General features: G+C 72.6%; 45 protein-coding genes (2 of these 45 running past the window's edge). 31 read left to right on the top strand and 14 right to left on the bottom strand.

Annotation, left to right across the window (positions count from 1 at the left end):
- Together ACUY4T_RS09245 and ACUY4T_RS09250 are read left to right on the top strand one after the other, a co-directional pair.
- A protein-coding gene (locus ACUY4T_RS09245; protein WP_446018635.1) for a DUF4190 domain-containing protein crosses the window boundary here: on the top strand, positions 1 to 460 show its 3' portion. 296 nt of this gene lie to the left of the window's left edge; 460 of the gene's 756 nt are visible here — the last part of the coding sequence; the start codon falls outside the window, past its left edge; it ends in the stop codon at positions 458 to 460.
- Positions 461 to 471: 11 nt separating this feature from the next.
- Entirely contained in the window at positions 472 to 912 is a 441-nt protein-coding gene (locus ACUY4T_RS09250; protein WP_446018636.1) for a hypothetical protein, read from the top strand.
- Between the two features lie 25 nt (positions 913 to 937).
- On the opposite strand, the gene ACUY4T_RS09255 is transcribed toward ACUY4T_RS09250, so the two are convergent.
- A complete protein-coding gene (locus ACUY4T_RS09255; protein ID WP_446018637.1) occupies positions 938 to 2,125 on the bottom strand; it encodes a class I SAM-dependent methyltransferase in 1,188 nt (395 codons plus the stop codon).
- A gap of 132 nt (positions 2,126 to 2,257) precedes the next feature.
- On the opposite strand from ACUY4T_RS09255, the gene groES reads away from it, so the two are divergent.
- The 3 genes from groES (at position 2,258) to ACUY4T_RS09270 (ending at position 5,225) form a co-directional block, all read left to right on the top strand.
- Entirely contained in the window at positions 2,258 to 2,554 is a 297-nt protein-coding gene (gene groES, locus ACUY4T_RS09260) for a co-chaperone GroES (RefSeq protein WP_055894868.1), read from the top strand.
- Positions 2,555 to 2,684: 130 nt separating this feature from the next.
- Positions 2,685 to 3,635: an EamA family transporter RarD gene (gene rarD, locus ACUY4T_RS09265; RefSeq protein ID WP_446018638.1), complete on the top strand. Its 951-nt coding sequence runs from the start codon at positions 2,685 to 2,687 to the stop codon at positions 3,633 to 3,635.
- A 285-nt stretch (positions 3,636 to 3,920) separates the two neighbouring features.
- Positions 3,921 to 5,225: an ABC transporter substrate-binding protein gene (locus tag ACUY4T_RS09270; RefSeq protein ID WP_446018639.1), complete on the top strand. Its 1,305-nt coding sequence runs from the start codon at positions 3,921 to 3,923 to the stop codon at positions 5,223 to 5,225.
- Positions 5,226 to 5,790: 565 nt separating this feature from the next.
- Here ACUY4T_RS09270 and ACUY4T_RS09275 read toward each other — a convergent pair.
- Genes ACUY4T_RS09275 through ACUY4T_RS09290 form a run of 4 tightly spaced genes read right to left on the bottom strand, consistent with a single transcriptional unit; the run spans position 5,791 to position 9,773 of the window.
- On the bottom strand, positions 5,791 to 6,561 hold the full coding sequence (locus ACUY4T_RS09275; protein WP_446018640.1) for an ABC transporter ATP-binding protein: 771 nt from the start codon (positions 6,559 to 6,561) through the stop codon (positions 5,791 to 5,793).
- Positions 6,548 to 7,462, bottom strand: coding sequence for an ABC transporter ATP-binding protein (locus ACUY4T_RS09280; protein ID WP_446018641.1), 915 nt, complete (start codon positions 7,460 to 7,462; stop codon positions 6,548 to 6,550). Before ACUY4T_RS09280 ends, ACUY4T_RS09275 begins: the two co-directional genes overlap by 14 nt.
- Positions 7,452 to 8,432: a branched-chain amino acid ABC transporter permease gene (locus tag ACUY4T_RS09285; protein ID WP_446018642.1), complete on the bottom strand. Its 981-nt coding sequence runs from the start codon at positions 8,430 to 8,432 to the stop codon at positions 7,452 to 7,454. The genes ACUY4T_RS09280 and ACUY4T_RS09285 overlap by 11 nt, the downstream gene beginning before the upstream one ends.
- Before the next feature lie 12 nt (positions 8,433 to 8,444).
- A complete protein-coding gene (locus tag ACUY4T_RS09290) occupies positions 8,445 to 9,773 on the bottom strand; it encodes a branched-chain amino acid ABC transporter permease (RefSeq protein ID WP_446018643.1) in 1,329 nt (442 codons plus the stop codon).
- Between the two features lie 252 nt (positions 9,774 to 10,025).
- Between ACUY4T_RS09290 and guaB the strand changes: the two genes are divergently transcribed.
- Positions 10,026 to 11,528 carry an IMP dehydrogenase gene (gene guaB / locus ACUY4T_RS09295; protein WP_446018644.1) on the top strand — a complete coding sequence of 501 codons (1,503 nt, stop codon included), beginning with the start codon at positions 10,026 to 10,028 and terminating at the stop codon, positions 11,526 to 11,528.
- 4 nt (positions 11,529 to 11,532) lie between these two features.
- Here the strand turns inward: guaB and ACUY4T_RS09300 are convergent, their stop codons facing one another.
- Entirely contained in the window at positions 11,533 to 12,684 is a 1,152-nt protein-coding gene (locus ACUY4T_RS09300) for a MalY/PatB family protein (RefSeq protein ID WP_446018645.1), read from the bottom strand.
- A 140-nt stretch (positions 12,685 to 12,824) separates the two neighbouring features.
- Here ACUY4T_RS09300 and ACUY4T_RS09305 point away from each other — a divergent pair, with 140 nt between their 5' ends.
- Positions 12,825 to 14,525: an ABC-F family ATP-binding cassette domain-containing protein gene (locus ACUY4T_RS09305; protein WP_446018646.1), complete on the top strand. Its 1,701-nt coding sequence runs from the start codon at positions 12,825 to 12,827 to the stop codon at positions 14,523 to 14,525.
- Between the two features lie 15 nt (positions 14,526 to 14,540).
- Here the strand turns inward: ACUY4T_RS09305 and ACUY4T_RS09310 are convergent, their stop codons facing one another.
- Complete coding sequence (locus ACUY4T_RS09310) at positions 14,541 to 17,060, bottom strand: MSCRAMM family protein (RefSeq protein WP_446018647.1); 2,520 nt, start codon at positions 17,058 to 17,060, stop codon at positions 14,541 to 14,543.
- A gap of 170 nt (positions 17,061 to 17,230) precedes the next feature.
- Between ACUY4T_RS09310 and ACUY4T_RS09315 the strand changes: the two genes are divergently transcribed.
- The 8 genes from ACUY4T_RS09315 to ACUY4T_RS09350 all read left to right on the top strand — a co-directional run bounded on the left by ACUY4T_RS09315 (position 17,231) and on the right by ACUY4T_RS09350 (position 26,220).
- Entirely contained in the window at positions 17,231 to 18,355 is a 1,125-nt protein-coding gene (locus ACUY4T_RS09315; protein ID WP_446018648.1) for a GuaB3 family IMP dehydrogenase-related protein, read from the top strand.
- 106 nt (positions 18,356 to 18,461) lie between these two features.
- Positions 18,462 to 20,192: a glycerol-3-phosphate dehydrogenase/oxidase gene (locus ACUY4T_RS09320; RefSeq protein ID WP_446018649.1), complete on the top strand. Its 1,731-nt coding sequence runs from the start codon at positions 18,462 to 18,464 to the stop codon at positions 20,190 to 20,192.
- Positions 20,193 to 20,306: 114 nt separating this feature from the next.
- Positions 20,307 to 21,140 carry an SURF1 family cytochrome oxidase biogenesis protein gene (locus tag ACUY4T_RS09325; protein WP_446018650.1) on the top strand — a complete coding sequence of 278 codons (834 nt, stop codon included), beginning with the start codon at positions 20,307 to 20,309 and terminating at the stop codon, positions 21,138 to 21,140.
- Positions 21,141 to 21,205: 65 nt separating this feature from the next.
- Entirely contained in the window at positions 21,206 to 21,700 is a 495-nt protein-coding gene (locus ACUY4T_RS09330; protein ID WP_446018651.1) for a DUF3817 domain-containing protein, read from the top strand.
- The gene (gene guaA, locus ACUY4T_RS09335) at positions 21,697 to 23,274 is read left to right on the top strand and encodes a glutamine-hydrolyzing GMP synthase (protein WP_446018652.1); all 1,578 of its coding nucleotides are present in this window, start codon (positions 21,697 to 21,699) and stop codon (positions 23,272 to 23,274) included. Before ACUY4T_RS09330 ends, guaA begins: the two co-directional genes overlap by 4 nt.
- Before the next feature lie 18 nt (positions 23,275 to 23,292).
- Complete coding sequence (locus ACUY4T_RS09340) at positions 23,293 to 24,240, top strand: L-lactate dehydrogenase (protein ID WP_446018653.1); 948 nt, start codon at positions 23,293 to 23,295, stop codon at positions 24,238 to 24,240.
- A gap of 224 nt (positions 24,241 to 24,464) precedes the next feature.
- On the top strand, positions 24,465 to 24,896 hold the full coding sequence (locus ACUY4T_RS09345) for a YciI family protein (protein WP_446018654.1): 432 nt from the start codon (positions 24,465 to 24,467) through the stop codon (positions 24,894 to 24,896).
- Positions 24,897 to 24,912: 16 nt separating this feature from the next.
- On the top strand, positions 24,913 to 26,220 hold the full coding sequence (locus ACUY4T_RS09350; protein ID WP_446018655.1) for an RNA polymerase sigma factor: 1,308 nt from the start codon (positions 24,913 to 24,915) through the stop codon (positions 26,218 to 26,220).
- A 178-nt stretch (positions 26,221 to 26,398) separates the two neighbouring features.
- Here the strand turns inward: ACUY4T_RS09350 and ACUY4T_RS09355 are convergent, their stop codons facing one another.
- Positions 26,399 to 27,208, bottom strand: coding sequence for a Bax inhibitor-1/YccA family protein (locus tag ACUY4T_RS09355; RefSeq protein WP_446018656.1), 810 nt, complete (start codon positions 27,206 to 27,208; stop codon positions 26,399 to 26,401).
- A gap of 156 nt (positions 27,209 to 27,364) precedes the next feature.
- On the opposite strand from ACUY4T_RS09355, the gene ACUY4T_RS09360 reads away from it, so the two are divergent.
- The 5 genes from ACUY4T_RS09360 (at position 27,365) to ACUY4T_RS09380 (ending at position 33,851) form a co-directional block, all read left to right on the top strand.
- The gene (locus tag ACUY4T_RS09360; protein ID WP_446018657.1) at positions 27,365 to 28,438 is read left to right on the top strand and encodes a glycerophosphodiester phosphodiesterase family protein; all 1,074 of its coding nucleotides are present in this window, start codon (positions 27,365 to 27,367) and stop codon (positions 28,436 to 28,438) included.
- 165 nt (positions 28,439 to 28,603) lie between these two features.
- Positions 28,604 to 31,102 carry an ATP-dependent helicase gene (locus ACUY4T_RS09365; protein ID WP_446018658.1) on the top strand — a complete coding sequence of 833 codons (2,499 nt, stop codon included), beginning with the start codon at positions 28,604 to 28,606 and terminating at the stop codon, positions 31,100 to 31,102.
- Positions 31,103 to 31,196: 94 nt separating this feature from the next.
- Positions 31,197 to 32,612: a ferredoxin reductase family protein gene (locus tag ACUY4T_RS09370; protein ID WP_446018659.1), complete on the top strand. Its 1,416-nt coding sequence runs from the start codon at positions 31,197 to 31,199 to the stop codon at positions 32,610 to 32,612.
- On the top strand, positions 32,609 to 33,082 hold the full coding sequence (locus ACUY4T_RS09375; protein ID WP_446018660.1) for an FMN-binding protein: 474 nt from the start codon (positions 32,609 to 32,611) through the stop codon (positions 33,080 to 33,082). Before ACUY4T_RS09370 ends, ACUY4T_RS09375 begins: the two co-directional genes overlap by 4 nt.
- A gap of 1 nt (position 33,083) precedes the next feature.
- On the top strand, positions 33,084 to 33,851 hold the full coding sequence (locus ACUY4T_RS09380; protein WP_446018661.1) for an FAD:protein FMN transferase: 768 nt from the start codon (positions 33,084 to 33,086) through the stop codon (positions 33,849 to 33,851).
- On the opposite strand, the gene ACUY4T_RS09385 is transcribed toward ACUY4T_RS09380, so the two are convergent.
- The 3 genes from ACUY4T_RS09385 to ACUY4T_RS09395 form a co-directional block, all read right to left on the bottom strand.
- Positions 33,787 to 36,324 (bottom strand): hypothetical protein, encoded by a 2,538-nt coding sequence (locus ACUY4T_RS09385; protein WP_446018662.1) that lies wholly within the window; start codon positions 36,322 to 36,324, stop codon positions 33,787 to 33,789. The two genes, ACUY4T_RS09380 and ACUY4T_RS09385, sit on opposite strands and share 65 nt — an antisense overlap.
- Positions 36,325 to 36,400: 76 nt before the next feature.
- Complete coding sequence (locus ACUY4T_RS09390) at positions 36,401 to 37,270, bottom strand: DUF72 domain-containing protein (protein ID WP_446018663.1); 870 nt, start codon at positions 37,268 to 37,270, stop codon at positions 36,401 to 36,403.
- Between the two features lie 10 nt (positions 37,271 to 37,280).
- A complete protein-coding gene (locus ACUY4T_RS09395) occupies positions 37,281 to 38,006 on the bottom strand; it encodes a VIT1/CCC1 transporter family protein (protein ID WP_446018664.1) in 726 nt (241 codons plus the stop codon).
- Positions 38,007 to 38,232: 226 nt separating this feature from the next.
- Here ACUY4T_RS09395 and sucC point away from each other — a divergent pair, with 226 nt between their 5' ends.
- The 11 genes from sucC to ACUY4T_RS09450 all read left to right on the top strand — a co-directional run bounded on the left by sucC (position 38,233) and on the right by ACUY4T_RS09450 (position 52,754).
- Complete coding sequence (sucC, locus tag ACUY4T_RS09400; protein WP_446018665.1) at positions 38,233 to 39,402, top strand: ADP-forming succinate--CoA ligase subunit beta; 1,170 nt, start codon at positions 38,233 to 38,235, stop codon at positions 39,400 to 39,402.
- A 12-nt stretch (positions 39,403 to 39,414) separates the two neighbouring features.
- Positions 39,415 to 40,323, top strand: a complete 909-nt coding sequence (gene sucD / locus ACUY4T_RS09405) for a succinate--CoA ligase subunit alpha (RefSeq protein WP_446018666.1) — start codon at positions 39,415 to 39,417, stop codon at positions 40,321 to 40,323.
- Between the two features lie 143 nt (positions 40,324 to 40,466).
- Positions 40,467 to 40,973 (top strand): hypothetical protein, encoded by a 507-nt coding sequence (locus ACUY4T_RS09410; RefSeq protein ID WP_446018667.1) that lies wholly within the window; start codon positions 40,467 to 40,469, stop codon positions 40,971 to 40,973.
- Positions 40,974 to 41,086: 113 nt separating this feature from the next.
- Positions 41,087 to 42,526 (top strand): hypothetical protein, encoded by a 1,440-nt coding sequence (locus ACUY4T_RS09415; RefSeq protein WP_446018668.1) that lies wholly within the window; start codon positions 41,087 to 41,089, stop codon positions 42,524 to 42,526.
- 30 nt (positions 42,527 to 42,556) lie between these two features.
- Positions 42,557 to 43,825, top strand: a complete 1,269-nt coding sequence (locus ACUY4T_RS09420; protein WP_446018669.1) for a cell division protein PerM — start codon at positions 42,557 to 42,559, stop codon at positions 43,823 to 43,825.
- A 92-nt stretch (positions 43,826 to 43,917) separates the two neighbouring features.
- Positions 43,918 to 44,511, top strand: a complete 594-nt coding sequence (purN, locus tag ACUY4T_RS09425; protein ID WP_446018670.1) for a phosphoribosylglycinamide formyltransferase — start codon at positions 43,918 to 43,920, stop codon at positions 44,509 to 44,511.
- Positions 44,508 to 46,118, top strand: coding sequence for a bifunctional phosphoribosylaminoimidazolecarboxamide formyltransferase/IMP cyclohydrolase (purH, locus tag ACUY4T_RS09430; protein ID WP_446018671.1), 1,611 nt, complete (start codon positions 44,508 to 44,510; stop codon positions 46,116 to 46,118). Before purN ends, purH begins: the two co-directional genes overlap by 4 nt.
- Before the next feature lie 120 nt (positions 46,119 to 46,238).
- Positions 46,239 to 47,330 (top strand): Glu/Leu/Phe/Val dehydrogenase dimerization domain-containing protein, encoded by a 1,092-nt coding sequence (locus tag ACUY4T_RS09435; protein ID WP_446018672.1) that lies wholly within the window; start codon positions 46,239 to 46,241, stop codon positions 47,328 to 47,330.
- A 98-nt stretch (positions 47,331 to 47,428) separates the two neighbouring features.
- Positions 47,429 to 48,688: a dimethylargininase gene (ddaH, locus tag ACUY4T_RS09440; protein ID WP_446018673.1), complete on the top strand. Its 1,260-nt coding sequence runs from the start codon at positions 47,429 to 47,431 to the stop codon at positions 48,686 to 48,688.
- Positions 48,689 to 49,050: 362 nt separating this feature from the next.
- Positions 49,051 to 50,952 (top strand): ABC transporter ATP-binding protein, encoded by a 1,902-nt coding sequence (locus ACUY4T_RS09445; protein WP_446018674.1) that lies wholly within the window; start codon positions 49,051 to 49,053, stop codon positions 50,950 to 50,952.
- On the top strand, positions 50,949 to 52,754 hold the full coding sequence (locus ACUY4T_RS09450; RefSeq protein WP_446018675.1) for an ABC transporter ATP-binding protein: 1,806 nt from the start codon (positions 50,949 to 50,951) through the stop codon (positions 52,752 to 52,754). The genes ACUY4T_RS09445 and ACUY4T_RS09450 overlap by 4 nt, the downstream gene beginning before the upstream one ends.
- Positions 52,755 to 52,804: 50 nt before the next feature.
- Here the strand turns inward: ACUY4T_RS09450 and ACUY4T_RS09455 are convergent, their stop codons facing one another.
- From ACUY4T_RS09455 to ACUY4T_RS09465, 3 genes are all read right to left on the bottom strand, one after another.
- Entirely contained in the window at positions 52,805 to 54,136 is a 1,332-nt protein-coding gene (locus ACUY4T_RS09455) for a type III PLP-dependent enzyme (RefSeq protein WP_446018676.1), read from the bottom strand.
- Positions 54,133 to 54,702 (bottom strand): hypothetical protein, encoded by a 570-nt coding sequence (locus tag ACUY4T_RS09460; RefSeq protein ID WP_446018677.1) that lies wholly within the window; start codon positions 54,700 to 54,702, stop codon positions 54,133 to 54,135. The genes ACUY4T_RS09455 and ACUY4T_RS09460 overlap by 4 nt, the downstream gene beginning before the upstream one ends.
- An 86-nt stretch (positions 54,703 to 54,788) precedes the next feature.
- A protein-coding gene (locus ACUY4T_RS09465) for a DUF3376 domain-containing protein (protein WP_446018678.1) crosses the window boundary here: on the bottom strand, positions 54,789 to 57,671 show its 3' portion. 720 nt of this gene lie beyond the right edge of the window; 2,883 of the gene's 3,603 nt are visible here — the last part of the coding sequence; its start codon lies off the right edge, out of view; its stop codon occupies positions 54,789 to 54,791.

Genomic DNA, 57,671 nt, shown 5'->3' on the forward strand with positions numbered 1-57,671 from the left:
GCCGCCGGCCCCGCCCGAGCCTCCGGCCGCTCCGGTCTACGGCCCGGGCACGAGCGGCAACGCGGCCTTCCCTCCGCCGCCTCCTCCGGCTCCCCCCGCCGCGGCGGCGGAGCCCTACGGGCAGCCCGCGAACCCGTACGGTGCGCCGGCGACCCCGTACGACGCCGCGTCCCCGGGAAGCCGGCCGACCGCGGTCTTCAGCCTCATCTCGCTGATCGCGGGCATCATCGGCGTGATCGGCGCCGGCATCGTCATCATCCCCTTCATCGGCGGCGTGCTGCAGCTGATCGTCCCCGCGGCCGCCGTCGTGCTGGGCTTCGTGGGCCGCCGCAAGGAGCCGGCCGCCAGGGGCATGTGGCTCACCGGCATCGTCCTCGGCTTCGTGGGCGTCGCCATCGCGGTGATCTCGATCGTCGCCTGGGCCGCGCTGTTCAGCCTGAGCGAGACCAGCTACTACTGAGGGCCGGCGGCGTGAGCGACCAGCGGATGCCCCCCGAGGGCGAGCACCGGGCCGACCGGCCGCGGGTCGGCTCGTCCGACCCCGGGCCGCCGCGCGAGTTCGAGGCGCCGTACGACACCGCGGAGCTGCACGGACTGCCCACCGGGCAGCTGCTCGCGGTCGGTCGCCCCGAGCCGGCCCCGGAGTACGACGCCGACGACGACGAGCAGCGGCGCGTCTGGAGCCGGCTCGCGGCGGCCCTCGGCGTCGTCGGCGCGATCGCCTCGCTGTTCGTGGGATGGATGCTGCCGGTGTCCGTGGCCGCGATCGTGTTCGGCGTGCTCGGCCTGCGCCGCGAGGAGCACGCACGCATCCCGGCGTTCATCGGGATCGGCACGGGGATCACCGGCCTGGTGTTCTCCGGCGTGTGGATCGGGTACTACGCCATCGTCTTCGGCGCACTGCCCCGCTGAGCCGGCCCCCGCGCGCGGCCGCCGTTCAGAGGCGCTCCACGAGGAGGGCCACGTGGCGCCCCTCCTCGCGGGTGAGCACGACGGTGGCCGACGTCTCGCCCTTGAGCTTCAGTCGGGTGCGCAGGGCTGCCGGGTCGACGTCCACGCCGCGCTTCTTGATCTCGAGCGTGCCGACCCCGCGCGAGCGCAGCGCCTGCCGCAGGTGGCGCTCGTCGGCCGGCAGGCGGTCGACCACCCGGAAGCCGCGCGCGAAGGGCGTGTCGAACTCCCGATCCGCCGTCATGTAGGCGATCCCGTCGCTCAGCATCCACGCGCCGTTCGCGCGGGCGAGGTCTCCGATGAGGCGTGCGCGGATGACGGCGCCGTCCGGTTCGTAGAGGTAGTCCCCTAGCGGGCCCACCGGGGCGTCCTCGCTGTCGGCCGGCGCCACGAGCTCGTGCGCCGCATCGCCGCGGATCACGAGGGCGGCGCGCCCGACGCCCGGGCGGGCCAGCAGGCCGGTCCAGACGGCCAGCTCGACCACGTCCCCGTCGACCGAGACCCACTGGGCCTCGGTGCCCTCCGGCACGAGGTCCCGGTCCGTGCCCGGTCCGAGCTTCACGCCCACCGGCATCCGCTCGGCCAGGCCGAACGCGAAGTCGAGCGACGGGGTGTAGTCGCCGGCGTCGGCCAGGCGCCGCGTCGTCCCGCCGGACGTGCTGCGCCGCGCGGGGTCGAGCCAGGCGGCGTCGATCCCGCCCAGCGAGACCTCCTCGGCCATCGAGTGCAGCACGCTGACCCGGGGGAAGGGCGTGAGGTTGAAGGAGGCGATGGCCGCGGTGACCTCGTCGGCGTCGGCGGCGGTCACCTCGAGGTCCATCGCGGCGAAGGCGAGTGCGTCGCCGCCGATCCCGCAGCCGAGGTCGGCGACGTGCCGGAGCCCGGCGCGTGCGTAGCGGCCGGCGTGGAGGGCTGCGACGCGGAGCCGGGTCGCCTGCTCGAGGCCGGCCTCGGTGAAGAGCATGCGGTCGGCGAACTCGCCGAACTTCGACCTGGCCCTCGCGCGGAGCCGGGACTGGGTCAGCACGGCGGCCACGAGCCCGGGGGAGTGGCCCTGCGCGCGCAGGTCGGCGACGAGCTTCACGACGTCGGCGCGGGCGGTCCACGGGGGCAGCGAATCGAGCAGGTCGAGCCCCTCGGGCGAGAGCAGTTCGACGAGCTCGGCGCGTTCCACCCGGCCACGCTAGCACCCGCGGCATGGCGGTTGGCACTCACGTTGCACGAGTGCCAGAACCCCCCTAGACTCTGGTTAGCACTCTCGTTCAGAGGCTGCTAACCCCAGTCTTCGTCAAGAAAGAGGTCAACCGTGTCGGTTTCCATCAAGCCGCTCGAGGATCGCATCGTCATCAAGCAGGTCGAGGCCGAGCAGACCACCGCTTCCGGCCTGGTCATCCCCGACACCGCCAAGGAGAAGCCCCAGGAGGGCGAGGTCGTGGCGGTCGGCCCGGGTCGCATCGACGACAACGGCAACCGCGTCCCGCTCGACGTGGCCGTCGGCGACAAGGTGATCTACTCCAAGTACGGCGGTACCGAGGTCAAGTTCGGCGGCGAGGACTACCTCGTGCTGTCGGCCCGCGACGTGCTCGCGGTCGTCGTCCGCTAGTCGGTACGCACGCTTCGAAGCGGCCCGGATGCCACACGGCATCCGGGCCGCTTCGCGTCTGTCGGGATCTGCACGGAATGCGGCAGTCGCGCGCCGACGAGCGGCCGGAGGCCGAGCGTAGGCTGGTCCGGTGACCAGCACTCCCACCGTCGCCGACGCCCGACCGCAGCGCGCGGGACTCAGTCGCAGCGGCCTCGCCTACGCGGTCTCCGCATACGGCCTGTGGGGCTTCCTCCCCATCTACTTCCTCGCCCTCGCGCCCACGGGGCCCGTCGAGATCGTCGCCTGGCGCATCCTCCTGTCGCTGGTCTTCTGTGCGCTCCTGATCGTGCTCACGCGCTCCTGGCGCTCCTTCCGGGCGCTCCTGCGAGACCGCCGGGTGGTGCTCACCATGGGGGCGGCGGGCGTCCTCATCTTCGTCAACTGGCTGACCTACGTCTTCGCGACGCTCAACGGCCAGGTGGTCGAAGCGGCGCTCGGATACTTCATCAACCCGATCGTCACGGTCTTCCTCGGCGTCTTCGTGCTGCGCGAGCGGTTGAACGCCACCCAGTGGACCGCCGTCGGCATCTCGATCGTCGCGGTGGTCGTGCTGGCGGTCGGGTACGGGCAGCTGCCGTGGATCGCGCTCGTCCTCGCCTTCAGCTTCGGCTTCTACGGCCTGATCAAGAAGCGCGTCGGCCATCGCGTCGACGCGGTGTCCGGGCTCACGCTCGAGACGGCGTGGCTCGCGCCGTTCGCGGCGGTGCTGCTGGTGCTCGTCGGGGCGAGCGGCGCGCTGTCGATGGGCTCGCTCGGCGCGTGGCACACCGTGCTCCTGCTGTCGGCGGGCGCGGTGACCGCCGTGCCGCTCCTGCTGTTCGCCGCCGCGTCGCGGCGGCTCCCGCTCACGTACATGGGCTTCATCCAGTACTTCGCCCCGTTCATCCAGTTCCTCGTGGGCGTGGTCGTCCTGCGCGAGCCGATGCCGCTGGAGCGCTGGATCGGGTTCGGGCTCGTCTGGCTCGCGCTCGCGGTGCTCACGTTCGACCTGCTGCGGGGGGCTCGCGCCACGCGACGAGCTGCGCTCGAGCCGGTCTGAACGCCGCGCCGCGAGCGGGTCCGGTCGTTCGGACCCCCCGTCCGGGGGTGCCGGAGGGGCGGATCGGGTCGGTGGGACGGTGCGGGATCCGTGCGCGAATCGGCCGGTGGACGCCATATTCGTGCGTGCGACGGCGAGCGGATGCCGCGGCGGCCGCCATCGGGAGGGTGTTACCGGGTTGTGATCGGATCTCCTTGTTTCCACATGGGCCGGGCAATACTGTCGAGACCATCGGCGTCGCCAGACGCCGGAATGTGTCCCATTCCTTCAGTCCCAAGGAGCAACATGAGCGTATTCGCGAAGGCCAGGTCCTCGCGCTCGGGTCGCGCAGCTTGGACGGGCATCGCCATCGCCGGCGTGAGCGCCCTCCTCCTGACCGCGTGCAGCACGGGTGCCGACACCGAGCCCGAGGAGTCGGAGGCCCCGGCCGAGACCGGCGACGCCCAGCCCATCGAGGCGGGCGAGCGCGACCTCACCCTCAAGGTCGGTACGATCCTGCCGCAGTCCGGCGCGCTCGCGTTCCTCGGCCCGCCCGAGGAGGCGGGTGTGGCGCTCGCCGCGCAGGACATCAACGACGCCGACATGGGCATCCAGGTCGAGGTCGTCTACCGCGACTCGGGTGACACCACCACCGACACCGCGACCGTCTCGGTCACCGACCTCCTCTCGCAGGACGTCTCGGCGATCATCGGCGCCGCCTCGTCGGGTGTCTCCAAGACCGTCATCGACCAGATCGTCGCCGCCGGCGTCGTGCAGTTCTCGCCGGCCAACACGTCGGCCGACTTCACCGAGTACGACGACAACAACCTGTACTGGCGCACGGCTCCGTCCGACGTCCTGCAGGGCGAGGTGCTCGGCAACCTGATCGCCGAGGACGGCAACGCCACGCTCGGCCTGATCGTGCTGAACGACGCCTACGGCACCGGTCTCGCGCAGTTCACGCGCGAGGCGTTCGAGGCCGCGGGCGGCGAGGTCGTCGCCGAGGCGCTCTTCAACGAGGGCGACTCGAGCTTCGACGCGCAGATCTCCGAGGTCACGGCGGCCAACCCCGACGCGATCGCGCTGATCACGTTCGACCAGGCGAAGGTCATCACGCCGGCCCTCGTCGGCAGCGGCTACCCCGGCGACAAGCTGTACTTCGTCGACGGCAACCTCGCCGACTACAGCGCCGACTTCGCGCCCGGCCTCGTCGCCGGCTCGAAGGGCACGCTGCCCGGCCTCGACGTGGGCACCCTCGGTGACTTCACCGACCGCCTGCTCGAGATCGACCCGGCGCTGACCGACTACAGCTACGCGGCGGAGTCCTACGACGCGCTGGTGCTCATCGCGCTCGCGGCCTACGCGGCCAACAGCACCGACGGCACCGACATCGCGGCGTACCTGCAGCAGGTCTCGGGTGGTTCGGGCGAAGGCGAGAAGGTCGACACCTTCTCGGCTGGCGCCGAGCTCCTCACCGAGGGCGAGCAGATCGACTACGACGGCCCCTCCGGCCCGGTCACGTTCGACGGGAACGGCGACCCGACCGAGGCGACCATCGGCATCTTCCAGTACAACGACGGCAACACCTACGACCGCATCGGCGACGGCTGATCGTTTCGTGAAGAGAGGGCCCCGGCTTCGGCCGGGGCCCTTTCGCGTGCCCGGCAGCGGAGGTCGGCGAGCCCGCCCGTCCGATCGATCGTCGCGGCGGAGCGACGCCCGTGCCGCATCCGCTCGCGCGCTGGCCGGTGCGGTCTCGGCGGTTCGCCGCACCCGCGCCGGGGCATAGACCGCGGACGCACCGCGGACACGTCGCGAGCGCAGGCGGGCCCGGCCCGCGGCCTTTCCCGCGCGGCGCCGTGAGTGACGTTCTGGCACGCAGCTCGCCGCGCCGGGCGACGGGCCCCGGACGTTCGGCTCCGAACACCCGTGGAAGGGCTGTGACGGCCCCTGCTGGGCGCATCCAGGCGGCAAAGGGGGCATGAACCGGTATCGGGCGATGCCGGGGCGCCACGGCGTCGCAGCAGCGGCTACCCGCGTTCCGTTGCGCGCTGACCACAGGGGGCGGTCCACGGGTTCCCGGGCGGGTCCGTCGGTAGCGTCGTGCGACACGTCCGCGCAGACGAAAGGGCGGGAGATGCCGTGGCATCCCCCGCCCTTCGCGGTTGCTCGCGGACTACTCGTCTGCGCCGAGCGTGCCCAGGTAGAGCCCGATCACCTTCGGGTCGTTGAGCAGCTCGCGGCCGGTGCCCGTGTAGGCGTCGCGGCCCTGGTCGAGCACGTAGCCGCGGTCGCAGATCTGCAGGCAGCGGCGAGCGTTCTGCTCCACCATGATCGTCGTGACGCCGGCGCGGTTGATCTCCTTGACCCGCAGGAACGCCTCGTCCTGGCGGACCGGCGACAGGCCCGCGCTGGGCTCGTCGAGCAGCAGCACGTGCGGCCCCATCATGAGGGCGCGCGACATCGCGACCATCTGACGCTCACCGCCGGACAGCGAACCCGCACGCTGCCCGAGTCGCTTCTTGAGGTCCGGGAAGATCTCGGTCACGAACTCGAGCCGGTGCTTGAGGTCCTTGGGCTTCTGGAAGACGCCCATCTCGAGGTTCTCCTGGATGCTGAGCGAGGGGAACACGTTGTTCGTCTGCGGGACGAACCCGACCCCCTTGGCGACGAGCTTGTTCGCCTTGAGGTTGGTGATCTCCTCGCCCTGCAGGAAGATCCCGCCCTCGCGCACCTTCACGAGACCGAAGATCGACTTCAGCAGGGTCGACTTGCCGGCACCGTTCGGCCCGATGATGCCGATCAGCTCGCCGTCACGGGCGGTCAGGGAGCAGCTGTTGAGGATGTTGACGCCCGGCAGGTAGCCCGCGGTGACGTCGCGGACTTCGACGACCATGTCGCCCGTCGGCTCGAGCACCGGGCTCGCGGTGGGTTCACTGTTCGTCATCGATGAGCTCCTTCAGCACCTCGACGTGACCGGTGTCGGTCGCGCCGAGATCGGTGTCGTGGTGGGCGCCGAGGTAGGCGTCGATCACCGCGGGGTCCTGCATGACCTCGTGTGGGTCGCCCTCGGCGACGACGCGGCCCTCGGCCATGACGATCACCCAGTCGGCGATGTGCCGCACCATGTGCATGTCGTGCTCGACGAAGAGCACGGTCATGCCCTGGGTCTTGAGGTCGAGGATGTGGTCGAGGAGCGACTGGGTGAGCGCCGGGTTGACGCCCGCCATGGGCTCGTCGAGCATGACGAGCGTCGGGTCGCTCATGAGCGCCCTCGCCATCTCGAGGAGCTTCCGCTGGCCGCCGGAGAGGCTGGCCGCGTAATCGTCCTTCTTCGCGTCGAGCTTGAACCGCTTGAGCAGGTCCGTCGCCTTGTCCTCGATCTCCTGGTCCTGCTTCCGCCAGATCCCCGGGATCAGGCCGCGGAAGATGTTCTCCCCGACCTGGTCCTTCGCGCCGAGCTTCATGTTCTCCATGACGGAGAGCAGCCCGAGCGACTTGGTGAGCTGGAACGTGCGGATCAGGCCCATGCGCGCGACCCGGTAGGCGGGGACGTGCGCGAGCGATCGGCCCTCGAAGGACCAGTCGCCCGTGTCGGGCTTGTCGAAGCCGGTCAGCAGGTTGAAGAAGGTCGTCTTGCCCGCACCGTTCGGTCCGATGAGCGCCGTGATGGCGTTCCGCGGGATCTCGACGTGCTCGACGTCGACGGCCGTCAGGCCGCCGAACGTGCGCTTCACGTGGTCGGCGACGAGGATCGGGTCGACCTTCTTGACGCCGGGTGCCGGCTCGCCGACGTGGAGCCCGGTCGTCTTGACGGGCTTGGCATTGGGAGTGATGTCACTTGACAAAAGCAAGCTCCTTCTTGTTGCCCAGGATGCCCTGTGGCATGAATACCACTATCAGCATGATCGCCACGCCGACCAGGATGAACCGGAGCTGTCCGGCCTGCACCTGCGTCATGAACGGCAGCCACCCCGCCTCGACCGCACGGGCGATGAAGCCCGAGAAGAACGAGAGGAGCACCCAGAAGACGATGGAACCGAGGATCGGCCCCAGGATGGTCGCGGCCCCGCCCAGGAGCAGGATCGCGTAGATGAAGAACGTCAGGGTCGGCTGGAAGTAGCTCGGCACGACCGCTCTCGGCATCACGAAGATGATGCCGGCGATGGTGCCGAACAGGCCGCCCAGGATGAGGCTCTGCATCTTGTAGGAGTAGACGTTCTTGCCGAGCGCGCGCACGGCGTCCTCGTCCTCTCGGATGCCCTTGATGACGCGGCCCCACGGGCTGCGCATCAGCAGCCAGGTCAGCACCGCGGCGAGGATCACGACGATCCATCCGAGGATGAGGAAGAACCACGCCCGGTCGCTGAAGACCCACGGACCGAATCCGTAGCGGCCGTCGGGCAGCGGGTTCAGCGTCAGCAGGTCGCGCTGGTACTCCGACAGGCCGTTCGCCGAGCCGGTGACGGGCGCGAACTCGTTGGTCGTGAACGTCAGCCGCAGCACCTCGGCGGCGGCGATCGTCACGATGGCGAGGTAGTCCGCCCGCAGCCGGAGCGTCGGGATGCCGAGGATGAGCGCGAAGACCACCGACGCCAGCAGCGACGTCAGCAGGCAGGCCCACCACGGCCAGTCGAGCCGGAGCGCCGGGATCGCGTACCCGTACGCGCCGAGCAGCATGAAGCCCGCCTGTCCGAAGTTCAGCAGGCCGGTGAATCCGAAGTGGATGGCCAGGCCGAGTGCGGCCAGCGCGTAGGCGGCGGTGGTCGGGCTGATCAGCTCGACGGCCGCGTTTCCGAAGATTGCTCCCCAGTCCATGTCGTGGCCCTCCTATCCGATTCTCTCTTGTCGACCGAGGATGCCCTGCGGTCGGAACAGCAGCACCACGATCAGGATGACCAGGGCGCCGACGTACTTCATGTCGCTCGGCAGCCACAGCGTGGAGATCTCGACGAACAGGCCCACGATGAGCGAGCCGACGAGGGCGCCGAAGGCCGTGCCGAGTCCGCCGAGGGTGACCGCGGCGAAGACGAGCAGCAGGATCTGGAAGCCCATGTCCCAGCTGACGCCGGGACGGAAGTACGCCCAGAGGATGCCGGAGAGGCCGGCGAGCAGCGCGCCGAGCACCCACACGATGCGGATGACGCGGTCGACGTCGATGCCGCTCGCCGAGGCGAGTGGCGCGTTGTCGGAGACCGCGCGCGTGGCCTTGCCGATGCGGGTGCGGAGCAGGAAGAACGCCACGCCGAGGAGCACCACGATGCTGACGCCCATGCTCACGAGGTCGATCCACGAGAGCGCGACCGCGCCGAAGCGGATGTCCGACGGGAGCGTGGCGCCGGGGAGCTGGCTGGTCGAGCCGCCGTAGAAGAACTGGTACGTGTAGCGCAGCGCCAGCGAGAGCCCGATGCTCACGATCATGAGCTGGATGAGCCCGACGCCCCGTTTGCGCAGCGGCTTCCAGAGGGCCGCATCGAGGCCCCAGCCGAGTGCCGCGCTGAGGACGAGCGCCACGAGGATGGCGAGCCACAACGGCCACGCGAGATTGACGCCGAAGGTCAGCACCATCAACGCGCCGAACGTGATGAGCTCCGCGTGCGCGAAGTTCGACAGCCCGGTCGTGCCGAAGATGAGCGACAGGCCGATCGCCGCGAGGGCGAGCAGGAGGCCGAAGTTCAGGCCGTTGACCACGCGCTGCACCACTTGGTCGAAGTAGTTGACGGTGACCCGCTGCCCCTCTCCGAGGAAGAAGTTCACCGCCTTGCGCTTGGTCAGGCCGAACTCCGCCGTGACGGTGTCCTGGCCCTCGAGCACGACGACGCCCTCCGGGAGCGTGTCCTGGTCGAGCGTGACCTCGTACTCCGCCTTCTCCGGCACGCCGATCGTCCAGCGCCCATCGGCGTCCGACTCGGTCTCTGCCTCGAACCCGTTGCCCTCGACGGTGATGAGGACGCCCTCGAGCGCCTCACCCTCGAACTGCACGTTCCCGGTGAAGAAGAACTCGTACTCCTCCTCGGCGACTGGCTCGTCCGTACCCCCTTCGTCCGCCACCGCAGGGGACGCTGCGATGCCGGACAGAGTGAGTGCGGAGATCAGTATTCCGAGGAGGAGGAGCCACCTCCCGCGAGAACGTGTGGGGACTGTTCGCGTGGATTCCACTGCACCTCCAAAGGCCCCGACCGCGGGTGGGGTCGGGATCCGGCTTCCTGACGACAACGTCGTCGACAGTACGTGCCGATTATGTCCCAAGTGTTTCCGGCCCGGGCACAAACGGCCCTCGATTGTTATCCGGGGAATGCCGACCGCGCAAACTCGCTTAACATCGATGTACCGCACCGTTGCGCCCACGCCCCCCGCACACCGCCGGGCGGCGGTGGCGTGCGCTGGAATCGACACTCACGAAGGGGCGACATGGATCAGGCAGATCCGTTCGGATTCACGGGACTCACCTACGACGACGTCCTCCTCCTCCCGGGGCACACCGACGTGATCCCGAGCGAGGCCGACACGAGCTCGCGCCTGACCAAGCGCATCACCGTGGCCACCCCGCTGCTGTCCGCCGCGATGGACACCGTGACCGAGGCGCGCATGGCGATCGCCATGGCCAGGCAGGGCGGGATCGGCATCCTCCATCGCAACCTCTCGATCGCCGAGCAGGCCGAGATGGTCGACCGCGTGAAGCGCAGCGAGTCGGGCATGGTCTCGAACCCGGTGACGACCACGCCCGACGCCACCGTGGCCGAGGTCGACCAACTGTGCGCCACCTACCGCGTCTCCGGGCTCCCCGTGGTCGACGCCGAGGGGATCCTCGTCGGCATCATCACCAACCGCGACATGCGCTTCGTGTCCGACTTCGAGAAGGCCGAGACCAAGGTCGCCGACGTCATGACCAAGCCGCCGCTCATCACCGGTCGCGTGGGCATGGACCCCGACGAGGCCATCGCGATCTTCGCGCAGCACAAGGTCGAGAAGCTCCCGCTGGTCGACGACCGGGGCCGCCTGACGGGGCTCATCACGGTCAAGGACTTCGACAAGTCGGAGCAGTACCCGCACGCCACGAAGGACGAGGAGGGCCGGCTCCGCGTCGGCGCCGCCATGGGCTTCTTCGGCGACGCGTGGGAGCGTGCCGAGGCCCTCCGCGACGCCGGCGTCGACGTGCTCGTCGTCGACACGGCGAACGGCGAGTCGGCCGGCGTGCTCGACGTCATCCGCCGGCTCAAGGCCGACCCGACCTTCGCGCACATCGACGTGATCGGCGGCAACGTCGCGACCCGCGAGGGCGCGCAGGCGCTCGTCGACGCGGGCGCCGACGCCGTCAAGGTCGGCGTCGGGCCGGGCTCCATCTGCACGACGCGCGTCGTGGCCGGGGTCGGCGTGCCGCAGGTCACCGCGGTCTACGAGGCCTCGAAGGCCACGAAGCCCGCCGGGGTCCCACTGATCGCCGACGGCGGCCTGCAGTACTCCGGTGACATCGCCAAGGCCCTCGTCGCCGGCGCCGACACGGTCATGCTCGGTTCGCTGCTCGCGGGCACGGCCGAGAGCCCGGGGGAGCTGGTGTTCCAGAACGGCAAGCAGTTCAAGGCGTACCGCGGAATGGGCTCGCTGGGCGCGCTCCAGACGCGCGGCAAGAAGACCTCGTACTCCAAGGACCGGTACTTCCAGGCCGACGTGCCCAGCGACGAGAAGCTGATCCCCGAGGGCATCGAGGGGCAGGTCCCCTTCCGCGGGCCCGTCTCGGCGGTCGCATACCAGCTGGTCGGCGGACTCCGGCAGTCGATGTTCTACGTCGGCGCCCGCACCGTGGCCGAGCTGAAGTCGAAGGGCCGCTTCGTCCGGATCACCCCGGCAGGCCTCAAGGAGTCGCACCCGCACGACGTGCAGTTCGTCGTCGAGGCGCCGAACTACACCCGCTGAGGGTTCAGCGTGCCCCGGCGATCCGCGTGATCGCCTCGGCGAGCACCTCGGGCGAACACGCGAGGTTGAGGCGCGCGTGCCCGCGCCCGACCGCGCGGCCGAACATCGGGCCGTTCGCGAGCGCCACCCGGGCGCGTTCCAGCGCGACCACTGCGGGATCCTCGCCCCACCCGAGCGCGGAGAGGTCGAGCCAGGCGAGGTAGGTGGCCTCCGGCATCCGGTACCGGACGTCGGGGAGCTCGTCGGCCAGCAGGTCGGCGAGCAGCCGGCGATTGTCGTCGAGCGAGGCGAGCACGCCGTCGAGCCAGCGGTGCCCGTGCCGGAACGCCGCGACGGACGCGATGGCGCCGAACTGGCTCATCCGCCACTCGACCTCGTACGGGAACGCCGCGCGCACCGCGTCGCCGCGCTCGCTCGCGGTCAGGATGACGGCGGCCTTGAGGCCCGCGATGTTGAACGCCTTCGTCGCCCCGGTCACGGTCACGCCGTGCTCGCGCGCGGCATCCGACACCGTCAGGAACGGCGTGTACGGCGTCTCGGGCTGTGCCAGCGCGCCGTGCACCTCATCCGAGACGATGACGGCTCCGTGCCGGGCGGCGGCCTCGGCGAGTGCGGCGAGCTGGTCGCGCGACGGGACGAGACCGACCGGGTTGTGCGGGTTGCAGAGCACCATCGCGCGCGCTCCGGCGGCGAACGCCGCCTCGATGCCGTTCAGGTCGAGCGACCAGCCCTCGTCGATGCCGCCCGCCAGCGGCACCTCGACCACGGTGCCGCCGGCCTCGGTCACGAGGTCGAAGAACGGCGGGTAGATCGGCGGGTTCACGACCACGGGATCGCCCGGCCGGATGACCTGCCGCAGCACCTCGACGATGCCCATGCTCACGTCCGCGGTGCACGTGGCACGCGCCGGGTCGGGCTCCCACCCGAAGCGCTCGGCGGCGAACACGGCGAAGGCCTCGGCGACCGGCCGGCTGCCGGCGCTGTATCCCGTGTCCGACCGCCGCACGGCGGCGTGCAGCGCCTCGGCGATCGGCTCGGCGAGGGGATAGTCCATCTCGGCGACGGGCAGCGGGAGCACGTCGGGGTCGTACGAGCGCCACTTCGCGCTGGTCCGCGTGCGGAGAAGGTCGAGCGGTTCGGCGGCGACGCGATGCATGGGTCCAGCCTGCCGCACCGGACGGCATCCGGGCCGGTCCACGGCCGTGCCCGCGGCATCCGGACGCTGTGTATTCTGGACGGCTGCCCGTTCGGGCGCCGCGGCAGGACGCCGCGCATCGGACGGGAGCGCGCACGACCATGGGATTCATCGACGTGAACGGCGTCTCGTTCTCGCTGCCCGACGCCCGCCCCCTGCTGTCCGACCTCGCGTTCCGCGTGACCGAGGGGCGCACCACCGCGCTCATCGGGCAGAACGGCGCCGGCAAGACGACCCTGCTGCGCATCATCCGCGGCGAGCTGCGGCCCGACGAGGGGAGCGTCCAGGTCGACGGCGGCCTGGGCGTGATGGACCAGTTCGTCGGGCGGGGCGAGGTGGTCGACGGCGTCGATCGGACCGTGCACGGCCTGCTGGTGTCGGTCGCGCCGGCCCGCGTGCGCGCGGCGGCGATCGAGCTCGAACGAGCCGAGGACGCGCTCATCGAAACGGATGACACGGCCGCGCAGATGCGATACGCGTCGGCGCTCGCCGAGTACGCCGAGGCCGGCGGGTACGACCACGAGGTCCTCTGGGACCACTGCACCATGGCCGCCCTCGGCGTTCCGTTCGAACGGGCGAAGTGGCGCGAGCTGTCGACGCTCTCGGGCGGCGAGCAGAAGCGGCTCGCGCTGGAGGCGCTGCTGCGCGGGCCGGAGCAGGTGCTGCTGCTCGACGAGCCCGACAACTCGCTCGACGTGCCCGGCAAGCGATGGCTGGAGCAGCAGCTGCGGGCGACGCCGAAGACCGTGCTGCTCGTCTCGCACGACCGGGAACTGCTGGCGCGCGCCGCCGACCGCATCGTCACCCTCGAGGCGGGCAGCGCGGGGAGCACGGCCTGGGTGCACGGCGGCGGCTTCCGGGGCTACCACGAGGCACGGGAGGAGCGTTTCGCGCGACTCGACGAGCTGCGTCGCAGGTGGGACGAGCAGCATGCGCAGCTGAGGCAGCTCGTGCAGAACCTCAAGGTCAAGGCCACCTACAACGATGGGATGGCGTCGCGGTACCAGGCCGCGCTCACCCGGCTGCGGAAGTTCGAGGAGGCCGGCCCGCCGGAGGAACGCCCGCCGTCGCAGGCCGTCGCGATGCGCCTGCGCGGCGCCCGCACCGGCAAGCGCTCGGTGGTGTGCGAACGGCTCGAGCTGACCGGGCTGATGCGGCCGTTCGACCTCGAGGTCTGGTACGGCGACCGCGTCGCCGTCCTCGGTTCGAACGGGTCAGGCAAGTCGCACTTCCTCCGGCTCCTCGCGGGCGGCGGGACCGACCCCGACCCGGCGAAGGGCCACATGACGGATGTCGGTGCCGCGCTCGCTCGCGTGCCGCACACCGGTTCGGCGGTGCTCGGCGCCCGGGTCGTTCCCGGATGGTTCGCCCAGGGGCACGAGCTGCCCGGGCTGCGGGGCCGCACCCTGCTCGACATCCTTCACCGCGGCGACGCGAACCGGGACGGGATGGCGCGCGAGGCCGCGAGTTCGGCACTCGACCGGTACGGGCTCGCGTCCTCGGCCCAGCAGCGGTTCGACGACCTGTCCGGCGGCCAGCAGGCGCGCCTGCAGATCCTGCTGCTCGAGCTGTCGGGCGCGACCCTCCTCCTGCTCGACGAGCCGACCGACAACCTCGACCTCGTCTCGGCGGAGGCGCTCGAGGACGCGCTGCGTCGGTTCGACGGCACGGTGCTCGCGGTCACCCACGACCGATGGTTCACCCGCTCGTTCGACCGGTTCCTGGTGTTCCGCTCCGACGGGGAGGTCGTCGAGTCGGACCAGCCGGTGTTCGACGAGGCCCGCGTCGCGCGGGCGCGCTGAGTCGCGCGTACCGGCTCAGCCGCGCACCTGGTTGGGTTCGGCAGCCGGGGTCGCGCCCAACCCCGAGGAGGGGCCCTGCCCCACCTCGGCGGTCGGCGCCGAGACGGTCGAGACGGTCGTGTAGCCCGGCTTGGTCCCCGTCACGCGGACCGTGATCCGCATGCCGGCCTGCGCGCTGCCGAGCACCAGCGACGATTCGGTCCCTGCCGTGACCGGGATGCCGTTCGCGAACCAGCGGTAGGACAGCGTGGTGCCTGAGGACCAGCGTCCGGGCGACGCGGTGAGCGTCGATCCGGTCATCGGGTCGCCGACGATGGTCGGGATGCTCGAGGAGACCGGCGGGGCGATGACCGGATCGGTCGCCGACGAGGTCCGCGTCGTCGACGGCCGCCCCGGCGCGGAGGCGGTGACCCGGACCGCGATCCGCTTGCCCGTCTGCGCGGCGTCGAGTGCGACGGTCCTGGCCGTGGCGCCGGCGATCGCCACGTCGTCGGCGAGCCATTGGTACGACAGCGTGGCGCCGGTCGTGGAGGACCCCGCCGAGGCCGTGAGCGTGGAGCCGACCCAGGCCGATCCCGTGATCGTCGGGACGGTGAGACGGGTCGGCGAGTACGCCATCGCCGCGTCGATCCCCGTCGCCGCTCCGTCGGCATCGAGCACGATGGGTTCCGCGGTGTCCGCTGACGTGCGGTCGTTCCACCATTGCGTCACGTACGCGTCGTCCACGGCGAACCGCACGATGTACGTCCCGGCGGGCAGCCCGCTGAACGAGTACCGGCCGTTCGCGTCGGTGTACCGGTTCGCGACCGGTTGCCAGCCCGCTGCGTCGCCCGAGGAGACGGTGACGAAGACCCGCTCGAACGGCGACCCGTCGGGCCGCGTGACGGATCCGGCGACGGAGGCGCCCCTGGAGAGCTGGACGTCGCGGCCGCCCAGGACCTCCCCGACGCCCACCGTGAACGTCTCGGCCTCGGCCGCGGTCGCGCCGCCGCCCCACCACTCGGCGAGGTGGTCCGTGGCGGCGAACCGCAGCGTGTAGGTTCCGGCGCGAACGTCGTCGACCCCGTAGCGGCCGTCCGGGTAGACATGGGCGTACTTCACGTAGTGCGGTTCGCCGTCGCGGATCTCGTACAGGCTGACGCTTCCGCCGATGCCCTCGCCTTCGGCCGACGTGATCCGACCCGTGATGTTCGACTCCGGCGTCAGCTCCGCGTCGACACCCGTGACGTGCCGGCCCGCCCAGACGTCGATGAACGTCCGCTCCTCGGGCTCGCTCGCGTCGTCCCACCACTCCGGGAAGTAGTCCGAGCCGTCGAACAGCATCAGGCCGCTGCTGCGATTGTCGAAGTGGAGCGTGAAGCTCCCGCCGGGCAGCTGGGGGAAGCGGAAGCTGCCGTCGGCCCCGGTGCTCACCTGGTCGACGGGGCCGAGCCCGGGATGGATGCGAACCACCGCGGACTCGAGCGGCATCCCGTCCTTCCCCGTGACCCGGCCGGCGATCGAGCCGCCCGCGCCGAGGACCGCGTCCTGCTGCACGGCCACGCCGGCCGATGCCTCGAACTCCTCGGAGCGTGTCTCGAGGTAGTCCAGCCGAACCGGAGGCGTGGCCTTCATCCGGTAGCGCGCCGCCTTGACTCCGTCGATGACGTAGACGCCCTGATCGTCGGTCCGGGCGTAGTGCGTGACCTCGTCGCCCACGGGGGTATTCGTCGTCCACACCGACACGGAGACGTCCGGCAACGGCACGCCGTCGATTCCGGTGACCACGCCGGTGATCGTTGCGGCGCGGGGCAGCTGCACGTCCATGTCCGACCGGACCTCGTCGCGCGCGACGTCGAAGCGGGTCGCGCCTCCCTCGAACGGGCTCTCCCCCCACCACTCGTCGACCAGGCCGGTTCCCTCCGGCGGCAGGACGTGCAGCGTGTGGGAACCCGCGCGGAGCACGCCGAAGCGGTACGCGCCGGTCGCGTCCGTCGTCGTCGACGTCAGCCAACCCCAGTCGCCGCTCTCGTGCGGCCCGTAGGCGCGGACGGTGGCGCCGGGCAGCGCCGCCCCGTCGGCGCCGGTGACGACGCCGGAGATCGATGCGCCTGCGGACAATGCCGCGTCCATCCCGCTCAGGTGCTCGCCGGGCGCGACCTCGAAGGTCAGCGCATCGGACTGGCCCATCCGGTCGTCCCACCACTCGCCCACGTGCCCGCTGTCGCCGAAGAACCGGATCGAGTAGGTGCCGGCCTCGACGCCGTCGATCCGGTACGACCCGTCGGTGGCGGTGTTGTCCGAGGCGGTGTACGAGTACGAGCCTCCGTTGTCGCCCATGAGGTAGACGAGCAGGTCGGCGAGCGGGGCTCCGTCGGTGTCCGTCACGACGCCGGACACCGACGCGGATGCCTCGGCGGTCACGGTCGACGTCGCGGGCACGGAGGCCGACGCGGGCTGGAGCGCCGCGAGGCCGAGTCCGGCGCTGAGGAGCGTCGCCAGCGCGGCGCGGGCGAAGGTGCGGACGGGGGAGCGGCGGGGGGCGCTGCCGGGCAATCGGGTCTCCAGGGCGTTCGGGTCGCAGGGGGCCCGCGTCGGGGTACGGCTCGAACGCGGTGCCCCGATCGAACCACACAAGCCGGGCTCGGCGGTAGCGCCGACACGGTCGCTCACCGTTCGGCGACATCGGCGAGACGCGCGTCGGGTGCGCTCGGTAGGGTTGACGCGTGACTCAGGAGATCGAGATCGGCCGCTCCAAGCGGGGCCGTCGCGTGTACGCGTTCGACGACATCGCGATCGTGCCGAGCCGGCGCACGCGCGACCCGGAGGACGTGTCGGTGTCGTGGGGCATCGACGCCTACCAGTTCGACATCCCGTTCCTCGCGGCGCCGATGGACTCGGTGGTCTCGCCGCAGACCGCCATCATGATGGGCCAGCTCGGCGGCCTGGGCGTCCTCGACCTCGAGGGGCTGTGGACCCGGTACGAGGACCCCGAGCCCGTGCTCGCCGAGATCCGCAACCTGCCCGACGAGCGCGCGACGTCGCGCATGCAGGAGCTGTACTCCGAGCCGATCAAGCCCGAGCTCGTCACGCACCGGCTCGCCGAGGTCCGCGCCGCGGGCGTGACCGTGGCCGGCGCGCTGTCGCCGCAGCGCACCCAGGAGCTGTACGAGACGGTCGTCGCGGCCGGCGTCGACCTCTTCGTCATCCGCGGCACGACGGTCTCCGCCGAGCACGTCTCGAAGAACCAGGAGCCGCTGAACCTGAAGAAGTTCATCTACGAGCTCGACGTGCCGGTCATCGTCGGCGGCGCCGCGACCTACACCGCGGCGCTGCACCTCATGCGGACCGGCGCGGCCGGCGTGCTCGTCGGCTTCGGCGGCGGCGCGGCCTCGACGACGCGGAAGGCGCTCGGCATCCACGCGCCCATGGCCACCGCGGTGGCGGATGTCGCGGGCGCCCGGCGCGACTACCTCGACGAGTCCGGAGGCCGCTACGTGCACGTCATCGCCGACGGCGGGGTCGGCACCGCCGGCGACATCGTGAAGGCGATCGCGTGCGGCGCCGACGCGGTCATGCTCGGCGCGGCGCTCGCCCGGGCGACCGACGCGCCCGGCGGCGGCTGGCACTGGGGCGCCGAGGCGCACCACGCGAAGCTGCCCCGCGGGGAGCGGGTGCAGGTCGGCCAGGTGGCGCCGCTCGAGGAGCTCCTCTACGGCCCGGCGCCCGGTGCCGACGGCAAGGCGAACCTCGTCGGCGCGCTCCGCAGGTCGATGGCCACGACCGGCTACTCCGACCTCAAGGAGTTCCAGCGCGTCGAGGTCGTGGTGGCGCCGTACCAGTCCGTTTGAGACGCGTCCACCCCCAGCGGATTCCATGGTGCCCGCCGGTCCGGCTCGGGTAGCGTGGGGAACGACGGGCGGCACCGCCGCGGTCCGCCCGGGATGGGGAGCGACGATGGCGAAGCTGAAGTCGGTGACGCGTTCGAGCAAGCTCGGACCGGAGGAGCGCGAGGCGGCGATCGCCCGGCTGAAGGAGAAGGAACTCGACATCCTCGTGGTCGGCGGCGGCATCGTCGGCACGGGGGCGGCACTCGACGCGGTCACGCGCGGGCTGTCGACCGGGCTCCTCGAGGCCCGCGACTGGGCGTCGGGCACCTCGAGCCGTTCGTCGAAGCTCGTCCACGGCGGCATCCGCTACCTCGAGCAGCTCGACTTCCGCCTGGTCCGCGAAGCGCTCATCGAGCGCGGCCTGCTCCTTCAGCGGCTCGCCCCGCACCTCGTCAAGCCGGTGCGCTTCCTCTACCCGCTGAAGAAGCCCCTGTTCGAGCGCCTCTACATCGGCGCGGGCATGCTCCTGTACGACATCTTCAGCTACACCGGCGGCGGCCACCCGGGCGTGCCGCACCACCGCCACCTCACCAAGCGCCAGGTCATGCGTGCGGCCCCGTCCATCGCGCCGAGCGCGCTGATCGGCGGGCTCACCTACTACGATGCGCAGGTCGACGACGCCCGCTACGTGGCTTCCCTCGCGCGCACCGCGTCGTTCTACGGCGCCCATGTCGCGAGCCGCGTCAAGGTCGAGGGGTTCGTGAAGGTCGGCGAGCGCGTCGTCGGCGTGAAGGCCCACGACCTGCAGACCGACGAGCGGTTCGAGATCCGCGCCAAGCAGGTCGTCAACGCGACGGGCGTCTGGACCGACGACACCCAGCGGATGGTGGGCGAGCGGGGCACGTTCAAGGTGCGCGCGTCGAAGGGCATCCACCTCGTGGTCCCGCGCGACCGCTTCCAGTCGAACATGGGGCTGCTGCTGCGCACCGAGAAGAGCGTGCTGTTCGTCATCCCGTGGGGCCGGCACTGGCTCATCGGCACGACCGACACCGACTGGAACCTCGACAAGGCGCATCCGGCCGCGACCGCCGCCGACATCGACTACCTGCTCGAGCACGTCAACGCCGTGCTCAACGTGCCGCTCACCCGGGAGGACGTGGAGGGCGTGTTCGCCGGGCTCCGGCCGCTGCTGGCCGGCGAGAGCGACGAGACCTCGAAGCTCTCGCGCGAGCACGTCGTGGCCCACACCGTCCCGGGGCTCGTCGTGGTCGCCGGCGGCAAGTGGACCACGTACCGGGTGATGGCGAAGGACGCGATCGATGCGGCGGCCGACGCCCTCGACGGCAAGGTGCCGCCGTCGACGACGCAGCGCATCCCGCTCCTCGGAGCGGAGGGCTACCAGGCCGCGTGGAACAAGCGCGGCAAGATCGCGCGGGCGTTCGGCGTGCACAAGGTGCGCATCGAGCACCTGCTGAACCGGTACGGCACCATGACCGACGAGCTGCTCGACCTGATCCGCGAGAACCCGGAGCTCGGCGAGCCGCTGCCGGGCGCCGACGACTACCTCGGCGCCGAGGTCGTCTACGCCGCGTCCCACGAGGGCGCGCTGCACCTCGACGACGTGCTCGCGCGCCGCACCCGCATCTCGATCGAGGCGTGGGACCGGGGCGTCTCGGCGGCGCCCGTGGCGGCCAGGCTCATGGCCGGCGTGCTCGGCTGGGACGCCGACCGGGAGTCCCTCGAGGTCGAGCGGTACCTGCAGCGCGTGCAGGCCGAGATCGCCTCGCAGCAGCAGCCCGACGACGAGTCGGCCGACCGGGTCCGCCTCGAGGCGCCCGACATCGTGCAGGTCGACTGATCGCACGACCCGTGGGCGGATGCCGCGGCTCGACGCCGCGCCACCCGCCCACGGGTGCCCGGCAGCGCCGCTCGCAGGGATCGCGCACCCCGCGCGGATAGAATCGCGCACGACATGCTCCGGATGATGCTGCGCCCGCGGTGGGTGCTCGCCCTGCTCGCCGCGCTCGGGATCGCGGCGGGCTTCGCCGTCCTCGCGCAGTGGCAGGTGGGCCGGGCGGTCGAGGAGGCGAGGGTCGTCGAGCGTCCGACCGAGCAGGTGCGACCGCTCGGCGACGTGGTCGAGCCCGACGCCCCCACCGAGCAGGCCGCGACGGGCCAGCGCGTGTCGGTGCGCGGCACGCTCGTGCCGGGTGACACCGTGCTCGTGCAGGGCCGGGTGAACGACGGCCAGACCGGCTGGTGGGTCGTCGCCCATCTCGAGGTGACGGATGCCGCGCCCGGCGGACTCCCCGTCGCGCTCGGCTGGGCGCCCGACGAGCAGGCGGCGCTGGACGCGCTCGCCGAGTTCGAAGCGGAGGCCGACGCGGCGGCCGAGGTCGAGGTCGTCGGCCGGTTCCTGCCGAGCGAGGCGCCGATCCGGCCGGAGGACGACGAGGACCCGCAGGCGATGCGCACGGTCGCGGTCGCCCACCTCATCAACGTCTGGGCCGACTACGACGAGCGTCCGGTCTACTTCGGCTACGTCACGGCGGGCGAGCCGACCGCCGGCCTGGAGGCGATCTCGTCGCCGCCGCCGCTCGACCAGACCGAGCTGAACTGGCTGAACGTGTTCTACGCGATCGAGTGGGTCGTGTTCGGCGGGTTCGCCGTGTACCTCTGGTACCGGCTCGTCAAGGACGCCGTCGAGCGCGAGCGGGACGAGGCCGAGGAGGCCGAGCGCGAGGCGGAGGCCGCCGCGGCGACCACGGCGAGGGACGCCGCCGACGGCGACGCGACGCGGGCCTGAGCGCCCGCGTCCCCCTCCGAGCGACTCGGCCATCGCCCAGCCGCCCGGCCCGTAGACTGGACGCCATGCCCCTCGAGCCCAAACCGGCTGATTTCCCGCGCATCCGCGGGGCGCTGAAGTTCTACGTGGTCGCGTCGGTCATCACCGGCACGATGCTCCTGCTGCTCTGCGCCGAGATGCTCCTCAAGTACGTGTGGTTCCTCGAGCTGTACGCGTTCGGTCCGAACGGGCTCCTCTCGCTCGAGCCCGTGGTCGAGACCCCGGAGGGCCTCGAGTCGACCGGCGTCGGCGTGAACCTCTCGACCGGCATCCTGATCGCGCACGGCTGGTTCTACGTCGTGTACCTCTTCAGCAACTTCCGGCTCTGGAGCCTGATGCGCTGGCCGTTCTGGAAGCTGCTGCTGCTCGCCTCCGGCGGCATCGTGCCGTTCCTCTCGTTCATCCTCGAGGCCCGCATCGGCCGCGAGGTGCGCGAGTACCTCGCGAAGCGCGAAGCGGATGCCGCCGCGGCGCGACCGACGACCGACTCCGACTCCGAGCCCGTGGAGGCCGCCCAGTGAGCGAGACCCAGCAGCGACCCGTCCTGGTCGTCGACTTCGGCGCGCAGTACGCGCAGCTGATCGCGCGGCGCGTGCGCGAGGCAGCCGTCTACTCCGAGATCGTGCCGCACACGATCACGGCCGACGAGGTGCGCGCCATGGACCCGATCGGCATCGTCCTGTCCGGCGGGCCGTCGTCGGTGTACGAGGAGGGCGCGCCGCAGCTCGACCCGGGCGTGCTGCAGCTCGGGGTGCCGACGCTCGGCATCTGCTACGGCTTCCAGGTGATGGCGCAGCAGCTCGGCGGCGAGGTCGCCCACACCGGCCGCCGCGAGTACGGCGCGACCGCCGCCACGCTCCGCACCGACGACGGCAACGCGCTGCTCGGCGGCCAGCCCGAGCACCAGACCGTGTGGATGAGCCACGGCGACTCGGTGGCCGTCGCGCCGGAGGGCTTCGAGGTGCTCGCCTCGACCGCCGACACCCCGGTCGCGGCCTTCGCGCACGACGAGCAGGGGTTCTACGGCGTGCAGTGGCACCCCGAGGTCAAGCACTCGCCGTTCGGGCAGGCCGTGATCGAGAACTTCCTCCACCGCGCCGCCGGCATCCCCGCCGACTGGAACTCGGGCAACGTGATCGCCGAGCAGGTTGCGCGCATCCGCGAGCAGGTCGGCTCGGGCCGGGTCATCGCCGGGCTCTCCGGCGGCGTCGACTCCGCAGTGGCGGCGGCGATCGTCCACGAGGCCGTGGGCGACCAGCTCGTCTGCGTGTTCGTCGACCACGGGCTGCTGCGCAAGGACGAGCGCACGCAGGTGGAGGTCGACTACGTCGCCGCCACCGGCATCCGCCTCGTCACGGTCGACGCGGCCGACACGTTCCTCGCTGCGCTCGCCGGGGTCACCGACCCCGAGGAGAAGCGCAAGATCATCGGGCGCGAGTTCATCCGCGCGTTCGAGCAGGCCGAACGCGACCTGGTCGCCGAGGCCGACGCCGACGGCGAGCCGATCCGCTTCCTCGTGCAGGGCACGCTCTACCCCGACGTTGTCGAGTCGGGCGGCGGCACGGGGACCGCGAACATCAAGAGCCACCACAACGTCGGCGGCCTGCCGGAAGACCTGCAGTTCGAGCTCGTCGAGCCGCTGCGCACCCTCTTCAAGGACGAGGTGCGGGCGATCGGTCGCGAACTCGGCCTGCCCGAGGCGATCGTCGGCCGCCAGCCCTTCCCCGGGCCCGGCCTGGGCATCCGCATCGTCGGCGAGGTCACCGGCGAGCGGCTCGAGGTGCTCCGCGAGGCGGACGCCATCGCCCGGGCCGAACTGTCGGCGGCGGGCCTCGACGACCAGATCTGGCAGTGCCCCGTGGTCCTGCTCGCCGACGTGCGCTCCGTGGGCGTGCAGGGCGACGGCCGCACCTACGGGCACCCGATCGTGCTGCGCCCCGTCTCATCGGAGGACGCGATGACCGCCGACTGGACGCGTCTGCCCTACGACGTGCTCGCCCGGATCTCGAACCGCATCACCAACGAGGTGCGCGAGGTCAACCGCGTCGTGCTCGACGTCACGTCGAAGCCGCCGGGCACCATCGAGTGGGAGTAGCGCGCTAGCCTGACCGGCATGGGTGTCGTCGAGAACTCCAAGCTGACCGTCGTCGGGGCCGGGAGCGTGGGCGCGAGCCTCGCGTACGCGGCGCTCATCCGGGGGTCGGCCCGGCGCGTGGCGCTGTATGACGTCAACACCGCCAAGGTCGACGCCGAGGTGCTCGACCTCGCGCACGGCACGCCGTTCGTCGGCTCGAGCACGATCGAGGGCGGCGACGACCTCGCGGTCGTCGAGGGCTCGCACGTCGTCGTCATCACGGCCGGCGCGAAGCAGGAACCGGGGCAGTCGCGCCTCGACCTCGCGGGCACGAACGTGCGGATCCTCGAGGACCTCCTGCCGAAGCTGCTCGAGCGCGCGCCCGATGCCGTGTACATGCTCGTCACGAACCCGTGCGACGTGCTCACCGTCGCCGCGCAGAAGATCTCGGGCCTGCCATCCGACCGGGTCTTCTCCTCGGGGACCGTGCTCGACACCGCCCGCCTCCGTTGGCTGCTGGCCCGGCGCGCGGGCGTCGCGCCGTCGAGCGTGCACGCCCACATCGTCGGCGAGCACGGCGACACGGAGTTCGCCCTCTGGTCCAGCGCGAACGTCGGCACCGTCCCGATCCTGGACTGGGCGCACGGCGAGGGCTTCCGCGCCGAGGACCTCGAGCGGATCGTCGCCGACGTGCGCAACGCCGCGTATCGCATCATCCAGGGCAAGGGCGCGACCAACCATGCCATCGGGCTCTCCGGCGCCCGGATCGTCGAATCGCTGCTGCGCGACGAGGCGGCGGTGCTGCCCGTGAGCACCGTGCTCGACGGCGTGCACGGCGTCTCGGGGGTGGCGCTCTCGCTGCCGAGCATCGTCGACTCCTCCGGCGTCACGCCGCTCGTCGAGACCCGGTTCTCCGAGGACGAGCTCCTCAAGCTGCACGCCTCGGCGGAGGCGCTCGAGACGTCGATCGCGTCGCTCGGCATCTGAGGCCCGCGGCGCGGCATCCGCTCCCCAGCCGCCCCTTGCCGTCCCCAGCCGTCCCGAACGGCGGATATACGATCCGGCGCGCCGGAGGACACGGCCCCGGCCCGGCGCGCCGGATCGTATATCCGCCGGAATGTGCGGAGGCTGTGTCGATCGGGGCCGTTCCCGTTCGACGTCATCAATGAGAGGGTCGAACCACGACCCGTACACGCGAGGAGCGAACCATCATGGCGAAGTACATGCTGATCATGCGGGCCACCGACGAGGCCGTGCAGGCGTACCAGGACATCCCGTTCGAGGAGGTCATCGAGCGGATGGGGCGGTACAACGAGGAGCTGATGAAGGCGGGCGTGCTGCTGGCCGGCGAGGGACTCTCCGACGCGAGCGATGGCTTCGTCGTCGACTTCTCGGCCGAGCCGCCGCTGGTGACCGACGGGCCGTACGGCGAGACCAAGGAGCTCTTCAACGGCTTCTGGATCCTCGAGGTCGCCTCGCGCGAGGAGGCCGCGGAGTGGGCGCGCCGCTGCCCGCTGGGCCCGGGCTCGAAGCTCGAGGTGCGCCGCGTCACCGAGATCGAGGACTTCCCGCAGGACAACGAGTGGATCCAGAAGGAGGCCGGCTGGCGCGAGGAGCAGGCGCAGCGGGCCGCGGGGCTCTGAGGCGCGGCATCCTCCCGTGACCGGAGCGCCGACGACCCACGCCGCGACGGATCGCCCGGCGGACCCTGAGTCCGCCCGGCGGGCCGTCGCGGCCGTGTGGCGCATCGAGTCCGCGCGGATCGTCGCGACGCTCACGCGCATGGTCGGCGACTTCCCGCTCGCGGAGGACCTCGCCCAGGACGCGCTCGCCGAGGCGCTCGCGCAGTGGCCGGATTCCGGCATCCCGGCGAACCCGGGCGCCTGGCTGACCGCCGTCGCGAAGCGTCGGGCGATCGACGGATGGCGTCGCCGCGAGCGCTACGACGAGCGGCTCGCCGCCATCGCCCACGACCTCGAGCGCGAGCAGGCCGAGGCGACGGATGCCACGGGAGACCTGCCCTACGACCCCGACGCGATCGGCGACGACGTGCTGCGCCTCGTGTTCGTGTCGTGCCATCCGATGCTCGCCCGGGAGGCGCGCGTCGCGCTGACCCTCCGCGTCGTCGCGGGCCTGACCACCGAGGAGATCGCGCGGGCCTTCCTCGTGGGCGTGCCGACCGTGCAGCAGCGCATCGTGCGCGCCAAGAAGGCGCTCGGCGCGGCCGGCGTGCCGTTCGAGGTGCCGCCGCGCGAGGAGTTCGCCGCGCGGCTCGGGACCGTGCTCGGGGTGCTGTACCTGATCTTCAACGAGGGGCATTCGGCATCGGCCGGCGGCGAGCTCATGCGTCCCGAACTCGGCCGGGAGGCCCTGCGGCTGGCGCGGGTGCTCGCCGCGCTCGTGCCTCGGGAGCCGGAGGTGCACGGCCTGGTCGCACTCATGGAGCTCACCGCCGCGCGGTTCCCGGCCCGCGTCGATGCCGACGGCGACGCGGTGCTGCTGGCCGACCAGGATCGGCGGCGCTGGGATCGCTCGGCGATCGCTCGGGGTCGGGCATCGCTCGCCCGCGCCGATCGCCTCGGCCGCGGACGGGGCGCCTACGCGCTGCAGGCGGGGATCGCCGAGCAGCACGACATCGCGGCATCCGTCGACGACACCGACTGGCCCGCGATCGTCGCGCTCTACGGGGCACTGGCGGAGGTCGCTCCCTCGCCCGTCGTCGACCTGAACCGCGCGGTCGCAGTCGCGATGGCGGACGGCCCGGAGGCGGGGCTGGCGATCGTCGACGGCCTCGTGGGGGACGGGCGGCTCGCCCGGTACCATCCGCTGCACGCCGTGCGCGCCGAGCTGCTCGAGCGGCTCGGGCGGGCGGACGAGGCACGCGCGGCGTTCGCCGAGGCCGCGCGCCTCACGGCGAACGAGCGCGAGCGCGCCGTGCTCCTCGCACGCGCCTCGCGCCCGCGCTGACCCCTCCGCGACCGACGCCCCCCCGCACCGCATAGCGGATATACGATCGGGCGCGCCGCGAGCTCGGGGGATTTCCCGGGGTGGCGGATCGTATATCCGCCGAACTGGACGGGGAGAGGGTGGCGGGAACGCGGAACGGGCCGCCTCCGAGGAGACGGCCCGTTCGTGGTGTCGCCGGCTAGTCGCGCGCGATCGCGAGCATGCGCAGGATCTCGAGGTACAGCCAGATGACCGTGACCATGATGCCGAAGGCGCCGGTCCAGCCGTACTTCCGCGGGGCGCGGTTGCGCACGCCCTGCTGGATGAAGTCGAAGTCGAGCACGAGCGAGTACGCGCCCATGATGACGACGAGGACGCCGATCAGCAGGCCGAGCGGGATGCCGAAGATCTCGACGCCGCGCAGGCCCCACGGGTCGTCCGTGACGTTGAAGAGCATCAGGCCGAGGTTCACGAGCGAGAACACGAGGTATCCGACCATCGCGATCAGGAACACCTTCGTCGCCTTCTTCGATGCGCGGATTTTGCCCGACGCGAAGAGCGCGAGCGTCACGCCGACCACGACGAGCGTCGCAATCACGGCCTGCGCGACGATGCCGCCGCCGTAGGCCAGCTCGTACCACGCCGAGATGCCGCCGACGAAGATGCCCTGCACGCCCGCGTACGCGAGGATCAGGGCGGGCGACGGCTCCTTCTTGAAGATGTTGACGAGCGCCAGCACGAAGCCGACGATGCCGGCGCCGATCCAGAGGAACGGCACGGACTGGACCGTGAGCCAGCCGATCGCCGCGCCGACGAGCAGCACGCCGAAGGCCGCGGCGGACTTGGCGATCGAGTCCTCGATCGTCATGACGTCGCGGTCGGGGAGCGTCGCGGGCTGGTTGTACATGTCCTGCAGCTGCTGGGCGGACATGTCCTGTGCGACAGCCACCGCCCCCTGGCCGGAGGTGAACGCCTCGTTGCGTGAGAAGGCGGGGTTGTTGAGAGCCATTGCTGTGGTTCCTCTGCTTTCGGCTTTCCGTCGGGTGGAGGGGAATCGCCGCGCCGGTCGGCGCGGTCCCTCAAACCTACCGGGTTCGGCCGTGTCAACGCCGAGAGTCGGCTCGGGATTCCGGGGCGGTCCCCGGCGCGTGGCTACGCTGAGGGCATGCTGCCAGGGCCCGTCGGGCGTCCACTCGTGATCGGGCACCGAGGTGCGTCCGGGTACCGTCCCGAGCACACCGAGGCCGCGTACCGGCTCGCGTTCGCCCTCGGCGCCGATGCGGTCGAGCCCGATCTCGTCTCCACGCGCGACGGCGTGCTCGTCCTGCGGCACGAGAACGAGATCTCCGGCACGACGGATGTCGCGTCCCGCTCCGAGTTCGCCTCGCGTCGCACCACGCGGGAGGTCGACGGGCGCGAGCTCACGGGCTGGTTCACCGAGGACTTCACCTGGGCGGAGTTGTCGACCCTCCGGGCGACCGAGCGGCTGGGCGGCATCCGGCAGCACAGCGCCACGTTCGACGGGCGGTATCCGGTGATCCGGTTCCGCGACCTGCTGGCACTGCTCGACGAGGCGGCCGACGAGCAGGGTCGCGACATCCGACTCGTGGCCGAGTTCAAGCACGCGACCCACTTCGCCGCCCTCGGCCTGCCGATCGACGAGCTGTTCGCCGGGGAGCTGTCGGCCGCCGGGTGGGGGAGAGGTGACGATCGCCTGGTGTCGGAGTCGTTCGAGCCGACGTTGCTCGACCGCCTGCGGCATGCCGGCATCCGCGGGTCGCGGGTGCTGCTGCTCGAGGATCGCGGGGGTCCTTTCGACCTCGCGAGCGCCGGCGACGGCTCGGCCGCCCGGACCTACGACTCGTACGCCACGCAGGCGGGCCTGCTCGCCCTGGCGGGCGCGGTCGACGGCGTGAGCGTCGGCAAGGCGCGGCTCGTCGGCGGTCCGGCCTCGACGACGGATGTCGCGGGCGCGGCGCGGCGCGTCCGCCCGGGCGCCCCGCTCCGCGGCGCCGAGCTCGTCGACGCCGCGCACGGCGCCGGGCTGGCCGTGTTCACGTGGACCCTCCGACCGGAGAACCGGTTCCTCGCGCCGCCCCACCGCCGGGGCGCCGCGCGCAGCGCGTGGGGCGACTGGCTGGGGGAGTTCACGCGGATCATGGACGCCGGCGTCGACGGCGTGTTCCTGGACCACCCGGACCTCGGGATCGAGGCGAGGGAGGTCTTCGCCCGGGGCTGAGGACGCCGCCAGGCCTCATCGAGGCGGCCATCGAGCTGAATCGGCCCGGCCCGAGCCTGCCCGACGCGCGGTCGCGACGACGCGGCACCGGGGTAAGGACGAGACGCCCGCCCCGGCGTCCGGGGCGCCCGGGCTGTCGGATGCCGCGCCTAGACTTGTCGGGACATGACGCTGATCCTCGACCCCGACGACCCCACCGGCTGGCGCGAGGCGCCCGGCGCGGCCGAACGCCAGCGCGCCGATGATGCGCGCGGCGCGGCATCCGATCGCCTGACCGCCGGGCTGAACCCGCAGCAGCGCGAGGCGGTCGAGTACCGCGGCCCGGCGCTGCTCATCGTCGCGGGCGCGGGGTCGGGCAAGACACGCGTGCTGACGCACCGCATCGCGAGCCTCATCGACGGGCGCGAGGCGTGGCCGAGCCAGATCCTCGCGATCACGTTCACCAACAAGGCCGCGGCCGAGATGCGCGAGCGCGTCGAGGCGCTGCTCGGCGAGGCCGCGGGCGGCATGTGGATCTCGACGTTCCACTCGGCGTGCGTGAGGATCCTCCGCCGCGAGGCCGAGGCCATCGGGCTGAGCTCGACGTTCACGATCTACGACTCGGCCGACCAGCGCACCATCCTGAAGCGCATCATCAAGGAGCTCGACGCCGACACCCTCGGCTTCACGCCCGCGAGCGCGCAGGCGAGGATCTCGAAGCTGAAGAACGAGCTGAGCGACGTCGAGACGTACGCGCGCAACGTCAACACGAACGACCCGAACGAGGTGATGTTCCTCGAGATCTTCCGCCAGTACACGCGACGCCTGCGCGACGCCAGCGCGCTCGACTTCGACGACCTGATCAGCGAGACGGTCTACCTGTTCCGGGCGTTCCCGAAGGTCGCGGCGCTCTACCAGCGGCGGTTCCGGCACATCCTCGTCGACGAGTACCAGGACACCAACCACGCGCAGTACGCGCTCATCCGCGAGCTCACGCGGCCGGTCGAGCCCGACGTCGTCGCCGAGCTCGACCAGCACGGCGTGCTCGTGCGGGGCATGACGGATGCCACGGGCGCGATCCCGGGCGCGAGCCTCACGGTCGTCGGCGACTCCGACCAGTCGATCTACGCGTTCCGCGGCGCCGACATCCGCAACATCGTGGAGTTCGAGCGCGACTTCCCGGGCGCGAAGGTCGTGCTGCTCGAGCAGAACTACCGGTCGACGCAGAACATCCTGAGCGCTGCGAACGCGGTCATCTCGAACAACTTCGACCGCAAGGAGAAGAAGCTCTGGACCGCCGACGGCGACGGCGACAAGATCACCGGCTACACCGGGTACTCGGCGCACGACGAGGCCCAGTTCGTCGCCGACGAGATCGAGGAGCTGCACCGCGCCGGCGTGGCCTACCGAGACATCGCGGTGTTCTACCGCACCAACGCCCAGACCCGTGCGCTGGAGGAGATCTTCGTACGGTCGGCGCTGCCGTACCGCGTGGTCGGCGGCACGAAGTTCTACGAGCGCGCCGAGATCAAGGACGCGATGGCGTACCTGATCGCCGTCGCGAACCCGCTCGACGAGCTCGCGATCCGTCGCATCCTGAACACCCCCAAGCGCGGCATCGGACCGGCGACCGAGACGTCGATCGCGAGCTTCGGCGAGCAGAACGACCTCTCGTTCCGGCAGGCGATGCGGGCGGCCGACGGCCTCGGGCTCGGTCCGAAGGTCACGAAGGCGATCCTCGACCTCGCGAACCTGCTCGACGAGGCGGCGGCGATGCTCGTGCCGTCGCAGAAGGGCATCGACGAGGGCACCAACGAGGGCGCCGCGAAGGTGTCCGACGTGCTGGCGTTCCTGCTCGACCGCTCCGGGCTCGTCGCGAGCCTCAGGAACAGCCGCGATCCGCAGGACGAGACGCGAGCCGAGAACGTCGAGGAGCTCCTCGCCCAGACGAAGGACTTCGACCGCGAGAACCCCGGGGCGACCCTCGTCGACTTCCTCACGCAGGTCTCGCTCGTCGCGGCGGCCGACGAGCTCGACGACGCATCCGGAACGGTCTCGCTGATGACGCTGCACACCGCGAAGGGCCTCGAGTACCACGCGGTGTTCCTCACGGGCATCGAGGAGGGGCTCCTCCCGCACCAGATGTCCGCCTCGGAGCCCGGCGGGCCCGCCGAGGAGCGACGGCTGTTCTACGTCGGGATCACCCGCGCCCGCAAGCGGCTCTACCTGTCGCTCGCGATGAGCCGAGCCCAGTTCGGCGAGGTGTCGGTCGCGATGCCCAGCCGGTACCTGCAGGAGATCCCAGACGAGCTCATCGACTGGAAGCAGTCGCCCGGCATGGCGAACGGTCGCGGCGGCAGCCAGCCCCGGGCGCTGAACGCGCGCCGCGGCGGATACGGCGGCGGCGGCGGCGCCTGGGGCACGCGCGACCGCGACCTCGAACGGTTCAGCGTGACGAGGTCGACCGCGACGAAGACCGAGTGGGCGAACCGCGTCACCGGGACGGTCCGCGACAACGGCGACCTCACGCTCGAGGCGGGCGATCGCATCCGGCACACCGACTTCGGCGAGGGCACCGTTCGCCAGGTCACCGGCGAGGGCAGCAAGCGCATCGCGCACGTGGCGTTCGACGCCGCCGGGCAGAAGAAGCTCCTCATCAAGATCGCGCCGATCGAGAAGATCTGACCCTCGGCGCCGCAGCGGCCCGGCCGCCAGGGGACCCGGGTCGTTCACAGCCGGAGTCCAGCCGACCGATAGCGGACCGGCGCACGATCGCGTCATGGCATTCCTCGTCCACGACGCCCGGCACCTGCACCGGCCCAGGCCCTTCCCGCCCGGGGCGCGCGCTCGGGCCGGCCGTCGGATGTGGCGCGTCGACCTCCTCCAGGCGATGGCGGTGACCTCCGTCGCCGTCGCCATGGCGCTCTTCCTCGCGGAGGGCGGCGTCACGCGCTTCGCCGGCCTCGGGGCATCGCTCACCTCGCTCGGCATCCTCGCGGGCCTCGCGGCGACCGACCTCATCCTCGTCATGCTGCTGCTGGCCGCGCGCGTGCCGCTCATCGAGCGCGCCGTCGGGCACGACGCGGCGATGGCGCTCCACGGACGGCTCGGCAAGCCCGTGCTGTACCTGCTGGTCGCCCACGGCGTGCTCCTGCTCGCCGGGTACGCCGCCGCGGACGGGGTCGACCTGTTCGCCGAGGCGGTCGCGATCTGGAACCTGCCCGACGTGCCGTTGGCGGTCCTCGGCTTCGCGCTCCTCGTCGTCGTCGTGGTGACGTCGCTCGTGGTCGTCCGCCGCAGGCTCCGGTACGAGGTGTGGCACCTCGTGCACCTGCTCGTCTACGGCGCGGTGCTGGCCGCGCTGCCGCACCAGTTCATGCCGGGCGGGCTGTTCGGCGAGGGGACGTGGCAGCGCTGGTACTGGATGGCCGTCACGATCGCGACGCTCGCGGCCGTCGTCGCGTACCGGGTCGTCGCTCCGGTCGCGGCGAGCCTCCGATTCCGCCTCGTCGTCGAGTCGGTGGCTCCGGTGGGCGACCCGGCCGACTCTGTCGTCTCCGTCACGATGCGCGGGCGGGGGCTCGCGGCGCTGCGCGCCACCGGGGGCCAGTTCATGATCTGGAGGTTCCTGGCACCGGGGCAGTGGTGGCAGGCCCACCCGTACTCGCTGTCCGCGGCCCCGCGCGACGACCGCCTGCGCATCACCGTCCGCGCGCTCGGCGCCGGCTCGGCGGGTCTGGCCCGCATCCGCCGCGGTACCCGAGTCGCCGTCGAGGGGCCGTACGGCGTCTTCACCGAGGCCGCGCGGAGCCGGCGCCGACTCACGCTCGTCGCCGCGGGGATCGGCGTCACGCCGATCCGGTCGCTGCTCGAGTCGGCGAGCTTCCGGCCGGGTGAGGCCACGGTGGTGCTCCGCACTCGGGAACCGGCGGAGGGGTGGCTCCTCGACGAGATCGGCGAGCTGTGCCGCCGCCGCGGAGCGACCCTGATCACCGTGCCCGGTGGGCGCGGCCGAGGATGGCTCACCGAGCCCGCCGAACGACAGGGGCTCGGGCTCGCGGCCCTCGTGCCCGACGTCGCCGAGAGCGACCTGTACGTCTGCGGTCCGCGCGGCTGGTCCGAGTCGGTGCTCGCCGAAGCGCGCGCCGCAGGGCTGAAGCCCGAGCAGATCCATCACGAGAGGTTCGACTGGTGAGGGCGCGGGCGGTGGTCCTGGCCTCGGCGGCCTCCGCCGCGGCGATCCTGGGCGGATGGCAGCTCGGTGCCATCGGGTCCACGGCTCCGGCCGTGAACGATGCGACCTCGGCCGGCGCGGCGGGCTCCGGCGGTTCGGCGTCCGGCGATTCGTCCTCCGGTGCGGCATCCGCGAGCGCCTCGACCGGCGACGCCGGGGGCACCTTCACCGGGCCGTCGGTCTCGACGCGCTTCGGCGACGTCCAGGTCAGCGTGACGGTCGCGGGCGGCACGATCCAGGACGTGACCGCGCTCCGGCTCACCGACCACGACGGTCGCAGCGTCCAGATCAGCAATCGTGCCGCGCCCATCCTCCGATCCGAGGTGCTCCAGGCGCAGTCCGCCTCGGTGTCGATGGTCGGCGGGGCGACCTACACGAGTCGGGCCTACCTGGAGTCCCTGCAGGCGGCCCTCGACCAGGCAGGGTACTGAGGTGGGCGCCGCGGCGATGGCGTTCGAGGCGATGGGGACGGTCGTGAGCCTCCGCCTCGGCGCCCCGGCACGGACGGACGGCGCCGGGCCGGATGCGGCGACCGACGCCGTCCGCTCGGCGTTCACGCGCTGGGAGGCGCGGTGCAGCCTGTTCCTCCACGACTCCGAGCTCAGCCGGGTGGCCCGCGGCGAGCTCGGCCTTCCCGAGGCCGGCGACGAGGTCCGCGACGCGTACGCGATCGCGCTGCGGTGGCGCGACGCGACCGGGGGAAGCTTCACGCCGCACCGGGGCGACGGCGTCATCGACCTCGACGGCGTCGTGAAGGCGCTCGCCGCCGAGGAGGCGGGGCGCGCGCTCGACGAGGCCGGCCGCACGGGGTGGGCGATCGGCGCCGGCGGCGACGTGTTGGTCGGGGGCGGCGGCGAGCTCGCCGTGGGCATCGTCGACCCGCTCGACCGCGGGGCGATGCTCGCCCGGGTCGACCTCGACGGCGATCGCCGTCGGGCGGTGGCGACCTCGGGGAGCGCGGAGCGCGGCGATCACATCTGGACCGTCGCCGGACTCGCCGCGACGCCGTTCGCCCAGGTCAGCGTCGCCGCTCGCGACCTGCTCACCGCCGACGTGCTCGCGACCGCGATCGTGTCGGGCGGGTTCGACGCGCTCGATGCGATCGCCGCGCGATTCGACGTCGACGTGCTCGCCGTCACCCGGGAGGGCGGGCTGCTCGCGACTCCGGGGTGGCCGCGTCGGCGGACGGCTCCCGCGTGAGGTCGGCGAGGGCCCGGTGGTACGCGGGCGTGCGGTAGTACCAGCTGTGCATGTCGACCGCGCCGACGTACCCGCTGAGGTCGATCTCCTCGGCATAACGGTCGCGCCGGTTGCCGGACGAGTCGATCGAGCGCACCGGGAAGCCGAGGTAGTCGGTCAGGCGCCAGAGGTTCACCCACGTGCGCGCGGGGAACCCCTCGTCGGCCGGATCGCCCGCCGCCCCCGGTGCGCCGAGGTCGGCCGAGGCCCACGGGTCGCGGGCCCAGGGCCTCGGGCGACCGCACGGCACCGACTCGATGACCGCGGGGCCGAGCACCTCGGGGAAGAACCGGCCGAAGTACGGCCGCAACTGGATGCCGAACGTCAGCAGGTGGATCCGGTCGCGGTAGGTCTCCCAGGACGGCTCGTTGCGCAGCGCGTACAGCGCCGCCACGGCGACGACGGCCCCCATCGAGTGCGCCGAGACCACCACGGATCGCGGCCGCGGCGGCGCACCCGACCCGTCGCCCACCGGCGGCAGGTCGAGCCACCAGCGGATGCGACGGGCGACTTCGGGCACCGCTCGCTCGGTGTAGCACGGGGCGCCGAAGGGGTGCCCGGCGCGGGGGAGGAAGCACGCGAGGTCCCAGATCAGCGCGAGCGGCCGAGACGAACGGCGACCGCCGAGAACCAGCCCGGCCGAGACGGACAGCCCGATCACCACCCAGATGAGCAGCGACGCGTTGATCCACCGGGCGAACCCCGTGCTGATCGCCTGGGCGACGTCGGCCTGGAGGAGCGAGGGCAGCAGGCCCGGCGTCAGCGTCATCGCCAGGGTCGCGACGGTGCCGACGAAGAGCGCGATCGCCAGCACGCCGACGACCGGTTCGGCGAGGTGCAGGCGTGCCGCGAGCGCCCGCTTGCGCCGCACCTCGCCCTCGAGGAGCGTCGTCAGCGTGGCGCGGGGGCTGGTGTCGCCCCGCGCGAACGAGACCTTCGGCGCGCGCGCGCCGACGTCGCGGGGAAGCGCCACCATGACGCCGACGATGATCGCGCCGACGACGATCGCCGCGAGCGTCATGCCGAGGAACGGCGCGAAGAACGGACCGATGGTCATTTCCTGGGGCAGGCAGTCCTCGCCGGAGCACTCCGGATAGGGCTGGTCGAGACGGCTGGCGGCGCTCGGGCCGTTGAGCCAGTCGCCGACGAGCACGTTGACCACGGACCCGAGCACGAGTTCGATCGCGAGCCCGAGGGTGAGGAAGACCGCGGCCGCCCGCCCGTGCCAGGCGCGTCGCGCCCGGTCCGCGGCGGGAAGCGCCCAGGCGACGACGATCAGCACGAGCGCCACGATCAGCACGGTGATCAGTACGCCGTCGGATGCCTCGCCCATGAGCCGGGGCTCGAGGCGGATGTCGCCGTGGAACGCGAGCACGATCATCGGCAGGGCGTACAGGACCGCCGCGGCCCCGAGCAGCGCCACGGGGGCGCGCCGGAGCAGCTCCAGGAGCCGGTGCCGGCTCGGCGCGGTCCGCTCGAAGGGCGTCGAGTCGGTGCCGGCCACGAGCGCCGCACAGGCGAGGAGCACCGCGGTCGAGCCGACCGCGAGGAACGGCGTGATCCCCGTGGTGTCGCTCGCCCAGGCGAAGCTCGTCACCAGCGAGACCGTCGCCAGTCCCGCGGCGAGGTGCAGGACGGCGAGCCGGTTCGTCTCGGTGCGCGAGAGCCAGAACCTGGGCTCCTGGAGCAACGGGCGATCCGCACCGGCCTCATCGTCGCCGCCGATGATGCGCCGCGCGATGTTGTAGCGCAGGATCGACAGCTTCGAGACGAGGAACACGGTGACCAGTGCGACCACGGGCAGGAGGGAGAAGAGGGCGACGCGCCGCTCGTCCTTCCAGGCGGCGAAGGTGTCGCCGACCTCGCCGAGCGGGACGCACACGGTGGTGCCGCCGCGGAAGCACTGCAGGGCGAACAGGTCGATCGCGACCGACGCGAGGGCGAGCGTGAACACGAGGGTGAGCGTCAGGCACGCCGTGCGGATGACCGCGGCGCCGACGCGGATCCCGTGCCCGTCGCGCGGTGACGGGAGCTGCCAGCTCCAGATCGCGGCGTTCGCGATGCTGAACGGCAGCAGCAGCGTCCACGCCACGCGAGCCACGACGGCGATCACCACGCCGCCGAAGCCGGACTGCGGAGGCGCCGTCCGCACCATCCCGCCCCACGAGTAGGTCTCGCGGTGGATCCCGTCGGGGACCCGCCCGCGGGGAACCTCGTCCGGCGCGACGACGCCGCGCGAGGATTCGCCCTGCACCCGGTCGACCCGGCCCCGCTCGACGGCGTCGTCGGTCGGATGCCAGAAGCTCCCGAGGTCGTCGCCGAAAGCGAGTTCGACGTCGTCCTCGGGGAGATCGAGCATCTCGTGCGGCGGCGTGTTGTTGACCCCGTGGATGCGGAGCTCGAGCACGGGTTCCGAGTGCGCTGTCGACATCATGCGAAACGCCTCCCTGCGGCGTGCGGGCGTCAGCCTCCGATGCGCCACATGGTAGACCCGCGGGCGGCGTCGGGCGTCAGGGACGCCCCGGAACCTCCGGCATCGACTGCGGCCGCGGCAGGCGCCCGATCAGCGCGATCGCGTCGAACGGGGCTCGCACCTTGACGTCGTTGTCGAAGTAGACGTACGCGTCGCGACCGGCGTCGAGGTGGGCGCGGACCCAGGCCGCCCATCGGTCGAGCGCCTCGTCGTCGTATCCCGACGCGTAGAGCTCCTGCTCGCCGTGCAACCGTGCATAGGCGAAGTCGGCGGTGGTCCGGTCGAGTCGTGGATACCGGCCCGCGGTGTCGGCCGTGACGGATGCCGCGCCGTGCCGCCTGAGCACCGCGGCCCAGGAGTCCTCCGCCTCCTCGAACGAGGGGTGCCGCACCTCCACGGCGTGGCGGACGTGCGTGGTGCCACCGACGCCCGGGCCGTCCGGCGAGAACGACGCCCGGCCCGTCATCCGGTCGTCGTGGCGCGACGCGAGGACCGCGGCATCCGCTCGGGTGCGGGGGAGCAGGGCGAGGAAGGCGTCGAGGAGGTCGGCGTCGTAGGCGAGCGTCGGCGGCAGCTGCCAGAGCACGGGCCCGAGCTGGTCGCCGAGGTCGAGCAGCCCCGAGGCGAAGAAGTTCGCCAACGCGGTCTCGACGTCGACGAGGCGCTTGACGTGCGTGACGAAGCGTGGTCCCTTGACGGCGAAACAGAAGCCCGCGGGCACCTGGCCGCGCCACCGCTGCCAGCTCCCTGGCCGCTGCAGGGAGTAGAACGAGCCGTTGAGCTCGATCGACGTCAGGCGCTCGGCGGCGTACGCGAGCTCGTCGGCCTGTCGCAGGCCCACCGGGTAGAAGACGCCGCGCCACGGCCGGTAGCGCCAGCCCGAGATGCCGATCCGCGCGTCGGCCATGGCCCGGCCCTCACGCCACCGCGCCGCCGAGCAGGGCGCCGATGACCCACGTGACCGCGAGGGCGAGCGCCCCGCCGATCACCACTCGCGACACCGCACGCAGTCGCGGGGCGCCGCCGATCCACGCGGAGAGCCACCCGGTCAGGGTGAGCGCGACGAGCACCGCGGCGAACGTCGTGATCACCCGCCACTCGGGCGGCGGCAGGAGGATCGCGATCATCGGCAGCACCGCGCCGGCGAGGAACGCGGCCGCCGACGCCCAGGCCGCGTGCCACGGGTTGACGACGTCGGCCTCGGCGATGTGGAGCTCCGCCTCGAGGTGGGCGGCGAGCGCGTCGTGGGCGGTGAGCTCCTCGGCGACGCGCTCGGCCGTCTCCGGCGACAGTCCCTTGCCCCGATAGATCTCGGCGAGTTCGGCGAGCTCCTGCTCGGGCATCGTCGCGAGCTCGTCGCGCTCCTTGGCGATGAGGGCGTGCTCGGTGTCGCGCTGGCTCGAGACGGAGACGTACTCGCCGAGGCCCATCGAGATGGCGCCGGCTGCGACGGATGCCACGCCCGCGACGAGGATCGCCCCGAGGTCGGTGGTCGCGGCGGCGACGCCGACGACGAGCGCGGCCACCGAGACGATGCCGTCGTTCGCGCCGAGGACGGCGGCGCGGAGCCAGTTGAGCTTCTCGTGCACCTTGCCGTCATGCGGATCGATGCGATGCTGCGGTTCGGATGCGGGCTCCGTCATGGAGGGCAGTCTCGCAGCGGGACGGAGCGCGCGCCAGTGGCCGGAAGTCCCGTGACCCGCCTCGGGCGGGCGCCCGGGCGCTCCCGGTTCGGGCCCGCGACGGCGGAGGGGTAGCATGGTCGCGGCCCGTTATCTCGATATCGAGGTATCTCGACGTCGAGAGGTCATCCGGGCCCACTCACCCACCATCCCTACGCGCGAACCGCGGAACGATTGGAAGCAGAGCGTGGATCTTTACGAGTACCAGGCCAGAGACCTCTTCGAGAAGTACGGGGTGCCGGTGCTCCCGGGCATCGTCGCAGACACCCCCGAAGAGGTGCGTGCGGCGGCCGAGAAGCTGGGCGGCGTGGTCGTCGTCAAGGCGCAGGTGAAGACCGGCGGCCGCGGCAAGGCCGGCGGCGTCAAGGTCGCGAAGAACGCCGACGAGGCGGAGGAGGCCGCGAAGGCGATCCTCGGCCTCGACATCAAGGGGCACGTCGTCAAGCGCGTCATGGTCGCCGCGGGCGCGAAGATCGCCCAGGAGTTCTACTTCTCGGTGCTCCTCGACCGCGCGAACCGCTCCTACCTCTCGCTCACGAGCGTCGAGGGCGGCATGGAGATCGAGCAGCTCGCCGTCGAGAAGCCCGAGGCGCTGGCGCGCATCGAGGTGGACCCGAACGAGGGCATCACCGCCGAGAAGGGGCGCGAGATCGCGACCGCGGCGAACTTCCCGGCCGAGCTCGTCGACAAGGTCGCCGACGTCTTCGTGAAGCTCTACGAGGTCTACACGGGCGAGGACGCGACGCTCGTCGAGGTCAACCCGCTCATCCTCGACGAGGACGGGAACGTCATCGCCCTCGACGGCAAGGTCACGCTCGACGAGAACGCCGAGTTCCGCCACGCGGGTCACGCACTGCTCGAGGACAAGGCCGCCGCCGACCCGCTGGAGGCCAAGGCCAAGCAGCTCGACCTCAACTACGTGAAGCTCGACGGCGAGGTCGGCATCATCGGCAACGGCGCGGGCCTGGTCATGTCGACCCTCGACGTCGTCGCCTACGCCGGCGAGGCGCACGGCGACGTGAAGCCCGCCAACTTCCTCGACATCGGCGGCGGCGCGTCGGCCGAGGTCATGGCCAACGGCCTGTCGATCATCCTCGGCGACCCGCAGGTGCGCTCGGTGTTCGTCAACGTCTTCGGCGGCATCACCGCGTGCGACCAGGTCGCCAAGGGCATCGTGGGCGCGCTCGCCGAGCTCGGCTCGGCTGCCGACAAGCCGCTCGTCGTGCGCCTCGACGGCAACAACGTCGCCGAGGGCCGTCGCATCCTCGAGGAGGCGGCGCACCCGCTCGTCACCCTCGCCGAGAACATGGACCAGGGCGCCGACAAGGCCGCCGAGCTCGCGAACGCCGCGAAGTAAGGATTCGGGAAAATGACGATCTTCCTCAACAAGGACTCCAAGGTCATCGTCCAGGGCATCACCGGCGGCGAGGGCACCAAGCACACCGCGCGCATGCTCGCCGCGGGCACCCAGGTCGTCGGCGGCGTGAACGCGCGCAAGGCCGGTACGACCGTCCTGCACACCGACGCCGAGGGCAACCCGGTCGAACTGCCCGTGTTCGGCACGGTCGCCGAGGCCATGGAGGCGACCGGCGCCGACGTGTCGATCGCGTTCGTGCCGCCGGCCTACACCAAGGACGCCGTCGTCGAGGCCATCGACGCCGAGATCCCGCTCCTCGTCATCATCACCGAGGGCGTGCCCGTGCAGGACTCGGCCGAGTTCTGGGCCCACGCCAAGGAGAAGGGCGAGAAGACCCGGATCATCGGCCCGAACTGCCCCGGCATCATCAGCCCCGGAGAGTCGCTCGTCGGCATCACCCCGGCGAACATCACCGGCAAGGGCCCGATCGGCCTGGTCTCGAAGTCGGGCACGCTCACGTACCAGATGATGTACGAGCTGCGCGACCTCGGCTTCTCGACCGCGATCGGCATCGGCGGCGACCCGATCATCGGCACGACGCACATCGACGCGCTCGCCGCGTTCGAGGCCGACCCCGAGACCAAGGCCATCGTCATGATCGGCGAGATCGGCGGCGACGCCGAGGAGCGTGCGGCCGACTTCATCAAGGCCAACGTCACCAAGCCGGTCGTGGGCTACGTCGCCGGCTTCACGGCGCCCGAGGGCAAGACGATGGGCCACGCCGGCGCCATCGTCTCCGGTTCGGCCGGCACCGCCCAGGCGAAGAAGGAGGCGCTCGAGGCCGCGGGCGTGAAGGTCGGCAAGACCCCGTCCGAGACCGCCCGCCTGCTGCGCGAGGTGTACGAGGGCCTCGGCGCCTAGCAGCCCCGGGTGCGCCCGGGCCGTCCGAGCCCCGGCGCCCTTCCGCACGACGGCCCCGTCGGCATCGCCGGCGGGGCCGTCGGCGTCCCCGCCGGCGATCCGACCGGGCCGCTCCCGGCTCGACGCGTGGCAGCATGGACCGCATGAGCGAGCGGCGCGACGCGGTCCACATCCTCCGGGCGAGCTTCGTGACCGAGGAGTCGGTGTACGGCGTCATCCTCGTCTCGGGCATGATCGTCGTCGCCGGCGCGCACGGCGACAGCTCGTGGTCGGTGTTCTGGACCGTCCTGATCACGGTCCTCGTGTTCTGGGCCGCGCACGTGTACGCCGGGACCGTCGCCCACCACGGCATGGACGAGCAGCGGGTGGTGGGTCTCGGGGAGGCGTTCCGCATCTCGGTGCGACGCTCGTTCGGCCTGCTCGTCGCCGCGCTGATCCCGTCGATCATCCTGCTGATCGGGGCGACCCGAGCGGTCCCCGACCAGGTGGCGCTGTGGGCGGCGCTGTGGGCCGGCGTCATCGTGCTGGCCGTCCTCGGGTTCATCGCGTTCCGCCGCCGCGGCGCGAGTCCGGTCATGCAGGTGGTCGGCGCCCTCGCGACCGCCGGCTTCGGGCTCGCGATGATGCTGCTGAAGGCGTTCGTCCACTGACCGGGGCGCTCCGGCGGCGGCGCGGCGGATCCGACGCGCCGGGGGACCATCGTCCCCTTCGGGCCCGCGGCTCGCGGTAGCGTGCGTCGAGGGAGATCGCGAAGGAGCGGGCGATGACCGACGTGACGGGTGACGACGGGCTCAAGGCGCGCATCGCCGAGCTCGAGGCCGAGAACGCGCGACTCCGCGCGACGACCGGGGAGTCGGTCGCGGCCGGCGCGCCGGCGCCGCCGAGGCGATCCCGGCGCCGTGGGCGCACCATCGGTGCCGTCGCCCTCGTGCTGGTCGGCCTGCTGCTCGCGCCGATCGCGGTGGTGAGCGCCTGGGCCCGGCTGCAGCTCGTCGACCCCGAGCGCTTCGTCGCGACGTTCGCCCCGATCGGCGAGGACCCGGCGGTGCAGGCCTTCATCGGCGACCAGGTCACCGACGCGATCGAGGAGCAGGTCGACATCCCGCAGCTCACGTCCGACGTGTTCGACGGCATCCGCTCGCTCGACCTGCCCCCGCGGGCCGACGACGCCCTCGGCCTGCTGGAGGGCCCGGCAGCGGAGGGGCTCAGCTCGCTCCTGGCCCAGACCGTCGACCGGGTCGTCTCGTCGGACGCGTTCGAGCAGGTCTTCGCCACCGCCCTCCGGGCCAGCCATCGCCAGTTCATCGCCGCCCTTCAGGGCGATCCCGACGCCGCGCTCGCGATCGGCGACGACGGCAGCCTGTCGATCCAGCTCGGGCCGATCATCGAGGAGGTCAAGGCGCGGCTCGCCGAACGCGGGGTCGGGTTCGCCGCGGCGATCCCGGTGATCGAACGCAGCGTGGTCGTCGCGAAGGTCGACTCGCTCGTCCTGCTCCAGACCGTGTACGCGCTCGCGGTCGCCGTGGGCACCTGGCTGCCCGTGCTGGTGCTCGTGCTGCTCGCGGCGGGCGTGCTCGTCGCCAAGCGACGCAGCGCCGCCCTCGTCTGGGCGGCGGGCGGACTCGCGCTCACCATGCTGCTCACGCTCGCGGGGTTCGGCACGGGCCGGCTCTTCTTCGTCGCCACCGTCAGTCCCTCGATCATGCCCTCCGGCGCCGCCGAGGCGATCTACGGCGGGCTCACCGAGCTCATGATCTCGACCATCGCCGCGCTGACGGTGCTGGCCGTCGCGGTCGCGCTCATCGCCTGGCTCTCCGGGCCATGGCGTCCCGCACGCGCCGTGCGCGGGTTCGCCGACGACGGATTCGGCGCCGTCCGGCGCTCGGCCGGCGCGCACGGCGTGACGACCGGCCGGTTCGGCGAGGCGCTGCACCGGTACCGCGTGGTCGCGTACGTCGCCATCGCCGCGGTCGCGTCGCTCGTGCTGCTCTTCAACCGGCCGATCGAGGTGTCGACCGTGGTGTGGACGGTGGTGCTCGCGCTCGTCGCGGTCGCCCTCGTCGAGCTGCTCCGGCGACCCGAGGGCGAGGCGGTGCCGCAGGCGGTCGCCGCGCGGGGCGTCGACGACTCGGCCGCCCCGCCCGCGACGGGACCGGATGCGGGGGTGGCGGCTCGCCCCGACTCCGCACGTCCTCCGGGCTGATCCCGCTGCGGCGCAATAGGGTCGAGTGCGATGAGACGCACCACGATCGCCCTGCTCGCCGCCCTCGAGGCGACCGTCTCCACGCTCATCGGACTCGGCGCGGCGCTCGTCCCGCTCATGCTCCTGTGGGCGATCGCCTTCGACCTCGCCGCCCCGATCGACGCGGTGTTCCGCGCGGCATCCGACGTCTGGCTGCTCGGCCACGGGGTCGACGTGGTCATGCGGCTCGACGCGGCGACCGCGGCGGGCATCGGCCTCGACGGCGCCGCCGACCCCTTCACCGTCTCGATCGCCCTGCTCGGCTTCGCCGTGCTGACCTTCGCGTTCGGCATGCGCATCGGGCGCCGCGCCACGGAGGGCGGCGATCCCGCCGTCGGCGTCGCGGCGGCCGCCCTCACGGTCGGCGGCCTCGGCGGAGCGCTCGGCGCGTTCGCCGCGTCGCCCGCGGCGATGCCGTCGTGGTGGCAGTCGATCCTGATGCCCGCGCTGGTGATGGCCGCGGGGACGCTCGTGGGCGTCGTGCGCGCGTTCGCACGCGCGGGATGGACGACGGATCTCGCGACCAGCGCCGTCCGCGAACGGGTGCTGCGGCTGCCGGCCGCGGCGCTCGACGGGACCCGGTCGGCCGTCCGGGCGGGACTCGGCGCCGCCTTCGGGGTGATCGCGGTCGCGGCCGTGCTCGTGGTGGTGCGTATCGTGCTCGACCACGCGACGATCGTCGGCCTCTACCAGGCGCTGGGCGCCGGGATCGACGGCGACGCGACCATCACGATGGTGCAGCTCGCGCTCGTGCCGAACGCGGTCGTGTGGGCGGCGTCGTGGCTGCTCGGGCCGGGCTTCGCGCTGGGCGCGGGCACGTCCGTGTCGCCGAGCGTGACGCTCATCGGCCCCGTGCCGGGCCTGCCGCTGCTCGGCGCGCTGCCGCCGGAGGGCGCTCCGCTCGGCGTCCTCTGGCTCGCGCTGCCGGTGCTGCTCGGCTTCGCGGGCGCCATCGCCGTCGCGCGATCCGTCCCGGTGCACGAGGACGCCCCCTGGTGGGCGACCCTGGCGTCCGGCCTCGGCGCCGGCGCGACGGCCGGGCTGCTGCTCGGCGTGTTCGCGGCCTGGTCCGGCGGTGCCGCCGGTCCGGGACGGCTCGCCGAGGTCGGACCGGACGCCCTCCTCGTCGGGGCCGCGGCGGCGGCGAGCGTCGGCGTGGGCGCGGTGGCGGGGATGTTCGCCGCGCGCGCCAGGGCGCTGGCCGCGATCGAGGATGCCCCGCGCGAACCCTTCGACGAGGAGTCGTTCCCGGTCGGATAGGCCCGGCGGCGGCAGCAGCCGCGAACGACCTGCGCAGCCGAGCGCGAGATGCCGTGTCATCCGCTCGCTCGCGCGCCCGGTACCCTCATAGGGTGCTGAAGCTCGTCGTGCTGATCTCGGGCACGGGTTCGAACCTCCGCGCCCTGCTCGAGGCGTCGGAGGACGCCGAGTTCCCCGCGCGCGTGGTGGCCATCGGCGCCGACCGCGACTGCGAGGGATTGGCGCTCGGCGAGGAGTTCGGGATCCCGGCGTTCACGGTGCCGTTCACCGCGTACGACTCCCGCGACGACTGGGGCGACGCGCTGATCGAGCAGGTCCGGCGCTGGGAGCCCGACCTCGTCATCCTCTCGGGGCTCATGCGGCTCGTGCCGCCCGCCGTCGTCGACGCGTTCAGCCCGAACCTCGTCAACACGCACCCCGCGTACCTGCCCGAGTTCCCGGGTGCCCACGGCGTCCGCGACGCGCTCGCCGCCGGCGTCGCCGAGACGGGTGCCAGCCTCATCGTCGTCGACGACTCGGTCGACGGCGGGCCGGTCATCGCGCAGGAGCGGGTGCCCGTGCTGCCCGGCGACACCGAGGCCACGCTGCACGACCGCATCAAGCCCGTCGAGCGCCGCCTGCTCATCCAGGCCGTGCTCGACATCGCCAACGCCAAGATCGACCTGAAGGAGATCGCCGCACGATGAGCGGAGCACGCATCGACCCGAGCCTCTACCGCGAACGCGATGTCGTGCCCGTGCGCCGGGCCCTCGTCGCGGTGAGCGACAAGACCGGGCTCGTCGAGCTCGCGACCGCACTGGTGGAGGCGGGCGTCGAGATCGTCTCGACGGGCGGCACCTCCAACGCGATCGCGGCGGCGGGCCTGCCAGTGACGCAGGTCGCCGACGTCACGGGCTACCCCGAGCACCTCGACGGTCGGGTGCGCACGCTGCACCCGGGCGTCCACTCGGGCCTGCTCGCCGACCTGCGCCTCGACCACCACGAGCGCGAGCTGGCCGAACTGGCGATCAGGCCGTTCGAGCTCGTCGTCGTCAACCTCTACCCGTTCGTCGAGACCGTCGCCTCGGGCGCCGAGCCCGACGCGGTGGTCGAGCAGATCGACATCGGCGGACCCGCGATGGTGCGCGCCTCGGCGAAGAACCACGCGAACGTGGCCGTCGTCGTCTCGCCCGATCGGTACGACGAGGTCGTCTCGGCCGTCCGTGCAGGGGGCACGACCCTCGCGCAGCGCCGCGACCTCGCGCGCGAGGCGTTCCGCCACACCGCGACCTACGACATCGCGGTCGCCTCCTGGATCGGCGGCGCCGTCGCCCCCGACCAGCCCGGCGAGGAGTCGCCGTTCCCCGCGTGGGTGGGTGCGGCGTGGACGAAGGACGCCGACCTCCGCTATGGCGAGAACTCGCACCAGCGGGCGGCGCGCTACTCCGCCGTCGGCGGTCGCCCGGGCATCGCGCAGGCCCGCCAGCTGCACGGCAAGGAGATGTCGTACAACAACTACGTCGACGCGGATGCCGCGGTGCGGGCGGCCTACGACTTCGACGCGCCGGCCGTGGCGATCATCAAGCACGCCAACCCGTGCGGCATCGCCGTCGCGGCACCCGGTGCGGCCGACCCGATCGCCGACGCGCACCGCCGCGCGCACGAGTGCGACCCGGTGTCGGCGTTCGGCGGCGTGATCGCCGCGAACCGCACGGTCACGCGCGAGATGGCCGAGACGGTCTCCGGCATCTTCACCGAGGTGCTCGTGGCGCCCGGCTTCGAGCCCGAGGCGGTCGAGGTCCTCACGCAGAAGAAGAACCTCCGCCTGCTCGAGCTGCCGGAGGGCTTCACGCCGCCCGTCACCGAGATCCGGCAGGTCTCCGGCGGGCTCCTGCTGCAGGAGGCCGACCGCTCGTTCGCGCCCGCCGCCGAGTGGACGCTCGCCGCGGGCGAGCCGGCCGACGAGGCGACCCTCGCCGACCTCGAGTTCGCGTGGCGCGCGTGCCGTGCCGTGAAGTCGAACGCGATCCTGCTCGCCTCGGGCGGCGCCTCGGTCGGCGTCGGAATGGGGCAGGTGAACCGGGTCGACTCGTGCAGGCTCGCCGTGGAGCGCGCGGGCGATCGTGCGGCCGGCTCGGTCGCGGCATCGGACGCGTTCTTCCCCTTCGCCGACGGGCTGCAGATCCTGCTCGACGCCGGCGTGACGGCCGTCGTGCAGCCCGGCGGGTCGGTCCGGGACGAGGAGGTCGTCGCCGCCGCGAGGGCCGCCGGCGTGACGATGTACTTCACGGGTGAGCGGCACTTCTTCCACTGACGTCACGGGCCGTCGAACGTGCCCGGAGCGGCATCCGCGCCGGAGTACCCTTGGAGGCGAGGCGCCCACGAAGCGCCGGCACAGCCACGCCCACAAGGCGATGAACAAGGAGACCGATCGATGACGATCACCCACGACCCGGCACCGTCCCCCGAGGTCCACGCCGCACTTCCCGTCGACGCACCGGACCACGAGCGCGTGCTCATCACGCGCGGTCCGCGATCGGGCCTCACCATCGTCGTCGCGGTGCATTCCACCGCGCTCGGCCAGGCGCTGGGCGGGGCCCGCGTCTGGCACTACGAGCAGTGGACCGACGCGCTCGCCGACGCCCTGCGACTTTCCCACGCCATGACCCTCAAGAACGCGGCGGCCGGCCTCGCCCGGGGCGGCGGCAAGTCGGTGGTGTGCATCCCCGCCGGCGAGATCCTCGACGAGGCGCGCCGCCACGACGCCATGCTCGACCTCGGCGACGCGGTCGAGTCGCTCGGCGGCGCCTACATGACCGCGGAGGACGTCGGCACCAGCGCGGAGCTCATGGCGGTCGTGCACGAGCGCACCGAGCACGTCTGCGGCCTGCCCGCCGAGCAGGGCGGCGTCGGCGAGCCGGCGGATGCCACGGCGGCGGGCGTCCACGCCGGCATCCTCGCCACCCTCGACCACGTCTTCGGATCGCGCGACGTGGCGGGCCGCCACTTCGTCGTCGCCGGACTCGGGCAGGTCGGCGGCCGGCTCGCCCGCGCCCTCGCGGCCGGCGGCGCGCGCCTGACCGTGACGGATGTCGCCGAGTCCAAGCGCGCCCTCGCCGAGGAGCTCGGCGCGACGTGGGTGCCGCCGGTCGACGCGCACCGGGTCGAGGCCGACCTGTTCGTCCCGTGCGGCCTCGGCGGCGTGCTGACGCCCCGGGTGGTCGAGGAGTTGCGGGTGCGCGCCGTGGTGGGCGCGGCGAACAACCAGCTGGCCGAGCGCGACGTCGCCCGGCTCCTGCGCGGTCGCGGCATCGTCTGGGCGCCGGACTTCGTCGTGAACGCCGGCGGCGTGGTCTACCTCGACCTCGCGTCGACGCCCGGCATCGGCCAGGAGGAGCTCGACCGCCGCATCGCCGGGATCGGCGACGTGGTCGGCGCGGTGCTGCGCGACGCGGACGCCGCGGGCATCACGACGCTCGACGCGGCGGAGCGCCTCGCCGAGGCGCGCCTGGCCGCCGCCCGCTGATCCACCCCACGTCGACCGGCCCCGGACCCGGGCCGCGGGCGCCGCTCCACGAGGGCGCCCGCGGCCGTGTCCGCCGCGCGCCCCGATAGGCTGGCGCCATGACGACGCCCCCCGCGATCCGCATCCCGGCCGCCCCCGACCGGTCGCCGGCCCAGGCGACGGTGGCACGCCGGAGCGTCGCGGTGATCGCGTCGGCCGCGGCGGTCGCGCTCGTCGCGTTCGCCGCGGGCGTGCTGGCCACCTCCATCGCACAGGGGCAGAGCCCCGCGGTGTTCGGTCAGGCCGTCGGCTACTTCGGGCTCGCTGCGCTCGCGCTCTGGGCCCTGCTCTGCGTCGCCAACGCGGCCGGTGCGCTGCGCGCCTGGTTCCTCGCCGCGCTCGTCGGCCTCACGTCGGCCGTCCTCGCCTCGCTGCTCGCGGCCAGCACGAACGTCCTCACCCGCGGCATCGAGGTCAGCAGCCAGGTCTTCTCGGTCGTGCTCGGCTCCCTCGTGGGCATCAACCTCGCGTTCATCGTCGCGGCCGTGCTCGCCGAGGTGTTCCTCGCTCCGCGCGTCGAGCGCGCCGTGGTCCGACGCCGGCCGCGGCGACTCCACCGCAAGATCGCGCTGGTGCGCATCCCCGCGTCCAACCTCGCCGAGGGCCAGCTCACCCACCTCGAGCGGCGACCCGTCGACACCGCGCGTGCCGACGAGCAATGGGACGACTACTGCGCCGCACTCGTGGCCGAGGGCTGGGACACGGTCGAGGTCGACGCGGCGCCCGACCTCCCCGATTCCGTCTTCATCGAGGACACGGTGGTCTTCTTCGGCGACCTCGCCGTCCTGGCCAATCCCGGTGCGGAGTCGCGCACCGCGGAGGTCGAGGCGGTCGAGCGCGCGGTGCGCGCCATCCCGGGCGTCTCGATCGCGCGCATCGCCGCGCCGGGCACCCTCGACGGCGGCGACGTGCTGAAGGTGGGCGGCACCGTCTACGTGGGCGCGTCCGGCCGGACGAACGCCGAGGGCATCCGCCAGCTCCGCGCCATCCTGTCGCCGCGCGGGTACACCGTCGTGGCGGTCCCGATGACCAAGGCGCTGCACCTGAAGAGCGCGGCGACGGCGCTGCCGGACGGCACCGTGATCGGCCACCCCGACCTGCTCGAGACCACGTCGCTGTTCCCGCGGTTCCTCGCGGTGCCGGAGGCCGAGGGCGTCGCCGTCGTGCTGCTCTCCGACGAGACGCTCCTCATGTCGGCGTCCGCGCCGCGCACCGCCGAGCTGCTCTCGGACCTCGGCTACCGCGTCGTGACCGTCGACATCGGCGAGTTCGAGAAGCTCGAGGGCTGCGTGACCTGCCTGTCGGTGCGCGTCCGCTGAGGGCGCGCCGTTCGCACGAATCCGCTCTTGCGCGATCGGCTCGTCGAGCCGTACTCTGAAAGGCTGGCTGCGCGGGGAACCGTCCGCACGGCCGTGGGTTCGTGACAACGACGCAGGAGGACGACATGCAGACCACCGACACTCTCGCCCGTACGGTCGCGGCGTTCGGTCCTGCCGTTCCGTCGCCCGTCACGGACCGCATCGGCTAGCGCCGACCCGGACCGTCCGCCGGCACGCAGCCGGCCCTCACCGCGAGCAGCGCGATCCGCGGCCCCTCGTCCGCGCGCCTCCACGCGCGCCTCCACCCTCCCTCGACGTGTCCCGTTCGCCGGCGACCCGTCGCGCACCCGGAAGGACCCGGCGTGACCGCCACCCATTCCCAGCCCACCCCTCCGCACGCCACGCGCACCGGGACGGTGCGGGCGCTGCTGCGCCTGCGCGAGTTCGCGCGGCCCGCGATGCCGTGGCTGCTCGCCGGCATGGCTGCGTCGCTCGTCTCGCAGCTCGTCGCGCTGTCGATCCCGCAGGTGCTGCAGGCGATCGTCGACGGCCCGCTCAGCAACGGCGACGCGGCATCCGTCGTGCCGCTGGCGCTGCTCGTGCTCGCGCTCGGGATCGTGGAGGCGCTGCTCGTGGCGCTGCGCCGCTGGTTCGTGCTGCGACCGGGCACGCGCGTCGAGGCGGCCATGCGCAACGCGCTCTACGCGAAGCTGCAGGACCTGCCGGTCGGCTTCCACGATCGATGGCCCAGCGGCCAGCTGCTGTCCCGGGCGATGGGCGACCTCAACCTGATCCGCCGATGGATGTCGTTCGGCCTCGTCCTGCTCACCGCGAACCTCGTGGTGATCGTCATCGGCATCGGCATCCTCGTGTCGATGAACTGGATGCTGGGCCTGGCGTTCCTCGTCGGCTCCCTGCCGCTCTGGGTCATCGGCTACCGGTTCGAGGGGCGGTACTCCGAGGTGTCGCGTCGGAGCCAGGACCAGCAGGGCGACCTCGCGACCGCCGTCGAGGAGTCCGTGCACGGCATCCGGGTGCTCAAGGCGTTCGGACGCGGCAAGCACGCGCTCACGACGTTCCGCGCCCGCGCCGAGACCCTCCGCTCCACCGAGCTCGAGAAGGGCCGGCTCGAGGCGGCGATCTGGTTCTGGCTCATCGTGATCCCCGCGGTCGCGCTCGCGGCATGCCTGGCGCTCGGCGTCTGGCTCGCCGCGCAGGACCGGCTCACCGTCGGCGAGCTGGTCGCCTTCTTCGCGACGGCGGGCGTGCTCGCCTGGCCGATCGAGTCGATCGGGTTCCTGCTGGCGTGGACGCTCGACGCCCGCGCGGCGACCGACCGCTACTTCGACATCATGGACACCCGCAACGACATCGTCGACGCCGAGCGGCCGGCGTCGATCGGGCGGCCGCGCGGCGAGCTCGCCTTCCGGGACGTGCACTTCCGCTACCAGGACTCGCCCGAGCGCTTCGGCGACCTGCTCGACGGGGTCGACCTCGTCGTGCGACCGGGCGAGACGATGGCGCTCGTCGGGCTCACCGGCTCGGGCAAGACCACGATGACCGCCCTGGCCACGCGCCTGTACGACGTGACCGCGGGCGCCGTCGAGCTCGACGGCGTCGACGTGCGCGCCCTCAGCCGGGAGGAGCTCCGCCGCCACGTGGCGATGGCCTTCGAGGATGCCACGCTGTTCTCGGCGTCGGTGCGCGACAACGTGCTGCTCGGACGCCCCGACCTGACCGGCGACGCGGCATCCGACCCCGTCGTGGCGGCCGAGGCGGAACGCGTGCTCGCCGACGCCATCCGGATCGCGCAGGCCGGGTTCGCCCACGGCCTGCCCGACGGACTGGACACGATGGTCGGTGAGGAGGGGATGAGCCTCTCCGGCGGCCAGCGGCAGCGGCTCGCGCTCGCGCGCGCCGTCGCGGCCGACCCGGCGGTGCTGGTGCTCGACGACCCGCTCTCCGCACTCGACGTCGCGACCGAGGCGAGGGTCGAGGCCGAGCTGCGGCGGGTGCTCGCGGGCACGACCGCGCTGATCGTCGCCCACCGCCCGTCGACGGTCATGCTCGCCGACCGCGTCGCGCTGCTCGAGGACGGCCGCATCAGCGCGGTCGGCACCCACTCCGAGCTGCTCGCGACGAGCGAGCACTACCGGTTCGTGGTCTCGAGCCTCGTCGACGAGGAACGGGAGCGGCGCGAGGGTTCGGGCGGCCGCATCGAGGCCCGAGACGAACCCGTCGAACGAGAGGAGGTGGCCCGATGAGCGTCACCGGTGTCGCCGGCGAGGAACGCCACGACTTCACGAAGGCCGAGTCCGCGCACATCCGCCGCCGGTCGCTGCGACTGCTGCGCTCGCTGCTCCGGCCGCTGCGCGGCACGCTCTGGCTCACCATGACGGTGGTCCTCGTGTCCACGCTCGCGCAGGTGGCCGGTCCCGCGCTGATCGCGTACGGCATCGACACCGGCCTGCCGGCGCTCGTGCGCGGCGAGTGGATGCCGACCGCCCTCGCCGGCTTCGCCTACCTGTTCACCGGGATCGTCGGGGCGTTCCTCATCGCCTGGTACATCCGCCTCGCGGCACGGATCAGCCAGGCGGTGCTGATCGACCTGCGCACGCGGATCTTCCTGCACACCCAGAAGCTCTCGCTGGAGTTCCACGAGTCCTACACGTCCGGTCGCATCATCTCGCGGCAGACGAGCGACCTCGACGCGATCCGGGAACTGCTCGACGAGGGGGTGAACTCGCTCGTCCGCGGCGCGCTCTACATGGGGTTCACGGGGGTCGCGCTGGTGCTGCTCGACCCCGTGTCGGGGCTGGTGCTGGCCGGATCGCTCATTCCCCTCGCGCTGCTCACCCGATGGTTCCAGCGCCGGTCGCAGCGGCTCTTCCGCCGCTCGCGCACGGCCTCGGCGAACCTCATCGTGCAGTTCGTCGAGACGATGACGGGGATCCGGGCCGTGCAGGCGTTCCGCACCGAGCGCCGCAACCAGCGGGTGTTCGGAGGCCTGGTGGAGGACTACCGGCAGGTCAACGCGCGCGTCATCCAGCTGTTCGGGATCTACGACCCCGGGCTGATCCTGATCGGCAACGTGGCGGTGGCGATCGTGCTGCTCGTCGGCGGCCTCCGGGTCATCGACGGGCAACTCGAGATCGGCGTGCTGCTCGCGGCACTGCTGTACACGCGCCGCTTCTTCGACCCGCTCGAGGACATGGCGGTGTTCTACAACGGCTACCAGTCGGCGTCGTCGGCCCTCGAGAAGATCTCCGGCGTGCTCGAGGAGGACCCGAGCGTGCCCGATCCGCGCGATCCGGTCGACCTCTGGCAGGCCGACGGGCGGGTCCGGTTCGAGGGCGTGGAGTTCGCCTACACGCCCGAGCGGGTGGTGCTGCCGAGGTTCGACCTCGACATCCCCGCCGGCAGCACGGTGGCGCTCGTCGGCTCGACGGGGGCGGGCAAGTCGACGCTCGCCAAGCTCGTCGCGCGGTTCTACGACCCGAGCGACGGGGTGGTCGAGCTCGACGGCGTCGACCTGCGGCGCCTGCACCCGAAGGACCTGCGACGCGCGATCGTGATGGTCACGCAGGAGGCCTACCTGTTCTCGGGCTCCGTGGCCGACAACATCCGGCTCGGGAAGCCCGATGCGACCGCGGCCGAGATCGTCGCCGCCGCCCGGGCGGTCGGCGCCCACGAGTTCATCGAGGGACTGCCGAACGGGTACGACACCGACGTCAACAAGCGCGGCGGGCGGGTGTCGGCCGGCCAGCGGCAGCTCATCTCGTTCGCGCGGGCGTTCCTCGCCGACCCTGCGGTGCTGATCCTCGACGAGGCGACGTCCTCGCTCGACATCCCGTCGGAGCGTGCGGTCCAGCAGGGACTGCAGACGCTCCTCGCCGACCGGACGGCGATCATCATCGCGCACCGCCTGTCGACGGTCGCGATCGCCGACCGCGTGCTGGTGATGGAGCACGGCCGGATCGTCGAGGACGGCTCGCCCGCCGAGCTCGTCGCCGGCGAGGGCAGGTTCGCCGCGCTGCACACCGCCTGGCGCGACTCGCTCGTCTGACGGGCGGCGGATGCCGCGGGCCCGGCCCGCGGCATCCGCCCGCCACGGCGTCACGCGCGGGGGAGGACGACGACGCGGGTCGGCGCGATGCCGTTGAAGCCGGTCGCGGTCGCCCAGGTGTACGCGCCCATCATCGGCGAGACCAGCAGGTCGCCGTCGGCGAGCGGCGGAAGCGGCAGGTGCCGGGCGACCACGTCGACGCTGTCGCACGTCGGGCCGGCGAGCGTCACCGGGACGCGCGTGCGCGTCACCACCCGCCGCGCCGCGCGATCGTCCGCGGCGTCGCCGGCGGGCGGCAGGCCCAGCTCGGTCGCGGCGAACACGGGCGCATGCACGTCCTCCGCGATGATGTTCGAGTAGGCGCCGTAGACGCCCTCGTCGAGGTGGTGCCATCGTCCGTCGGCGCGATCGGCGGTGCCGATCACCCGTGAGACGAGCGTCATGGCGGGGGCGGCGACGAAGCGCCCGGGTTCGGCGACCACGCGCACGTGCGGGGGCACGGCGGCCAGGGCCGTGCGGATGCCGCGGGCGAGCACGCCGAGCGACGGCACGGGCTCGTCGTAGGCGACCGGGAAGCCCCCGCCGAGGTCGAGCAGTTCGAAGCGGATGCCGTGGCGCGCCTCGAGCTCCCGCATCAGGCGGAGCGAGGTCGCGATCGCCCGCAGCCAGGGCTCGGCCGAGGTGGTCTGGCTGCCGACGTGGAACGTGAACCCCCGCACCGGCAGGCGAGCGGCGAGGCACCGCTCGACGAGTGCCGGCGCGTCCTCGGGCGCCACGCCGAACTTCGACGAGAGGTCGGACTTCGCCGCCGGGTTCGGGAAGGACAGCCGGACGAGCACTCCCACCTCGCAGCAGGGCAGGCCCGCGAACTTGCCGATCTCGGAGGGGCTGTCGACCACGAAGGTGCGGATGCCGCGGAGGTAGGCGCTGGTCACGTCGGCGACGGTCTTCACCGGATGCGTGTGCAGGCATCGGGCGAGCGGGACCCCGCGTCGCTCGAGCAGGTCGACCTCGCCGCGCGAGGCGACCTCGAACGAGGCGCCGGCAGCGTGGACCGCGTCGATGACGGCGGGGTGCGGGAGCGACTTGGTGGCGAAGTGGATGCCGACGTCGGGCAGTTCGCGTCGGAGTTCCCGCAGCTGCCCGGCGACGCGGTCGAGGTCGAGCAGGAGCAGCGGCGACCCGTGCCGGCGGACCAGCGCGCCGAGGCCGATGCGCTGCGCATCGGCCGCGAGCTCGCGGCGGACGCGTTCGCGGTGCGGCAGGTCGGGGTCGGCCGCGACGGCGTCGGCACCGTGGCGCAGTCGCGGCGCGGTGCGCGGCCGGCCGGGTGCGGCGGCGGGCACGACCGGGCGCGGGCCGGTGCGGGTGAGCAGGCTCATGGGACCACCGCCGGGCTCGGGCCGGCGGGCGCCGTCTTCGGTCCGCCCGCAGCGCCGTGGAGGCCCGATCGGCCGTCCGGCAGGATGATGCGGCGGCCGAGCTCGAACGACGCGATCGTCACGGCGTAGAACACCGCGTCGGCGGCCAGCTTGCCGGCGAGCCAGGCCATCGGGTCCGGCCCGAGCCAGGCGGCCGCGGCGACCAGGAGCGCCGGCCGCACCAGGAGGGTGTCGAGCACCTCGGCCGGTCCGAACTCGGCGATCATGCCGCGCGCGGTCAGCGCGCACGCGAGCCCGGCGCGGGCGGCCGGGTGCGCGAGCCGGGAGACGCGGCGCGATGCGAGATGGTCCCGGATCCCGCGGATGACGACGAGCGCGTAGTAGCCGACGCCCTCCGCGACGGTGCCGGCGATCGCGGCGACGACGATCGATCCGCTCGCCTCGTACGCCGCCCACGACCCGGCCACGGCGGTGACGGTGCCGAGCACCTCGAGCGGCAGGTACCGCGCGACCCACGTCGCGACGCGGCTGCGCCGCGTGCGAGGTCCGCCAGTGCCGTGCGACATGCTCCGAGCGTGGCAGCGCGTCGCGCGCCCGGAATCCGGATGCACCCCTCGAACCGTTCGGGGCGACCCCTGAGATCCGCGTTCGGCTACCCGAGCGGAGCCCGCTGCACCTCGTCCGCGATGGGCGGCACGTCGCGCACCCACTCGGGCATGACCCAGAGCAGGAAGGCCCAGACCACGAGGAACACCCCGGCGGTCACGGTGTCGGCGAGCAGCGGCGCGATGCCCGCCGTGGCGAAGTCGTCGGCGATCCAGGCGGCGACCGCGGCGATGCCGACGGAGGCCAGGGTGACCGTGATCCAGTTGACGCCCCGGGTCGCGGCGACCTGCGCCCGGTCCGCGCCGATCCGGAGCCAGTCGACGGTGAGCGCGATCGTCACGGCGACCGCGCCGGCGCTCAGCACGGCGAGGTTCAGCAGGCCGGACGGGGCCAGCAACGGCGGAAGCTCGCCGACCGCGTCCAGCCAGAGCTGCGCGAGCGGCAGCAGGCCGCCCAGCACGCCGAAGACGACGAGCATCGTGATGGTGCGACGGTCGCGGCCTGGTACGGCGGCGCGCCGGGAGGCCGAGGCCAGGCGACGGGCGATGACGCCGAGCACGACCGTGACCCCGATGCCGAGCACCATGAGCAGGAAGTTCCATTGCAGGAACGCGATGACGAGCGGGACCAGGCTCGCGGTGGCGACGCCCGCCATGACGTAGGCGCGGCCCCGGGCTGCGACGCGGGCCTGCTCGGCCTCGCGGCCGAGCGCGCCCCCGAGTTCCACGGCGACCGCGTGCCAGCGGCGTTGGACGCCGACGACCGCCGCCCAGATGGCGATCGCGGCCGCGATCGCCAGCACGGCGACCACGACCGACCACCCGGGCGGCAGGTCGCCGAGCGGCTGCCAGGTGAGCGGCCAGACCGCGGCCGCGACGAAACCCGCGATGAGCGCGAGCCGTGGCGGGTCCGCGATCGCCGGGACCGCGACGAGCAGCGGGCGGAGGAGGGCGAGGATCGCCTGCGCGGCGATCCGCATGGGCGTGCCGACGGGCTGGACGAGCACGCGGACCAGCAGCCGCACGGCCCGCGAGGCGATCGCGAAGCGGTACGACGGCGTGAGGTTCACCACGGAGTCGGTGCCGGCGCGCAGGCGCGCGCGGCGCTCGGCGGCGTCGGTCGCCGCGGTGGCGGCATCGGCGAGCGCCGTCGTGCCCTCCACGTCGTGGGATGCCGCGGCGGCCCGGCTCTCGGGCGACGCGGCCTCGGGCCGTGCTCCGGGTCGGGGCTCCAGCGGGGAGAGGCCGGTCTCGACGTGGCGGGGATCGTCGGCCTCGGCGAGCACCGCGTCCTGCAGCAGGCGGACTGCCGCATCCGTTCGAACGCGCTCCGGGGTCAGCGACGTGAAGAAGCGCGCGAGTCCGGCGGCGGCGTCGAGCCGGCCCCACCACCAGTCGTTGACGCGCCACTCCTTCGCCAGGAAGCCGTAGAAGTTGCCGAACCCGTAGCCGGCGAGCTTGGCCCCGCGGTCGACGACGGGATGCTCCGCCGCGAACCTGACCGCATCGGCCACCTCGTCCACGCCCAGCCCGGGCGACCGGAGCGCGCGGCCGAGGACGGCGTACCGACGATCGGCCATGAGCGCGCCGAATTCGGCGGGGGAGTCGGGCTCCTCGTCGACCCCGATCGCCCAGTACCGCACGTGCGAGAGCGCCGCGGGGATGCCTGCGGCGTGGTAGAGCGGCGGAAGGTCGACCGCAGCCAGCGACGTGATCGCGACGAGCGGGCGCCACGCCGAGTCTGCCCAGGTCGTCGACATGGTCCGGCGCCCGGCCGCGGCCTCGCGCTCGATGCCGACGCTGGTGATGCGGAGGCGGGCGACCGCGTTGTCGAGCTTGGTCCACTCCTCGAAGGTCGGGAGGCGCCCGGACGACGTGAGCCACGCGTCGACCCAGCCGTCGATCTCGGCGGTGGTCGGCGTGCCGCCGCCGGCCGCGGCCCGATCGGTGAGGTCGAGCACGCGCGCCGTGAGTTCGTCGCGCCACTCGGTCGCGACCCGCAGCACGGCGTAGGCGGTGTCCCGCACCTCGCCGAGCCGGATGGCCTGACGTGCACCTTCGCGCTCGTGCATCGTCTCGAGCGCTCTCGTCCAGCCGAGCACGCAATTGGCGGCATCGGCGAGGGCGAGCGGCGACTTCGCGACCCTCGCCGTGTCCGCGACCCCGAGCGCGGCGAAGCGCCGGTCGAGCACCGGCCCCAGGGCGACGAGGCGATGCCGGGGGATCGGGCGGTAGCGACGGCGCGTGGACAGCGACGAGTTCAGTTGCCAGAGGCTCGGCGCCGAGATCGTCTCGGAGAGGTGGTCGGCGAGGTCCGCGGCGAGGGCGCGCACGTAGGCGACGCGACGCGCCTGGACGGCCTCCGACGTCCAGGGCGCGCTCGCCACGAGCGGTGCGGCCTCGGCGAGCCGAGCCGCGGCCACGAGCCGTTCGCCGTTGAACCGCTCGAGCTCGGCCACCTCGCGGGCCACCGACTCGCTGCGCATCTGCTTGGACACCATGGCCCGCAGCGTGCGGAAGAAGCGCGAGGCGTCGGCGTCCCACTTGGTCGCCCCGCCGACGGGCGGGTCCGGCTCGGGGTCGAGGAAGAGCATGACCCGGTCGGCGCGTCGGCGGGAGAGTCGCGTCCGGGCCGATCGCAGCGCCCGCTCGATGGGCACGTTGTCGAAGACCGCCCCGTCGACGATGCGGTAGGGGGTCCCCGGCTCCTCGCGGTGGGCGGCGAACGCGAAGCGCATCCCGCGGTCGGCCGCGGTCTCGGGTTCGCCGGCGGCGCCGTTCGAGGAGTCGATGTGGGCCGGTTCGAATCCGCCCGCGAGGGACGAGGTGGAGCGGGCCGCGAGCGCGAGTCGCTCGAGGCTCGCCCGGTCGTCGAGGTCGCGCGTGCGGTCGTTCCCGTCGTCGCGGCGGGGGATCCGGTTGTCGAGCAG

The organism is Agromyces arachidis, assembly GCF_052805135.1.

Bases quoted from the DNA above. Each gene is read 5' to 3' on its own strand.
- ACUY4T_RS09450 (WP_446018675.1), top strand. From the start codon at position 50,949: ATGAGCGTCACCGGTGTCGCCGGCGAGGAACGCCACGACTTCACGAAG.
- ACUY4T_RS09305 (WP_446018646.1), top strand. From the start codon at position 12,825: ATGGGATTCATCGACGTGAACGGCGTCTCGTTCTCGCTGCCCGACGCC.
- ACUY4T_RS09275 (WP_446018640.1), bottom strand. From the start codon at position 6,561: ATGACGAACAGTGAACCCACCGCGAGCCCGGTGCTCGAGCCGACGGGC.
- ACUY4T_RS09300 (WP_446018645.1), bottom strand. From the start codon at position 12,684: ATGCATCGCGTCGCCGCCGAACCGCTCGACCTTCTCCGCACGCGGACC.
- ACUY4T_RS09395 (WP_446018664.1), bottom strand. From the start codon at position 38,006: ATGACGGAGCCCGCATCCGAACCGCAGCATCGCATCGATCCGCATGAC.
- ACUY4T_RS09455 (WP_446018676.1), bottom strand. From the start codon at position 54,136: ATGAGCCTGCTCACCCGCACCGGCCCGCGCCCGGTCGTGCCCGCCGCC.
- ACUY4T_RS09365 (WP_446018658.1), top strand. From the start codon at position 28,604: ATGACGCTGATCCTCGACCCCGACGACCCCACCGGCTGGCGCGAGGCG.
- ACUY4T_RS09420 (WP_446018669.1), top strand. From the start codon at position 42,557: ATGAGACGCACCACGATCGCCCTGCTCGCCGCCCTCGAGGCGACCGTC.
- ACUY4T_RS09320 (WP_446018649.1), top strand. From the start codon at position 18,462: ATGGCGAAGCTGAAGTCGGTGACGCGTTCGAGCAAGCTCGGACCGGAG.
- sucD (WP_446018666.1), top strand. From the start codon at position 39,415: ATGACGATCTTCCTCAACAAGGACTCCAAGGTCATCGTCCAGGGCATC.
- guaB (WP_446018644.1), top strand. From the start codon at position 10,026: ATGGATCAGGCAGATCCGTTCGGATTCACGGGACTCACCTACGACGAC.
- ACUY4T_RS09345 (WP_446018654.1), top strand. From the start codon at position 24,465: ATGGCGAAGTACATGCTGATCATGCGGGCCACCGACGAGGCCGTGCAG.
- ACUY4T_RS09410 (WP_446018667.1), top strand. From the start codon at position 40,467: ATGAGCGAGCGGCGCGACGCGGTCCACATCCTCCGGGCGAGCTTCGTG.
- ACUY4T_RS09370 (WP_446018659.1), top strand. From the start codon at position 31,197: ATGGCATTCCTCGTCCACGACGCCCGGCACCTGCACCGGCCCAGGCCC.
- ACUY4T_RS09460 (WP_446018677.1), bottom strand. From the start codon at position 54,702: ATGTCGCACGGCACTGGCGGACCTCGCACGCGGCGCAGCCGCGTCGCG.
- ACUY4T_RS09355 (WP_446018656.1), bottom strand. From the start codon at position 27,208: ATGGCTCTCAACAACCCCGCCTTCTCACGCAACGAGGCGTTCACCTCC.
- ACUY4T_RS09285 (WP_446018642.1), bottom strand. From the start codon at position 8,432: ATGGACTGGGGAGCAATCTTCGGAAACGCGGCCGTCGAGCTGATCAGC.
- purH (WP_446018671.1), top strand. From the start codon at position 44,508: ATGAGCGGAGCACGCATCGACCCGAGCCTCTACCGCGAACGCGATGTC.
- ACUY4T_RS09435 (WP_446018672.1), top strand. From the start codon at position 46,239: ATGACGATCACCCACGACCCGGCACCGTCCCCCGAGGTCCACGCCGCA.
- ACUY4T_RS09330 (WP_446018651.1), top strand. From the start codon at position 21,206: ATGCCCCTCGAGCCCAAACCGGCTGATTTCCCGCGCATCCGCGGGGCG.
- ACUY4T_RS09340 (WP_446018653.1), top strand. From the start codon at position 23,293: ATGGGTGTCGTCGAGAACTCCAAGCTGACCGTCGTCGGGGCCGGGAGC.
- ACUY4T_RS09325 (WP_446018650.1), top strand. From the start codon at position 20,307: ATGCTCCGGATGATGCTGCGCCCGCGGTGGGTGCTCGCCCTGCTCGCC.
- ACUY4T_RS09270 (WP_446018639.1), top strand. From the start codon at position 3,921: ATGAGCGTATTCGCGAAGGCCAGGTCCTCGCGCTCGGGTCGCGCAGCT.
- ACUY4T_RS09390 (WP_446018663.1), bottom strand. From the start codon at position 37,270: ATGGCCGACGCGCGGATCGGCATCTCGGGCTGGCGCTACCGGCCGTGG.
- ACUY4T_RS09385 (WP_446018662.1), bottom strand. From the start codon at position 36,324: ATGATGTCGACAGCGCACTCGGAACCCGTGCTCGAGCTCCGCATCCAC.
- ACUY4T_RS09415 (WP_446018668.1), top strand. From the start codon at position 41,087: ATGACCGACGTGACGGGTGACGACGGGCTCAAGGCGCGCATCGCCGAG.
- ddaH (WP_446018673.1), top strand. From the start codon at position 47,429: ATGACGACGCCCCCCGCGATCCGCATCCCGGCCGCCCCCGACCGGTCG.
- ACUY4T_RS09360 (WP_446018657.1), top strand. From the start codon at position 27,365: ATGCTGCCAGGGCCCGTCGGGCGTCCACTCGTGATCGGGCACCGAGGT.